Raw genomic sequence first — 57,671 nt, forward strand, 5'->3', positions numbered from 1 at the left:
AAGACTTGAAGCCGGGACATAAAAAAATAATCGGTTATATGTACAATCCGTCGTCGAAAAGCTGGTCGCAGCAAATTATCGGCATCCCCCGCGTGCTCTACAACCGGATTCCGCAGCGGGAGGACGAATCCGACCCGGAGGTGCAGCGGACGCTGCAGGCGGTGCTCAAGATGCCCCAGGTGCGCATATTCAACCCGACGTTTTTTAACAAATGGTCGCTGTTCGAATGGCTCGGCAAGGCGAAAACGACGGCCAAATATATCCCGGCGACGCGGCGTCTTTCGGCAAGCCATGAGCTGGAAGGCCTGCTGAAGCTGCACGGCTCGGCCTACCTGAAGCCGATCAGCGGCAAAGCCGGCAAAGGGATCATGAAGGTGGACCGCTGCGTCGGCAAGGTCGACCGCAAGCTGGAGTACGCGCTCAGCATTCAGGAGACGAAGGGCAGCGCGGTAATCCGATATCCGAAAATCTCGCAGCTTTGGTCCAGAGTGAAGGACGAGATCGGACATGAAGAGTACATCGCCCAGCAAAGCATTTCGATTGTCCGGTACAAGAAACGGCCGTTCGATTTGCGTCTGCTCGTGCAAAAAAACTATAAAGGCGAGTGGGACGTCACCGGCATCGGCGCCCGGCTCGCCGGCAAAATGAGCATTACGACGCATGTGCCGCGCGGCGGCTCGATCGACGATCCGGAGAAGCTGCTCGCCGCGGCGTTCGGGCTGGAAGGGACGAAGCGAATCCTGCTGCGGGCCCGCAAGGCGGCCCTTGCGATTGCGAGGCAGGTCGAGAAGAAATCGGGCCATATGCTCGGCGAGATGTCGATGGATATGGGCGTCGACATTCACGGGGGCATCTGGTTTTTCGAAGCGAATTCCAAGCCGATGAAGTTCGACGAGCCGCAAATCCGCAAAAAGTCGCTGGAGCGGATCGTCCAGTATTCCCTTTACTTGATCCGAACGAGTCAGGCCAAAACCGGCGGACACTCCGTAAACCATCCGAGCTCTTGAACAGCGACCCGGGAAGCAGGTGATCAGCATGGCGAACGAACAGACGCTAGGGATCGCAACGATCGACATTCATGATATGGAGGAACGCCGTTATTTTCGCAAGCTTATTTTGCGGGGCAACCAGCTCGGGCTTCGCTCGTTCGTATTTACCCCGCATAACGTCGACGAGAAGGGCAAACGCATTTACGCCTACATGTACGATTCCTCCGCGAACAAATGGGTGCGGGAATGGACCGCCTATCCCGCGCTCGTATACGATAGATGCAGATACAGAGCGGGCGAGGCGTACGCCCGGTTCAAACGGTTTCGGGAAACGCAGACTCGCCTCCTTTTTTTGAACCACCCGATCCCCCACAAGTGGGGGATGCATCAATTGCTGTCCCGTTCCGAACGCATCGGTCCTCATATGCCGGAAACGCGGGTGTATACCGATCACCGCGAGCTGCTGGACAGCATGAAGCGCCATCCGCTCGTGTACGTGAAGCCGATCAACGGAACGGGCGGACGCGGCATTTTGCGCGTCGAACGAAGAAGCGGCGACCGCTTGCTCGTTCAGGGCCGGAAGTGGGACCGCAGCATCATCCGGCCAAAGCTCGTCACCGAAAACCGGCTCCCGTCCACGCTTGCCGGCTGGGAGCTGCGCGGCCGCTACATGGTGCAGCAAGGCATTCAGAACAAGCTGCCGAACGGGCGCGTGTTCGATTTTCGCCTGCTCATCCAGAAAACCGGCGAAGGAGAATGGGATGTAACCGGCTGCGCCGGCCGAATCGGTCCGCGCCAAAGCATCACGTCCAATCTGCACGGCGGCGGCCAGGCGGTGCCGATGAACACCCTGCTCGGGCGCCGCTTCTCCTCCGAAGCGCAAATTGAGGAGATCCGCAGCAAAGTATACGACCTCGGCTACGATGTTGCCAAAACGATCGAGGAGCATTTCGGATCGCTGTGCGAGCTCGGCATCGACATCGCCGTCGACCCTGACGGACACCCGTGGCTGCTCGAGGTCAATCCGAAGCCGGCTCGCGAAGTGTTCGCCCGCATCGGAGAGACGACAACGTACGAGAAGGCGATCTCCCGCCCGCTCGAATATGCGCTGTGGCTGCATAACCAGCACGTCAAAAAAAGAGCCGAATCGCGCCATAAGCAAAGAGCGCCGTTATCGCCGCGCGTCAGACGAAAGCGGCTCCCGAGACCTACCTGAAAGCGATAGCCAGCATAACCAAGCCGGAGTTCGGGAGAAGCATTCACCCGCTTCCGGCTTGGCTGCGTTATCGCGGCTTCGCGGCACCGGCGGCCTGGCTAAGCCCGTACTCCAGCAGCTTGCGGGCATCCGGGTACACGTCCTTACCCGTGGAGCGCAGGACGACGGCGATAATCTGCTTGCCCTCGGCGGAAACCGAGGAAACGAGACAATACCCCGCCTGGTCGGTAAATCCGGTTTTGATGCCGGTCGCTCCCTCGAAATAATAAGGACTGCCCGGCTGCAGCAGCTGGTTCGTGTTCGTCAGCGCCAGCTTGGCGCCTGCGCCTCCTCCTCCCCTGGCTCCCGTAGCCGCGACGACGTAGTCGGTCGCGCGAACCGCTTCGCGGAACGCCGGGTTAGCCATTGCCGCTTTTGCAATAAGCGCCATATCCTTCGCCGTCGTATAATGCTTCGGATCATGCAGGCCGCTCGCGTTCACGAAATGCGAATCGGTCGCTCCGGCCTTTTTCGCCCGTTCGTTCATCAGTTTAGCGAACTGCTTCTGCGCCTCGGCGGCGTCCAGCCCGGGAGTCCCTGCCGCTTTGCGCCCGATATGGACCGCGAGCGAGCGCGCCGCATCGTTACCGGAAGGCAGCAGCGCCGCTTCAATGAGATCGTACAGCTTGATTTGCTGGCCGGGTCTGATACCGGCCCGGCTTTCCTCCGGATCTTCGGGATTCGCTTCCGATCCGATCGTGACGATATCGTCCGGCTTGCCCTTCTCCAGCGCGATAAGCGCGGTCAATATTTTCGTCGTGCTGGCCGGATACGCCCGCAAACGCTCGTTTTTGGCGAACAGTACGCGTCCGGTGGACGCATCGAGCACGAGCGCCTGCTCCGCCTGCAGCCCGGGGCCCGGCATTATCCCGTCCGCGGCGTAACCCACCAGACTTCGTACGGCGGAGACGATTTTCCCTCCCGATGTGTTCATCGCCAGCAGCAGAAGCAAAGCGATGCCAAGCAGGACAAGCAGCTTACGGTTCATCTTCCCGATCCTTTCTTGCGTACATAGTGGTTCCCAGTGTAGGGGACAACATTTAACCGAAAGGGAAGAAACCATTAACTTTTTCTTAACGTTCCATAAAGTTTCATTATGATGGCGAATGTTGAACTTGCGGCGATCGAGTCTCGTCTTATCAAGTAACTACGAAAACGAAAGGGTGCACACTTATGGATAACTTGAACTTGCAACGAAACAAACATCAGCGCCCGCTTTCTCGTCAGGCGGACAAGCAACCGGGAATCGGCCGAAAGGCGCTTCTCGCGCTGTATACAGGAGTTGTGCTGGCAGCAGCGCCGGCGGTGCCTATGGTCGTATCGCCCGCGCACGCGCAGGCGCAGGAAGTGGCGGCGGACCGGCTTAACGTCGTGTCCACAGGCATGACGATCGACGGCGTTCGGACCGACTTGCCCGCCGCGAACGATGCGGGCACCACCTATATCGGGCTCCGCTCGCTGAACGAGCGGCTCGGACTGAAGACGGACTGGGACGAAACGAAGCGGACCGTCACGGTAAGCGGACGCGACCGGACGCTTGTGCTGGAGGCGGATACCGGGGTTTATACAGCAGACGGGCAAACGTACTACGGGTCCGGCGCCATTTTGCAGGACGGCTCCGTTTATGTGCCGCTGCGGTTTATGCTGGAGCGGATCGGCTACGGTATTTCTTACGATCCGGCTACCCGGATTATCGGCATCGACAGCATCAAGGAAAATGCGCTCACGATCCAAACCGTCGCCATCTCGGAACAAGCCGATCATCAGACGCTGGATGTCCGCTATCCGCAACTATCCGGTTACGCTGACAAGAACGTTCAAGACAGTATTAATGCGTTCCTGAAGCAGGAGGCGGAAGCTTCGGCGAAGGCCGCAAGAGAGGAACTGGCGGAAGCGGCCGCAGCCTTCAAGGAAGCGGCGGCGGGGGACAAGCAGTCGGACAGGCCGATGCCTACCGTATCGTTCGACAGCCGTTATACCGTTACGTATAACGAAAAAGGCTTGCTCAGCCTTTACGTCGACGCCTACAGTTACCTGGGCGGAGCCCATGGCGGGACGATCCGCACCCCGTATACGTTCGATCTGCAAACGGGCAAGCAGCTGTCGCTGAGCGAAGCAGCCGGAGGCAGCGCGAACTACGTAGCGGTCATCAACGAAGCGGTCAAGGCAAACATCCGCGATACCGACCTGCCGCTGCTGGTGCCGTTCGAAACGATCGAGCCGGACCGGGCCTTCTTCCTCAAGCACAGCGGTATCGTCATCTACTTTGAGCAATACGAATATACGCCGTATGCGGCGGGCATGCCGGAATTTGAAGTTCCGTTCTCGGCTTTTGCCAAAAAGAGCTGAGAGCTTGCAAGCACAAACGAACGAAGCACCCGGGCCGGAAGGCTCCGAGTGCTTTGTTTTGTTTAGCGTCTTTGGCTGTGTCCGTTAAGCGTAGAATCGGTATACGCACGCTTATACGGCTGAGCGGACACGGAACAAAAAGTTCCACTACATGCTGTCCTTCCGTTGCTCACCCCGCTATAACGGAACCAAAAGTTCCGCTATGTCCTCAGGAATACCCGGATTCAGCCCCTTTTGCCAGGTTTAACGGAACTTTCGCTTCCGTTATCAAGCCGATTTCAACGCTTCCTTGCACAATAACGGAACTCGCGGTTCCGCTATGCAGATTCATCTCCGGATGTTCGCGGTTATGGGACAAGTCTCAAGGAGTTGCGGCAATAGATTTTGTCGATGACGCCAGCCGGCAGCGCAAGCGTCTCCAGAAATTGCTGCAGCTTGTTGTCCCATATATCGCGGCCGTACAATACGCGGTCCTGGAATTCGAGCAAAAACTCCTTGGCGAACGAGGCGTCGCGGCTGAGCGCGTTCAGCCCCGAGCCCGCGGACAAGTCGCAGTACAGATTGTCGTATGTACGCATCATCGCCGTTATTTTGCCGCCGGGTATAACCGGTCCTGTCGGGTAGCTGTGCGACGCATACAGATCGTCGCCCGAGATGTGCGCCCAGAAGCCGGGGCCGTGTCCGAGGAACACCGTATCCGGGCACTGCCGGATCGCTCTCTCGAACGCCTCGATGCCGCCGCCGTACCAATAACCCGGCGTCGCGTACGGCCCGCCTCCGCCATGGCCGTAGTTAACCTCGACAATAACCGGCAGCCCCCGTTTGCCGCAGTAGCGGAATACGCTGACCGCATCGGGATTGTCGTACATCATCCGCAGCATCACCTCGCCGTACACCTTGACGCCGTACATCTCGATCGCCGCTTCCAGGCGTCCGATCGCATGCGGCTTGCGCGGATCGGGCGCATAACCGAGCACGAAGCGGTCCGGCGCCTTCTGCACGCAGGCCAAGGCATTCGCGAACGGAATCGGGCCGTCCTCATTCCCCCAAGTCATGCTGTGGTAGTTCGGCGCATATTCGAACTCCGGCGTCTCGAGCGTAAGCAGCCATGTCCGGTCGATGCCGTACGTCCGCATGTTGTCCAGAATCGCCTCGCAGGACATGTTCAAGTAATTCGGATGGTTGTGCGAATCGATAATCACAAGATCACCCCGTATCGATAATGTACCGCCAGTGTATCGCCGCCGAGTAAAATAGACCTGTTGTTCACTTGTTGCTTCATTATAACAGATCGGAACCGCCGGACGGGCCCTACGCAAAAAATAAACCGCAGGGCGCGCTCGCTCCCTCCGGTTTATTCGGCTCCTTTAAGCGGCAAACGGACTTCGAACAACGTACGGCTGCGGTCGCTCTCCGCCCGGATCGTCCCTCCGTGCAGCTCGACGATTTGCCTCGCGATCGCAAGGCCGAGGCCCGAGCCGCCCGTATCGGTCGAACGCGATTTTTCCACACGGAAAAACCGGTCGAAAATATGCGGCAAATCGTGCGGCGGAATCGGTTCGCCGTAATTGATCACCTCCACGACCGCCGCGCCGTCTTCCGTACGAACGGCCACATCGAGATAGATGCCGTCCTTGCCGTAATTGACGCTGTTGGCGAGCAGATTGTCGAACACCCGGGCCAGCTTGTCTCCGTCGGCATCAATCGGCACTTTGCCTTGCGGAAACTTCAGCCGGATCTCCATCCCCGCCATCCGCATCTCGTATTGGAACTGGGCCGTCAGCTGGCCGATCATTTCCACCAGATCGAGGCTCGATTTGCGCAGCGATAAGCCGCCCCCGCTCAGACGGGTATATTCGAACAAATCGTCGATCAGCGTGTGCAGCCGCTTCGACTTCTCGTAAGCGATATGCACATAGTGGCGCAGCTCGACTTCGTCGCGGTAACGGTCCTGCTCAATCAGGCCGAGATAGCCGGATATCGACGTGAGCGGGGTGCGCAGATCGTGGGAAACGTTCGTAATCAGCTCGCTTTTCGTTCGCTCCGCCCTGCGTTCGTCTTCGATCGACGTCTTCAACTGCTCGGCCATTTTGTTCAGATTCGAGGCGAGCTCACCGAGCTCGTCGTTGTAGCTCACTGGAATCCGTTCGTCGAAATGCCCGTCCGCGATACGCTGCACCGCCTTCGTAATACGCAGCAGGTACAGGATGCGCTTGTTGCTGAGCACAAAGGTATAGATGACGAAAAACAGGATGCCGGTCACGACCAGAACGGTCGGAATGCCGAACATATCGTTAAGCTGTCTCGCCAGCCCATATATAAACGGGATTCTGAAATCGTATGCGATGTAAACGACAAGCAGCGCACCCAGCAAGCTTAGACCGGATAAGCCCAAGCTGAGGACGAACAGGCCGATGAGCTTCCAGCGGAGGCTGTATAACAGTCTGCTTTTCAAGCGGGTATCCCCCCGGAACGAATTTGCAGGCAAAGCGCGGTACAGGGAACGGAAACAGGGCATTTATCATAACATGTAGCAGATTCGATTACTTGTATAAAGGAGCAATCATGTTCATGAACAGATCTACTTATTATGGATATTCGTACGCATACGTCCCGGCCTCCGGTCCTGCCTACCCCCAAACCGGGAATGAGCAGCGCAGCGAAAGCGCGGTAATTCCGCAGAATTTGACATACGTAACGAAAGTGGAGCCCGTATTTACCCAGCATCTGGTGCAGCACAAAGGAATGGCGGTCAGCATAACGACAACGGTCGGCAAGCTGGAAGGGATTCTCGATGACGTATTCATCGATCATGTTACCCTTCTGGTGAACGGGAAAAAGCATCATATCCGTTTAGGTGAGATTGTTTATTTCGAAAAACGCGAAGGCAAAAAATAAGCTGCAACGGCCAGGCGTTTCTTGCCTGGCCTTTTTGTGCGCCATCCCGGTCCGGCTGCAACCGTTTCTCAGCTACTTCTCGAACTTGTAGCCGACCCCCCATACGGTATGTATCCACTTCTGCCCCGAATCTTTCTCCAGCTTGTCCCGCAGCTTGCTGATATGCACCATCACCGTCGTAAACGTCGGGGAATACGGCTCGTTCCAAACGCGCTCATAGATCGCCTCCGCGCTGAAAACGCGGCCCGGCTGGCTGGCAAGCATATACAAAATGCCGAATTCGATCGAAGTCAGGTGCACCGGATTGCCGTCGATCGCAACCGTATGGGTGCCTTTATCGATTTCTAGCGGACCGATCGTCATCAAGTCGGAGCTGCGCGCCTGATTCGCCTTCACATTAAGCCCGTACGCCCGGCGAATGAGGGAGCGGACGCGTGCCAGCAGCTCCAAAGGGTTGAACGGCTTCGTCAAGTAGTCGTCCGCCCCGGTCATGAGCCCCATAATTTTGTCCATATCTTCCGTTTTTGCGCTGAGCATCAGGATCGGGACGCTGCGGCTGGTCCGGATTTGACGGCATACTTCAAGGCCGTCGATGCCCGGCATCATGATATCCAGAATGACGAGCCGGACTTCTTTGCGCTTCAGCAGCTCCAGAGCGTCCATGCCGTTATACGCTTTAAGCACCTCGTAGCCTTCGTTGATCAAATATATTTCGATCAGACCGGCTATCGCCTGATCGTCGTCGACAATAAGGATCGGTTCGTTCAACTTCGGCAGCCTTCCTTTCGGTTCCTGTACTGTTATCATACGCCAAATTCGGCTTAAGCGGCAACCGAAGAGGACGAGCCGTTTGCGCGAGAAGCGAATATTTGTTTGCATACCGGAAATAAATGGATTATAGTATGGTTCGAACGATTTTTCATTCCCGACCGTGAGGTGAAGTATGGATCTAAAACAAACCAAAATCAACTGGGTCGTTGCCGGTCTGCTGCTCGGCATTTTCGTCGGAGCTCTGGATCAGACGATCGTCTCGACGGCCATGCCGACAGTCGTCACCGAGCTTGGCGGCTTCGAGCATTACGTGTGGGTGTTCTCCGCCTACATGATCGCGACCGTCGTGGCGACGCCCATATTCGGCAAGCTGTCCGACATTTACGGTCGGAAGCTGTTTTTTCAGCTCGGGCTTGTCTTGTTTTTGCTCGGCTCGGTGCTGTGCGGCATCGCCGGCAGTATGACGGAGCTGATCGTATACCGGGCGATTCAAGGCATCGGCGGCGGCGCTTTGATGCCGATCGCTTTCGCCGTCATTTTCGATATTTTCCCGCCGGAGAAACGGGGCAAAATGAACGGGCTGTTCGGCGCGGTATTCGGGCTGTCCAGCGTATTCGGACCGGCGCTCGGGGCTTACATTACCGATTATATCGACTGGCGCTGGGTGTTCTACATCAACGTGCCGATCGGCCTTGTCGCCCTGTCGCTCATGCATTTCGGCTACCGGGAAAAAGCGGCCCAACGCAAACAAACCATCGACTGGGGCGGCGCGACTACGCTCGTTACGGCGATTCTCGGTTTTATGTTCGCGATCGAGCTCGGCGGCTCGGAAACGTATGCCTGGGGCTCGTGGCAAATCGTCGGCTTGTTCGCGCTGTTCGTCGTCTGCTTCCTGCTGTTCCTCGCCTTCGAGCGGAAAGTAGCCCATCCGATCGTCGAGCTGAAGCTGTTCAAGAGCCGTCTCTTCACGGCCAGCCAGGCGATCGGCTTCCTGTACGGCATTATTATGGTATCGGGAGCGACGTACATTCCGCTGTTCATTCAGGGCGTATACGGCGAATCGGCCAGCGCGGCGGGCCAGACGCTCACTCCGATGATGGTCGCCGTCGTCGTCAGCAGCATGGTAGGCGGACGGCTCATCAATAAAATGTCGTACCGGAGCATCATGCTGATCTCCACGATTATTTTGGCGGTAGCGATGATCCTGCTCGGCACGATGACCGTCGATACGCCGCGCTGGACCGTTACACTGTACATGGTACTGGTCGGGCTCGGCATCGGCGTTAATTTCGTCGTGCTCAACATTTCCGTGCTGCACGGCTTGCCGGGACAATACAAGGGAGCGGCGATTTCGCTCATAACGTTCTTCCGGACGATCGGCTCGGCGCTAGGCGTTACCGTCCTCGGCGTAATCCAGAAAGTCGACTACAAGGCCAGGGTGGAATCGCTGTTCCCCGATCCGGCACAAGCGGCCCAGTTCGCCGACCCGAAGGCGCTGCTCATCCCTCAGGTCCGCGCCACGCTGCCGCAGGATGTGATAGCCGGGGTGACGAAGGCGCTCGCCGGATCGATCTCATACTTGTTCCTCGTCTCCATCCTGATTACGGTCGTCGGTTTCGCTTTCGTGCTTATGCTCGGGCGCGCCCGGATGGAACTGCCTTCCGCGGCTGACAAAGATCAAGGAAATCTGGAGCCGGGCCCGGTCTCCCATATGTGAGCCGGCGCTACGAATGCAAAAAGCCTGCGGGATCACTCAGTCCCGCAGGCTTCTTCCATGCAACCCGATCAGTCGATCCAATCGATAAGCTGTCCGAACTCCGTAATGACCATATCCGCGCCTTCCAGCTCGCTTTCCTTGCCGAACCCGGCATAGTTGCAGCCGACTACGGGGAGTCCGTTCTTATGGCCCGCTTCGACGTCTGAGGAACGGTCGCCGACCATCCACGCCGAGCCGATTCCATGCTGCTCCAGCAGCAGCTTGACGAGATCGACCTTGGAGCGCGTCTCGTATTCGCCGGCGCTATACAGTCCGGTAAACAGCGGAGCAAGTCCCTTGTAGCAAATGACTTCCTTTACATACGCTTCGAGCCCGTTGCTGGCAACAAACAGCTTGACGCCCTTCGCGTGCAAAGCCCGCAGCGTCTCCTCGACACCGTCGTACATAGCCCCTTCGCCGCGCTTCAGTCCTTCGACCTGATGCAACAGCAGCAGCTCGTCCGCCCGTCGGTGCACTCGCTCGCCGGCATCCGGCAGCACCCGCTGCCAAATATGCTCCAGCAGCATGCCGAGGCTGCTCAAAATCCGCTCCTTCGGCGGCGTTCCTTTCGTATAAATGCCTTCCCGGTTCATTTGCTCGAACGCGGCTTCGTAAGCGGGCAGCAGCAGCGTCTCCGTTTGGAACAAAGTACCGTCAAGGTCGAACAACATAGCTTCCGGACGCACTCGCTTCATGGTTGTGAGATCTCCTTTTTTGCGGTAGTGAAGATGAGGAATTACGAATTGGGAAATAATTATAATCTAAGCATGAGAGACCGCTATTGTCAACGAAGCGACTCAAGCAAATAGCGATAGCAAAGAAAACAATTTTCGTGTATGATTAATATATACAAAAATAATTTTCATAACCATTGAAAAGAGGTGACCCTCACCCGCTATGTCCGATCTGCTCCGATCGATCCGCGAGCAACTGCCGGGGCTGAACCCGAAGGAGCAAGCGCTCGCCGCGTTTATCGCCGACCATCCGCAGCTAGTCGTACGTCTCAGCATTACGGAGCTGGCCGATCAGTCGCAGACAAGCGCGGCGACGGTGTCCCGCTTTTGCAAAAACTTTCACGCCGGCGGATATTCCGGTCTGAAAATGCAGCTCGCCACCGAGCTTGCGCTTCAGCCCGCGGGCGATTCGTATCAGGATATCGTCGCCGGCAATACGCTGGAGAGCATCGTCTCCGCCATGGAAGCGAACCATATCCGCTCCATTTCCGATACGTCGCGCCTGCTCGATCCGAAGCTGCTGGAACAGGCTGTCGCCGCGCTCCACGCCGCCGGGCAGATCGATATTTACGGCGTCGCCACTTCCGGCGTCGTCGCCCAGGATTTTTACCAGAAGCTCGTCCGCATCGGCAAAAAGGCGACCGCTTTCTCCGATCCGCATATGCAGGTTACTTCAGCGTCGAACCTCAGCGACGGCGACACCGCCTTCGCCATCTCGTATTCGGGCGAAACGCCGGAAACGATCGATGCGCTGCGATGCGCCAGAGAACGCGGAGCAACGACCGTATCGCTGACCAAGTTCGGTCCGAACACGCTGTCCGCCCTTGCCGACATTCCGCTGTATACATCCTCCCTCGAGGAAGGGATGCGCCGTGGTGATATGGCGTCCCGCATCGCCCAACTGCATGTGATCGACATCCTGTTCACGGGGCTGATCAGCGAATCGTTCGACGATTATGTGCCGAAGCTCGAGCTGAGCTACCAGATGGTCAAAAAATACCGCAAAGAAAAAGGGAGATAACGCATGAACATTTTAACTTTCCGTTCCACCGACGAATTGAACGAAGCTGGAGCAAGCATCATCACCGGTCTCGTGCAAACGAACCCACGGGCTGTGCTGGGCCTAGCTACCGGAGGAACGCCGGTCGGCATCTACGAGGAAATCGTGAATACGCACCGCAAAGGAATGGTCAGCTTCAAATCAGCGACGTCGTTTAACCTGGACGAGTACGTCGGCATCCCGGTCGATCACCCGGAAAGCTATCGTACCTATATGAACCATCATCTGTTCAGCCATGTCGACTTCGCGCCGGAACGCACGTTTATTCCGAACGGCAACGCCTCCGATCTGGAACAGGAATGCGCCCGCTACAATCAACTGCTGGACGACGCCAAGCAGATCGATCTGCAGCTCCTCGGCCTCGGCCATAACGGCCATATCGGCTTCAACGAACCGGACCACGCGCTTGTCAGCGGCACGCACATCGTCAAGCTGAAGGACGAGACGCGCGAAGCGAACGCCCGCTTCTTCGACTCCATCGACGAAGTGCCGACGCATGCGCTTACGATGGGCGTAGGCACGATTCTGAAAGCGAAAATGATACTGCTCGTCGTGCGCGGCGCGGACAAGGCGGAGATCGTCCACCGGGCGCTGAACGGCCCGATTACGACCGAATGCCCGGCCTCGCTGCTGCAAACGCATCCGCATGTTGTCGTTCTACTCGACACCGAATCCGGGAGGCTGTTTAACGCATGAGTAAAGCGGTTATTGTTACAAACGCGAAAATCGTAACCGAACAGGAAGTTATAGACGGCGGCTATATCGTGCTGGAGAACGGCAAAATCAAGTCGATCGGCCGCGGCTTGCCGGAGCAAACCGACGCCGGAGCCGAAACGATTGACGCTCGGGGCGGCTGGATACTGCCGGGCTTTATCGACGTGCACGTCCACGGCGGATACGGAGCCGACTTCATGGACGCGAGCCGCGAATCGCTCGACACGATCACCAAGTTCCACAGCGGCCACGGAACGACCTCGATCGTCGCAACGACGCTTACCGGCCCGAAGGACCAGTTGACGAAGGTGCTGGACACGGTAAACGAGTACATGGCGGCCCCTATGCCTTACGCGCAGGTGGTGGGCGTTCATCTCGAAGGCCCGTTCATTAACGTCAAATACAAGGGCGCACAAAATCCGGCCTACATCGTGCCTCCGCAAAAAGCGTGGCTGGAGGAATGGCACGCCAAATATCCCGGTCTTATCCGCCAGCTGTCGCTCGCTCCCGAAACGGAAGGAGCGCTCGAGCTCATCGCCTGGCTGCGCCAAAACGGCATCAACGCGGCGGCCGCCCATACGGACGCTACGTACGACCAAGTTATCGCAGCCGCCGATGCGGGACTGAACCAGGCGGTGCATACGTTTAACGCGATGACGCCGATTCATCACCGCAATCCTGGAACGGCGGGGGCCGTCCTGACCGACGACCGGATTCGCGCCGAGATCATCTGCGACGGACACCATGTCCATCCCGCCTGCATCAAGCTGCTGACGAAGGCGAAGACGGACGACAACCTGATCATGATTACGGACGCCATGTCGGCAGCCGGTCTCGAAAACGGCATCTACGATCTTGGCGGACTCGCGGTTCAAGTAAGCGGCGGCGTCGCTACGCTTGTGGAAGGCAACAGCCTTGCCGGCAGCACGCTGACGATGATCGGCGCGCTCCGTTATGTAACGGCTAATGTCGGCGTAACCGTTCCGCAGGCGAGCCGTTACATGAGCGGCAACCCGGCCCGCCAGCTCGGCATTTTCGAGAGAACGGGCAGCCTCGAGGCAGGCAAACATGCCGATGTGCTGCTTATTAGCCCGGACCTTACGCTGGAGCGCATCTGGATTCGCGGCAACGAAATGAAGCCGTCTGAAGGATAAGCTTTTGGGGTAAGGGAGCTTTAGCGCCATGACCGCCAGCCATTTTGGGGCTGGCGGTCTTTTTTGCATATCAACGAGATACGAACGCCTTATACAGCTTATCCGGCCCCCGATTCGGTACAGCGTCCTGTTCTTCCCCGCCGGGCGCGCGCCATAACGGCCATTCATCCTGTTCCGGATCGTACCGGTAGAATCGCCCGTCCTCCTCATACATAAGCTCGTCGCCGGAGCGGAACGCGATGCCGAAGCCGGGCGGAGAGGCCACTGGCTTCTCGGAGCTGCCGGGACGCCATAACGACCAGCCTTCTTGCGTTAGGTAGTATCCGCCTGCGGCATACATTTGCACATAGGCTCCTTTAACGGTTACGACCCGCACGATTCCTTTCACGGTGAAGCGGGTACCGTCGCTGCGAACAAACTCGGTATAGGGGACGCCGCTTTGCGTCCGGGTCCAATAAACGCCGTCCTCGGCCGGAAAAATCGACAAATCGAGCATGGAATATTTAGCGGCAAGCACCGATTCGGACACCCCTCTATCGACTTGCGGCGGACCATTCGTATCGCGGTACGTATATAAATTGGTCATGCCCGATTCGTCTCTATCCCCGTATGCCAGCACATACAGCTGACGGCGGTAGGGGTCCCAGACGGCGTTATTGATATTGCGGGTTTCGCCCGGATCGTTCTCATGCACCGTCCGTCTGGTCAAAGCTTCCGTGTCGTATGCATATACGCCGTAATAAGAAGCGTACAGCAGCGTATTCGAGTCGATCCAGCGGATCGGCGTATCGTCTGGCTCGATCGTCGAGTAGAACACACGCTCCAGCACGATCGGTTCCTTCCCCGGACGCTCCAGCACGAACGCATAACTCCAGCCGTCACCGTCTCCCATCGCTCCGCCTAGCCCGATAACCCCAACATATTTCGTTCCGTCGGGCGAAAGGAGCAGCCGATCGTAGTAACGGTCCCTAGATCCGTTTACCGCCTGCTGTCCCGTCAGACTGTCTTTCCAAGCCAGAGCCGGAAAACGACTGATGATCACGCTCATCTCGTCCTGAAGCCGGTTCCCGCTTGCCGCCTGCAAATCGCCAAAACGCAGCGTCAGCTCGGACGTCCTCCCGTCCGAAGGGGCAGCTTGATCGAAGCGCAGGAGAAGATGGGTGGAGTCCGTCCATTCCGCTTGAACGAGCGAGCCTTCGGCGGCAATCGGCAGACGCGGCTCCATCACCTCCGAAAATTGCAGCACGATGCCTGTTTCCTCGGCAGGAATAAACAGTCTGGAACCGTACTCGCGCGCTGGAATATGGAGCACATTCGCCACGGCTTCCCCTGCTGCGGACACCGGCTTGAAGCTCAAAGACTTCATTCGTTCCACCCGGATCGGCGGCAAATCGCCGAGCCTGACCTCGAAGGAGGCGCCGACCGGCTGCTCCAGCCGCAGCCGGTACTGGTTCGAGTCGGCTCTGTCCCGCTCGAAAACCGGCTTCTTATCTCCGATTGTGATTTGATCCAGCAGCGCGTTTCTGCCCGCTTCGTCCGCATCGCTCCATTCCAAGTGGATGGTGACGCGCTCCCATTGATGTACGACCTTGGCGGGCAAAGAGGAGCTGTCCGACGTTTGCCATTGTTCAATCATCCGAGCAGCGTTTTCGGTTTCCTCGCTGAATGCAATGCGCTTCAGATGTTCGCGAACGGAAGGGCGAGCTTCGTTCCGCACCGGGGCCGTATCGCTTGGCTTGGGCTGAGGAGAAGTGCCGGGGTTCGTCGTTTTCCCGCTTCCGGCGGCGTTTTCCTTGTTCGTCGAAGGCTGATCCATTCCGTTCAAATCCGTTCGCTCTTCGCAAGCTGATAACAGGAACAGGAGTAATCCGTACGCCAGTATAGACACTGCTCTTTTCTCCACTGCGCATCTCCCCTTCAAAGGGTTACCTATATATGTAATTTAGACGAAACACGGCGCATTCGGTTGCGCGGTAAAAAGCCCGGACTACCGGAGTTTTCTCCGAGTCCAGGCTTTTTTGGCGGCGAACGGGAGCAGCGGCATCAGCTCTTCAGCTTGATCACGATCAGCTTCAGCTCGGTCATTTCCTCAACCGCATATTTGATCCCTTCGCGTCCGAAGCCGCTTTCCTTGACACCGCCGTACGGCATGTTATCGACGCGGAACGTCGGGAAGTCGTTAATCATAACGCCGCCCACGTCCATTTCCATCGCCGCCTGCATCGCGGCATGAATGTCGTTTGTATAGATGCCCGCCTGCAAGCCGTAGCGGGAGCTGTTCACTTCACGGATCGCTTCGTCCAGGGTGGCGAACGAGCTAACCGTTACGATAGGCCCGAACACCTCCTGGCACGACACCGGCTCATCGGTCGGCACGCCGGTCAGTATCGTTGGCGGGTACAGCCTCGAGCTAATCGCCTCTCCGCCCGTAACAATCTCCGCTCCTTTGGCGCAGGCGCTCGCCACCCAATCTTCCATGCGCCGGACTTCCTTCTCGCTGATGAGCGCCGAGACGTCGGTTGCTTCATCGAGCGGATCGCCAATGACCAGCTTCTCCGTCTGAGCCTTGAATTTCTCCACAAACTCCGCAAACAAATCGTTGTGGACGAGGATGCGCTGAATCGAAATGCACACCTGGCCGCTGAACGCAAACGCGCCAGTTACGCAGCGCTGGATCAACTCGAGTGTAAGCTCGCACGTCCGGTCGATGACGAGTGCGGAATTGGAGCCTAGCTCGAGCGTCACCCGCTTCAGTCCTGCTTTGTTCTTCATCGCGATGCCGACGGCCGGAGAACCGGTGAACGTAATCGCCTTGACCCGCTCGTCCCGGACGAGCCTCTCCCCGACAACGTTACCCGGCCCCGGTATAATATTAAGCGCCCCGTCCGGCAAACCGGCCTCGGCGAACAGCTCGCCCAGCGCGAGGGCCGACAACGGCGTCTGCCCGGCCGGCTTGAGCACGACGGTATTGCCCGCGGCAATTGCCGGACCGACTTTGTGAGCAACGAGGTTGAACGGAAAATTGAACGGGGTGATCGCGCCGATGACCCCGAGCGGTCGGCGCATCGTAAAGGCGATTCGCCCTTCTCCCCCGGGAGCGGCATCGAGCGGCACCGTTTCGCCGTGAATGCGTCTTGCTTCCATAGCGGCGAACTTGTACGTCTGAATCGTGCGGGCGATTTCACCGCGCGCGGTTTTGATCGGCTTGGCCGCCTCCAGAGCCAAAATGCGTACAAGCTCGTCCTGCCTGCGCTCCATGATTGCGATCAGCCTGTCCAAAATGGCGGCCCGCTCGTGGGCGGGCATATTCGCCATCACGACAGCCGCTTTCTGCGCAGAGCGAATCGCCTCCTCGGTTTCCGCTTCCCCCGCTTCCGCCACTTCCGCCAGCAGCTCACCCGAGTAAGGAGAGTACAGCGGCATATACTTAGACGCTTCCTTCCATTTGCCGTCCAGATAGAAATGCCTTTTCACAACCTATCGCCTGCCTTCCCCTTTCCTATTAGTATAAGGCTTCTCCGCTCCAAAAATAAAATCGATTGTATTCCGGACAGGGAATTTCTTCTGTAAAAAGTTAAAGTGTTGCGCCGCCGAGCAGGGACGGATTCCGATAGGAACGTGCTGAATGAGAGCCGTAATGCATTCGCTCAGGGGTTGTCAAGCCATAGGAGAAATAATAAGATTGCGTCAAATTTTGTCGAAATTAATCGAATAACTGCTTATAGTAACAATAGGGCAGTTGTCGGCTTCGAAAGGAATGTGTATTCTTACATATGAAGCGCCCTTTTGGAAAGATCCGTTTTTAGCTTCCTATGTTGGGAGGGACATCCGGCATTCATTTTCGTCGGTTCATTCTGATCAGCGCATACATGTATGGTTGTCCGGGGAGAAATAATTGGGTATGGAATTCGGACAAGAAACAAGTCGGATGAGAACAGGGTGCTTGTTGACGGGAAGCTTTCGCCGTATACGGAGTGCTCTATCGCCGATCTGGACGTCTATTCGGAACATCTCCGTATTCGCTAAGACGGCATCCTCTATACGAAAGCTCCACTTACTCGGAGCATTCCGTTCCTGCGCCACAGAATCCATTCGATTAACAAACGATCCGCAGCCTGTTTGAAACAACAACGCGAATGCTAGGACGCGCGCTTTTCCGGCTGCGAATTTTGCAATTCACTCTGCGTGAAGGGAGCTTCATTCTATGGCTTACAACAGTATTATTGTGCGTGTCGAACTGAATCATGCGGAAGTAAACTTCGGTCAGGTCGCATCGACGATCATCGCGGCCAAAGGCGACATTTCGTCCATCGACGTCATTCGTCCCGGCAGCGACCGTTCGGTTCGCGATATTACGATCGACGTATCCGATACGGCGGAGGCAAAAGTCGTCGAGTCCTTGCGCGCACTGACCGGCGTAGAGGTCATCAACGTTTCGGACCGGACGTTCCTTGCCCATTTGGGCGGCAAAGTGTCGGTCCAGCCGAAATTGCCGATCAAAAACCGCGACGATTTGTCCCGCGTGTACACGCCCGGCGTAGCCAAAGTATGTACGTCCATCCATGAAAACCCGCAGAAAGCTTTCTCGCTGACGATCAAGCGAAATACGGTTGCCGTCATCAGCGACGGTACCGCCGTACTCGGTCTGGGCGACATCGGCCCGTACGCCGCCGCTCCGGTTATGGAGGGGAAAGCGATGCTGTTCAAGCAGCTCGCCGACGTCGACGCCTTCCCCCTCTGCCTCGACACGAAGGATACGGAGGAAATCATTCGCACGATCAAAGCGGTCAGCCCGATATTCGGCGGCATCAACCTGGAAGACATCAGCTCCCCGCGCTGCTTTGAAATCGAAACCCGTCTCGCCGACGAATTGGACATCCCTGTATTCCACGACGATCAGCACGGTACGGCCGTCGTTGTGACCGCCGGTCTTATTAACGCGCTGAAGGTTGTCGGCAAACGCATGGAGCATATTCGCGTTGTCGTCAACGGCATCGGCGCTGCGGGCGTATCCATATGCAAAATGCTGCTCGCCGCAGGCGTCAAACGTCTCGTCCCGGTCGATCGGGACGGCGCGATCGTACGCGGCGGCACGTATTCGAACCCGATGTGGAACTGGCTGGCGGAACAGCCTCAGGTGGAAAGCGAGCCGGGAACGCTCAAGGAAATGATCGCGGGCGCTGACGTCTTCATCGGCGTATCGCGGGGCGGGCTGCTGAACGCCGAGGATATGCAGAAGATGGCGCCGAACAATATCGTCTTCGCGATGGCGAATCCGACGCCGGAGATCGACCCCGAGGAGGCGCTGCCGCATGTGCGCGTCTTTGCTACGGGCCGCAGCGATTACCCGAACCAGATCAACAACGTACTCGTTTTCCCGGGGATTTTCCGCGGCGCTCTCGATTGCCGCGCGACCCGCATCAACGAGCCGATGAAGCTGGCGGCCGCCCGCGCCATCGCTTCGGTTATTTCCGACGGCGAGCGCAGCGAGCAGTATATCATTCCCGGTATTTTCAACGAAGAGGTCGTGGCCCGCGTCCGCCGCGCCGTGGTGGAGACCGCGATCCTGACGGGCGTTTCCCGCCGTACGCCGCCGGATTTCCGGTAACGGGTGCGGGTGCGGTATAGGCGGGCACGACGAGGGCTTGCAAGGCTGCGGCCACGGCGCCTGAGGCACGGCTCGCGCAAATAGCGGAGCTTGAGCTGCCGCTCACCGACTGACAAGGGCCGCTGGCCCCGTCACTGGCACGGCTCGCACAAATAGCGGAACCTCAGGTTCCGCTATTTCGCTTGCGCGACCGATTCGGAGGGCTTAGCGGAAGCGTTTGTTCCGTTATGGGCCCGTTTGCCCGCGTTTTAACACGGTCGGGACGACCATAACGGAACTTTTGCTTCCTCTATCGCCTCACAGGACGGCGTACCGCGAGCCATAGAGGAACTTTCGCTTCCGCTTATAAGGAAATAAGGGCTCTGCCACTTCCTTTATTCACTCTGTTACCGCGATCTACGAAACAAACATGCACGCTACTTGCGCAAACGCCGCCGTTCCGCTAAACTTAAACTAATCTAGGAAATTGCCCACATGTTTCACTACATTCATATGCGCCTAAGCAGGTCATGAAGCACATGCCGCTCGTTTGCCGATCATTCGGAGACGAAGCGGTTTTTTATTTTGAACTCGGAGGGATATGGATGAGCTTTGACAGGCACTATGAACGTTTTTTGCAGCGGCACCTGCATTCGCGCAGCGGCGAAAGGCTGCGTCGTCTAACGGAAGGACACGGGCATGCCGAACGGACCTTTTTGGAACGGGTATGGTGGCCGGCCGTCGGCAGCTTCGACTACTTGCATCCCGAATACGAAGTGGCCGATTTCAAGGACGGCACGAGATATTTGGACTTCGCCTACATCCGTCCGCCGCTGCGGGTGTGCATGGAAATAGACGGATACGGCCCTCATCTTCGCGACGTATCGCGCACCCAGTTCGCAGACCAGTTGTGGCGGCAAAACGATCTGGAAATCGACGGCTGGCGCATCATCCGTTTTGCTTACGACGATGTCGAGCAGAAACCGCGTCGCTGTCAGCAAACGATTCATCAATGGATGGGGCTTTGGTGCGGCGCCGATACGACGGCAAACGATGCTTTGTCCCGGACGGAGCGCCGCCTGGCGGAGATCGCTTTGCGCAAGCTTGCGCCCGTCACGCCGAAGGAGGCTGGCGAGCGGCTCGGCATCAGCACACGTCATGCCAGAACGCTGCTGCAGCGGCTTGTCTCCGCCAGCGTGCTGCTTCCGGCGTCGGGGGAGCGAAGAATTCGCGCCTACGTGATCAATCCGAACGGACGCCAGTTGTTTCTATAGTCTGCGAATCCGGCACCTGCGCAGGAACATAACGGAACCGCGAGTTCCGCAATCGCCGATTCGCAAGCCGCCTAGGCCTGCATAGAGGAAGCGCTGCTTCCGTTATGGGCCCGAATCCCCCGTTCCACACGGGTGATTAACGGTCATAACGGAACTTTTGTTTCCTCTATCGCCGCACAGGACGGCGCACCTCGAGCCATAGCGGAACTTTCGCTTCCGCTCGCCCGCCCCGCATCCCGGCACAGCCTCGGCCAAACAGCGTCAGCGGATTCGTCACTCGCACTTGGCAGATCAACTCTCGCGGCGGCTGGAGCGACAACCCTAGCAGCAAAAAAAGAACCGCGTGCATTATTCGTGCGGTCCGCGGTCCTTTGAATATACATACGCAAGTGGTGCGCTTATTTGCCGGCGAGAGATTTGATGCCTTTATAAATCAGCATGCCCGAGAACAGAATCATGGAGAGAATGCCGATACCGTCCAGCACCGGCTCCACGCTGGAAATAAACGTATCCTGTACCGGCATCGCCGCAAGCGTATAACCGGCCAGAACCCCGCCTGCATAAGTGAGGAGTTTCTCCATCGCGCTCCACCTCCTCCCCCGTTGATACTGCCAGTATATGCGCAGAAGGCGAAGGTGCTTGGACATTCGGCATGAATGCACAAATCGGCAAAAGGACCGTGCGCGAACGTATTCGCGAACGGCCCTATCTGCCAAACGATCCACCAAGCCTTTACTTCACGAAGCCCTGCTCCTTGATCTGTTTCGCCGCTTCGTCGACGTACGTCTTGTACTTAAACGTCGTTTCCAGCGTCTTCAGGAAGTCGGCGTATTCGGAGATCGACCGCTTGCCCGTGACGAACTTGATCATTTCCTCCTCGGCGAACCGGTCGGCGTCGGCTTTATTGAAGCCGCTCGGCGGAATGACCGAGCTGTCGAACGAAGATATGCGCGGCGTTTTGATCGCAAAGTCGGTTTGAGCGGCCTGATTCGGGAATTTGATCGCCAAATAGTCCTTGTTCGGGCGGCCCGTAAATTGATACAGGTTGAAGTAGTTGCCTTCCTTCGCCATTAAGTCGGTCGGCACGAGCTTGCCGTCCTTCATGTTGTAATGCTTGCCTTCGAGACCGTACATGACGAGCGTATTGCCTTCCTTGCCGGATACGTAGTTGAGTACATCGAACACTTTTTGCAGCTTCGCCTTGTCTTTCTCGAGCGCCTTCGGAATGACCCAGTAACGGGACGGCCGGTCGTAATCGTAAGAGCCTTCGAATTGCCCGCCCGGACCTTTCACCGGGTTCAGCTGCACCCAATTCGCGTTCGGGTTGATCGCTTTGTACTGCGCCACAAACTCGTCCTTGGCGATGTCCGTCCAGCCTTTGAAGATGAGGCCGGCTTTGCCCTGGAACGCCTTCTGCACCTCGACGTTGCCCTTGTTCGTCATAATCTCGGGATCGACGACGCCCGCGTCGAACAGCGATTTGATATATTTCAGCGCCTCCGGCATACCCGGGTCATAGTATGCGTTCATAACCTTGCCGTCCTTCTGGTAAAACGCGCCGGGCTGACCGACGCCATACGCTCCGAAAATGGTGGCGAAGCCATCAAGCTTGGCGCCCGTAATGCCGTACGTATCCTTCTTGCCGTTGCCATCCGGGTCCTGCTCGGTAAACGCCTTGGCGACCGTCATAAACTCGTCGAGGGTGGTCGGCGCCTTCAGCCCCAGCTTGTCGAGCCAGTCCTTGCGCACCCACATTGAGGAGAACGGAACGTCGGCGGTGCGGGGAATCGCGTACATTTTGCCGTTTACCGTCACCTTCTTGAGAATGTTCGGCGTCAGGCCGACGACGAAGTCTTTCGTCGGTTTCAGCTCTTTGTCCATGTAAGGCGTCAGATCGAGCAGCAGCCCCTTGTCGGAAAACTCCTTCACATCGGCAAAGTCGACCGAGAACAGGTCCGGGTAATTGCCGCCGGAAATGCGCACCCGGATCTGGTTTTTGTAATCGTCGCCCGAGGCGATCGTCGTTAACTGCAGATCGACGTTCAGCTTCTTGTCGATCGTTTTTTTGATATCGTCCGCGTCCGGCGCCGGCAAGCCCGAGGCGGCCATCGCCATCTGGATTTTGACCGGCGCGGCATTTTCGGCCGGCTTGGCCCCTCCGCTGCCGGATGCGTCTCCCTCTTTGCCGCTTCCCGCGCCGCAGCCCGCCAATACGCTGCCTGCGAGCAGCATCGCCGTAAGTCCGAGCGGACCCCACATCTGTTTCCCGTTTTTCTCGTTCATACGTTTGCCCCTTCTTTCTGTTGGAATCGGACTAAAAGAACCATTGGAGAACCGGACGACAACCATCCGGGCGCTCAGCCTTTAATCGAGCCGAGCAGCATCCCTTTCGTGAAATGCTTCTGCAAAAACGGATATACGATCAGCACCGGCAAGCTGGCAAAAACGACTGCCGCCATCTGCATCGTTACGGTCGGCACCTGATCCTCCGCGTTTTCGAGCGGCTGCTGGGACAGCATGAGGATTTCGCGGACGACAACCTGAAGCGGATACAGCGTCCGGTCGGTGACGTACATAATGGCGCTGAAGAACGAGTTCCAGTGGCCGACTGCATAGAACAGGCCGACCGTAACCATGACCGGCAGCGACAGCGGAACGACGATCCGAAACAGGATGCGGAATTCCTTCGCCCCGTCGATGCGGGCCGATTCGAACAGCTCCTCGGGCAATTGCTCGAAAAAGCTTTTCATGATAAGCACGTTGAAGCTGGACACGGCGGTAGGCAGGATGAGCGACCACAAGCTGTCGATCAGGCCCGTCGCCTTAACGACCAGATATGTCGGGATGATGCCGCCGCTGAACAGCAGCGTGAACACGACCATAAGCAGAAAATATCGTCTTCCCGGCAGCTGCCGCCTGCTGAGCGGATACGCGATCAAGGCGGTCAGCGCGAGATTGATCGCGGTGCCGATCACCGTAATATAAACCGTGACGGCAAGCGAGCGCGGGATCGCGGATGTGCCAAGCAGCTTCTTGTAAGCGCTGAACGTCAGCTCCTTCGGAATGAGCACGTAACCGCCGTGCCGTAGCACCTCTGCGAACGGGGTCAGCGATACCGAGAACACATACAGAAGCGGGACGACCGCGGCCAAGCCGACGATCGCCAGCACGACGTAGCTGAACGTGCCGAACAGTTTGTCTCCCGAGTTTCTCACCATATGCTCTCCCCCCATCGTTTGGCGATCCGGTTCGAGAGGTATACTAGGATCAGCCCGATTCCCGATTTAAACAGGCCGACGGCGGAAGCGAGACTGTAGTTCCACTGCTCGAGCCCTGTGCGGAACACCCAGGTGTCGAGAATGTCGGCCACCGGATACACATGCACGTTATACAAAATGTAGATTTGCTCAAAGCCGGCGTCGAGCATATGGCCGAGCCGCAAAATAAGCAGCAGGATAATAACGTGGCGGATGCCGGGCAGCGTAATATGCCACACCATTTTCAGCCGGCTTGCTCCGTCCACCTTGCCCGCTTCGTACAGCGTCGGATCGATCCCGGCGATGGCGGCCAAATAAATGATCGCGCTCCAGCCGAGATTTTGCCATATATCCGAGCCGACCAGCACCGAACGGAACGATTCGGTCGAGGTGAGGAACGGGATCGACTTGAAGCCCGCGTCCACGAGCCAGCGGTTGACGATGCCGGAATCCTGGGACAGAAACATGAGCAGTATGCCGTAAATGATGACCCAAGACAAGAAGTGAGGCATATAGCTGAGCGTCTGGATCAGCGACTTGAACCATTTCACGCGGCATTCGTTCAGCAGGATGGCCAGAATAATCGGCGGCACCATGCCGAAGACGAGCTTGTAAACGCTGATCAGAAACGTATTCGTGAGCAGCTGCGAAAAATACGGCGATTCGTAAAATTGCTGAAAATATTTGTACCACGGGTCGGCCCACGGAGAGCTCAAAATGCCGGCCATCATATCGTAATCTTTAAAGGCGATCACGACCCCGTACATCGGCACGTATTTGTAAATCAAGTAATACAGCACGCCCGGCAGCAGCATGAGGTAAAACTCTTTGTAAGCCCATACGGCTTTGAGTCCTTTCCGCAGCCGGCTATCGGCGGGTCGCGAAAGCGTCCGGTCCGCTTTCATGGTGTCTGGATGCATGGTGATTCCCTCCTTTCGCATCGGACGCAAAAACCGTCATCGCCCCTGCTCCCGCTTGCTCCGCAGCAGCGCGTACAGCTGTGCCGCAAACTCGCCGCGGGTAACCGCTGTCCCTGTCCCGGAAGCAAACGCCGCCTCGGACGGCTCCGCCGCAAGCGCAAGCGCCCGGGACGCTGCCGCCAGCCAACGCCGCGCCATCTCCGGCGCCAACATCGGCCGCTCAGCCCACCGCTCGCGCGGCGACGGCTCCCGCTTCGGCAGCCGCGGGCCCATATCGGCGCCGGCCGGCAGCAGCCGGTCGGTCGCGGGCAGCGCCGGCAGCGCCCGGCCGCCCTCAAGCGATCGCGCGGCGGCGATCCAGCGGGAGGCGTCGGCGGCCGCGAGCGGCTCGTCCAGGCGGGCCGGCCCGCCGGCGAAGAAACCTTTCGAGCCGAAATATTGCGCCGCTGCCGCTGCCGTGCTGCGCAGCTCCGCTTCACCGAGCGGGCAAAGGAGCTGCCCTTCGGCGAGCAGCGCGTCCTGCAGCCGGTCGACGGACAGGTTGCGAAGCGGAACGCTTGCGGCGATGCTCAGATCGGCGGCTACGCCTGCGGCGAAGCCGAGCTGCATCCAGCATGGCTCCATGCGGATCGTGCCGAAGCCCATATGCGAAGCGGATACGGCGACCGGGACAAGCAGCCCGTCCACGCGCTGGGGCACGATGACCCCGTACGGAATCTGGTATACTTCCGTGATCCAGCCGAGGCCGAGAAAACCTTCCAGCGCCTTATGCCGCCCCGCCGGCTCCCGTTTGCTCGTTGCATGGGAGTCGATCGGGTAATGCCCGACGGCTACGCTGTCGAACTGCATCGGCGCCCCGTCCAGCCCGGGGGCGAGCCTGGCGTCATTTTCCGTAAACGTGTATTCGCCCCGGATGCGGCGCGCCTCGCGCACATAAATTTGCGGCGGGAAGTGGCCGTATTCCCCGAACTCATCGGCGGCGTACCCCCACTTTCCGGCCTCGCGGCGGAACGGCTCCGGCAGCGCCTCGTCGTTTTGCAGAAACCAGAGCAGTCCCTGGATATACTCGCGATGGCGGCGAATGATCGCTTCTCGCGTTTCGCTGCCGCCTTCGGGATAATCCCCGTTCTCCTCCGGGAAGTCGGTCGAGCACATGCAGTAATGGTGGTTGTTGCAGTCCGTCTTGCCGTTCGGCACCGGAAGCATGTTCATCACGTCCCGGATCGAAGCGATCCGTCCGGCTGCCGCGTCCTCGGCGAGGCTGGCATACGGCTCGCGGCTGTACGCTTCGGGCTTCGCAAACGGGATGCGGTTGTCCGGGTTTTGCGTCAGGCACAGCCGGAAATTGTACGCCTGAATCCGGTCGTCCCCTTCGCCGGTGCTGCCGGGGAATACCTCCTTCGAAGCATCGAAGTTCATGTACAGCTTCCCGGCATATTCCTCGTTCCACACGTCCCGCGATTCCCGCCCGAGATCGTAGGGCACTCCGGCGGCGGCTGCCAAATCCCCTTCATAGGTAGCATCGATAAAAACGTCAGCCTGAATATTGAAAGCGTTTTCTTTCAGTTTGTCGACAAGCCCTATTTCCCGCAGCCCCTCGTCCGCTACATCAGCCCGGACCAGTTCGCAGCGCGTATATACATCCAAACCCGCTTCGGCTTCCATCATTTCCTTCAGGATCCTCGCCGCCACGGATGGCTCGAACCATAGTCCGCCGTTGCAGTCCCGGACCTGATCGGAATCGGCCCCGTACGTTTCGCTGTAATGCCGGACCACCTTGGCCGCAAATTCGCGGTAAACCGATCCCGCCGAATCGAGAGACATAATGTCGGTCCGGCCGAGACCGCTCGTCATCAGGCCGCCGATATGACCCGAAGGCTCAAGCAGCACGGTCCGCCGGCCGCGTCTCGATGCGGCGATCGCGGCTCCAATCCCTCCGGGCGTCGCTCCGTAGACGGCTACTTCGTAGGTGTGTATCGTCATCCTCTGCCCCTTTCCGCCCGTATCGGCATGTTCTGCGCTTGTCGCGCTTCCTGTATTAACGATACCATCCGGGCGAAGCGGGTATAAGGAACATTTTTAGTTTTGTAATAGAACAAATTTATGTTGGTTCGCCTTCGGCTCCTTCCAGCAGCCTGTATTCGTTCGGCGTGCGTTCCGTCCAGCGCTTGAAAATTTTGATGAAATAGTTCGTGTTCGGAAAGCCTACCCGTTCCCCGACTTCGGCGACCGGTAAGCTCGTCTCGTCGAGCAGCTTCTTGGCATGGCCTACGCGCACCTGCTGCACGTAATGGATGAGCGTTACGCCCGTCTTTTTCTTGAACAGTCCGCTGAAATAAGCCTCGTCCATCGCAACCAGCGACGCAATTCCTTTCAGCGTCACATCCTCGTGCGAATGCCGGTGGATAAACGCAAGCGCCTTGTCGATCTCGGGATGGCCCGTAACCGGCTGCACCCCGGACGACCACCGCAACGCATACTGCCGGGCTCGCTCCAGCAGCCGTTCGCCCAGCTCGCTGTGGGTAACGCTTGCGCCCAGCTCCTCCTCCGCCTGCCCGGCGCAGCCCGCGATGCGGGCCAAAATCCGGTCGAGCCGGACCGCCGTTTCCTTGACGATCGCCATAGGCAGCCGGCGCCGTTCCATGTCCGCCCAGCCGTCCCGCAGACGCTCGCGGAATTCATCGATATTCCGCCGCTCGAAGCTTTGAATCCATTCCCGCTCGGTTTTCCAGCCGACCTCGGGGTACGGCTCGTCTTCCCGGCTCCGGTCGCCGGCGAATGCGCTTCCGCTTCCGGCCCGCCCCCCGTACCAGCTGCCGTCCAAAGCCCGCAGCACTTCGCGCCACGCTTCCTTCGCCCGGTTCGCCGCCACAACTTCCGAGAACGCGGCCGGCCACGGCAAGCCTTCTCCCTTCGCCGTCTGACGAAACTCTGCCGAGGCCGGATTCCAGACGAATACCGTTGTCTGGCCGAGATGCGCATACGTATGCATCACCGTCCGGCTGCCCGCACAGGCAAGCCCGAGCTGCCGGAAATCGTCCAGCGTAAACCGGGCGCTGCCGTGCAGAAACGAAGCGATCCATATCGAAGCGTACGGCAAGCTTTCCTCTGCGGCCAGTTCGCCCGCCTCTTCCGTTCCCCCTGCCTCCCCACCGTAGATCGAGCGCCAGTAATGTCTGTACAACCGCTGAAACTTCTGGGAATCGGCCTGCGATCTTATCTGCATCGTCCGCGTCAGCTCGCGGTCCACTTTCGCCAGCGCCTCGCCGAGCGACTTCACGTTCATCGACAGCTTGAGCAAATAACCCGACGCGCCGAATTCCAGCGCCTGCCGCGCATATTCGAACTCATTCATGCAGGTGAGCATGACGAACGCGCTTTCCAGTCCCTCCTCGCGCGAGCGCTTCAGCAGCTCGATGCCGTCCATCGCCGGCATGATGATGTCGGCAATGACAAGATCCGGCGGATCGGACTTCATCATCGCCAGCGCCTCCCGGCCGTCGCCGGCCTCGCCCGCGATCGTAAAGCCCATCTCCTCCCAGCGAATCAATTGCCTGAGCGTCCGCCGGACGAAGCTTTCATCTTCCACGAGCAGTACTTTCCACATCGCGATCCCCTCCTTCGGAATACGGCGTCGAGATAAGCAGCGGAAATCCGAGCCGCACCTTCGTTCCTTCCGGCTGCGGCAGTATATCCAGCGCGGCCTCCTGCTTGAACAGCAGCTCGAGACGCTCCTTGATGTTTTTGAGCCCGATGCCTTTCCGCTTGCGGGCGGCGTTTTGCGAAGCTGTGGGATTCCAGCCGACTCCGTTATCCTCCACCTCGAGGTAGCAGCGGTTATCGGCCTTATAGGCGCGAATCCAAATGACGCCCTTTCGCTCCTTTTGTGCGAGGCCATGAAAGATCGCATTTTCGACAAGAGGCTGCAAGCTCAGCTTCGGTACTAGCGCGTAGTCCAGCCTTTCGTCGCACTCCCATCGTATCTCGAACATTTGATCGTAGCGGAACGATTGGATCGACACGTAGGCCTCCGTCAGCTCGCGCTCCTCCTGCAAATGAATCAGATCCGCTTCCTCGTTCAGACTCGTTTCCAGCAGCTTGCCAAGCGCTACGCAGATGTCCGCCGTCTGCTCGTCTCCTTTGGCCATCACGTTCCATTTCACCACATTCAGCGTATTGAGCAGAAAATGCGGATTCATCTGCGACAGCAGCACTTGGAAGCGGACCGCCTCCTTCTGCCGCTCCTCCGTCTTCAAGCGGCGCATGAGCGCTTGCAGGTCACTGACCATCTCGTTGAACGTTCGCGCCAGCGCGAGCACCTCGCCTTTGTATTTGCCGGTATGCAGATGCGTCATGAGCTGCTTGTCCGCCGCCTCCGCCATTTTTTTCTGCAGCAGCCGCAGCGGACGGGTGAGCGTGGACAAAATGAAAAACGTAATGATGACGAACAGCAGCGTAAATAGCAGGAAGGTCGTAAAGACGCGCTGCTTCACCCCCGCAATGTCGCCGAAGAAAAGCTGCAGCGGAAACCGGCTCGCCAGCGTCCACCCCATTGCGGGAATCGGCATCGTATTATACAAATAGGCGCCGTCGATCCGGTGGTAGCTGTCCGCATAACCGCTCGCGTCGCGCAGAAATCCGAGAAGCGCCTTATCCGTCAGGTCCCCGGTTCCCCCGAGCACCTTGCCTTGTCCTCCCAGCATGAAAAAGTCCTGCGTAATCGGAAAGTTTCTCGCCATCGAAGCGAGCCATGCCTGAAAATCGATGCCGATGCGGATGAGCCCGATCTGCTGCCCCCCGCTGTCGCGAAAGGCGGAGTAAAGCGTAATGAGCCGCTCGCTTTTGCTGTCCTCGGCCCGCAGATCGGACTGTTCCTGCTCGGTCCAGACATAGGCTTCTACGCCCTCCTTCAAGACGCGAAGCTCCGGGCGTTCCATCAGCGTATCATAAGTGAGCGGTTTGTTAGGGACATAGGAGGCGTATTGCCGTCCGTTCCTGTCGAGCAGCGAATAATAAACGAACGGCGAAGGCAGCGCATTGCTTTTGATGCCGTTCCACAAGTCGTCCATCTGCTTGCGCCGCTCCGTTTCCGTTAGCGTCGTCGTCCCGTTCAGGATGCCGGCGATGACCGGATCTTTCTCGAGCCGGACCGCGACGCGGAACGCCATCCCCCGCATATCTTCAAAAATCAGCTTCAGTTGCCCTAGCTGCTCCGAATTTTGATGCACGATCTGGTCGGTGAACGATTCTTCGATCTGCCCGACGCTATAATACTGAAGGATCGAATACGGCAGCAGAATGAGCAGCACGAACACGAGAAACAGCCGGTTTTTGAGCGATGAGAACGCGAAGAAGTGGGGTTTGTCTGTCATGGGGCGACCTCCCTTGTGCCAATCGTTGCCGGCAAAATAAACTCTATTATATAGCGTAACCTCAGCGAGTTATACCGAAAATTGCGATCTTCGCCTTAGCGTTCCTAATGCGGCGGGATGCGCCGGCGACTGCCCGTTTCAGCGGCAGCCCCGGTTCGACAGCCCCTTAATCGTACAGCCATTCTACCATCAAACCTTGTTTTAGGCACACCGGCGCAAAGTGGTAAAATTTTGACTCTTGCCAGATAAATAATGTCGCACTCGATTTTTCCGTTTCGTGTACTGTAAATGGGAGATCGATGAGCTACGCCAAATCAGAGAGGATGGGTCTTTGTGGCTACAAAAAAATGGATTCAAGCGGGAGTGCTGCTGCTGACCGCGGCAAGCTTGTCCGCGTGCGGGGCGTCGAATGACGGGAAGACCAAGGAACCGGAGGCGGGCAAGGCCGCCGAAGCTCCGAAGGAACCGGTGACGCTGACGTTTTACGACCCGTCGGCGAAGCAGGACCCGGCTATTTTCATGGAGCAATACGGCGACTTTATTCAGAAGAAATATCCGCACATTACGGTCAAATACATTTCCTCCCCGGACACGAACCCGGAAGGGCATATCGCGAACATGCTTGCCGCCGGGGAACCGATCGACATCATGCTCAACGCGGACATCAATCATTACCGGCTCATTGCGCCTTTCAAATTCGAATACGACTTGACCGGCCTCGCCAAAAGCCGCGGCTTCGATCTGTCCAAACTCGAGCCCGGAACGCTGAAAGCGGTGCAAGCGCTTTCGAATAATAACGGCCTTTATGCTATCCCCTACAAAATGCAAGCGATGGGCCTCCTGTACAACAAGGACTTGTTCGATAAATTCGGCAGGCCGTATCCGAAAGACGGCATGACGTGGGACGAAGTATACGAAGTCGCGAAAACGATGACCCGCTCCGACAGCGGCGTTCAGTACCGCGGCTTTATCACTCAATTTTACAACACCGCCTGGCTGAACCAGCTCTCCCTCGGCTTCGTCGATCCGAAGACGGAAAAGTCGGTGCTGAATAGCGACGAGCGCTGGGCGCGCCTCGTGAAAAATTTGACCCGTTTCTACGAAATCCCCGGCAATGAAACGAAGGAAGGCTCCTTCGGCACGATTTCCAACCTGTTCCTGAAAGACCGGGTCGCCGCCATGTACGCCTACTTTATCCCGACAACGCCGCAAGAGGTGAACTGGGACGTCGTGACGTATCCGGAGTTCAGCGACCGCCGCGGCGTCGGACCGCAGCAGCTGCTGACGCTCGCCTATGTAACCAGCACCAGCAAGCACAAGGAAGCCGCCTTCGACGCAGTCGCCTACCTGGCGAGCGACGAAGTGCAGACGAACATGTCCAGAAAAGCACTCGCCTTCCCGGTTACGACCAGCCAGGCGGCCAAGGACGCGTTCGGCCAAGACACGCCGTTCCTGCAAGGCAAAAACGTGCGCGCCCTGCTGAAAAGCAAGCCCGCCGATCCGTTCCCGTCCTCGCCGTACCAGCGTACGGCCGCCCTTCCGCTGGAAAAGACGATGTATGAGCTTACGAAAGGCGCGATGGACGTCAATACCGCGCTGCGCAAAATGGCCGAGGATGGCGACAAAGATATCGAGAAAGCGAAAGCGGCTGCGGCTGCCAGCAAATAACGCCAGCCGTGCCGATTCGCGACAACGTAACCCGAAAAGAAAAAGCTGCATGCCGCACAAATCTGTGCGGCCCTCGCAGCTTTTTCCGTTTATCGATCTTTATTTCAAAGCCGTCATCCGGTACTCCGAAGCCGTCTTGCCTTTCAGCTCGCGGAATACGCGCGAGAACGTGCGCGAGTTGTCGAAGCCGACGTCGAAGGCGATTTCGTGGATCGTCATCTCCGTATTCAGCAGCATGCTGGAAGCGCGTTCGATCCGAAGTCTGTGCAAGTAATCGACGAAGCCCATGCCGACATGGCTTTTGAAAAAGCGGCTCAAATACGGCACGCTCAAATAAAAACGCTCGGACAGCTCCTTCAGGCTCAGTCTTTCGTCGAAATGCGTGTGTACAAATTGCAGCAGCTGCCACTGAAGGCGCGTTTTATCGTCGGCGCCCGGCGCTTCGGATTGCTGCTCCGTGCGGGCCGTTATTCCTTTGCGCAGGAACAGCAGCAGTGCCTCGTTCAGCTTCGTGCGGATGAGCTGCGGCCGGCCCGGGCGGTCCGCATCCTCGTACTCCTGCCGCAAAAACTCGAAAATCGAATGGATGCGTTCGAATTCCGATTCGTCGAAATGGACGGAAGAAGGGGTGTTCGCCCCGACGCCGTACAGCATATACGAAAACCAGCGGTCGTCGTTCAGCTCGGTCAGCAGCTGAATATCGAACATGCAGCAATATTTGCGCAGCTTCTGGTCGACATCGCCGCGAATAATATGCATTTGGTACGGAAGCACGAGCGAAACGGAGCCCGGCATAAGCCGGTGGCTGACGCCATTAACCGTCTCCACCCCGCCGCCTTCGATAAAAAACGATAGCTCGGCATAATTGTGATGGTGTAAGTAGCAATGCCTCGATTGCCGCACATCGATATAGAATCGGTGGGCGCGCGTCAAATAATGCGGCGTATTGCTCCCGACGAAATCCTCATAGATGGGGTATTTCCGCATGGCCATCGTTCGACCTCCGCACCTTCAGTAATCGCTTTCATAATACCGGTTTGAAGCGTACACCCGTATAGTTCGCCGCGGAGAACGCAATGTCCTGCTCGGGCGGACAGGGGACGGGAGCGCGCGGTTGGGGAGGGCTCGCAGGGCAATCGCTTATAAAGGTCAAGGCGGGGGAAAAGACACTCCGGAGGTCCCATGATCCTCCACTCCGTTTTGCCGTCACCCGGAACCCGTAAGCGATTGCCCTGCCAGGGGGACGGGAGCGCGCGGTTGACAGTTCCCCGAAACAGTGTGAGAATAATTATATACATGTATATGAACGGTGTTCGATAGCCGCTCCTCTTCGCCGCCGAATCGAACCGCTTGTACGGATCATTTCCCCGCTTGCCCGAGCCAGCTTTCCTGGAGGTATGCATCATGAACCTTTATCGCCGCTTCTCCGGCATGCTCACGTTCAAACGCAAGCTGCTCGCCGTCATCGTCGTGCTGAGCATCGCCCCGATCCCCTTATTCGGCCTGTTTTCCTACTACACCGTGTCGCGCAGCGTGGAAGAAGAGGTTGATCTGAACCATCAGATGATACTCGCCCAGATCGAAAACCATGTCGATACGTTCCTGCAATCGCTCGGCAAATCGTCTCTTGAAATCGCTTCCAATCCTTCTGTAGAAACGTCCGTCCGGCACGGCATCTCGATCGAGCGTTATTTGGCCGAATCGACCGAAATGATGGATACGCTGCAAAAATACCGCAGCTTGTCGGACATCGCCTTCGACGTCTCGGTCGTTTATCATCAGTTCGGCAAAGTATACTCGAATCTGTACGGCTACATCGATCTGGAGCAGTTTCCGTACCGCGAAATCGTCCGCAACAGCCCGCTGAAATATAACGGCTTTGTCGTCGTTTCCCCGGGCACGTATCCAGAGCAAAACGAAATTTTGGTCGTCCGCCCGATCCCCGCGACCAGTCTGCCAGGAATCGGAACGCTGCTCCTGCACGTCAATCCGGACAATTTGACGGTATTTCTCAAGGAATTAAATATCGGTCAAAAAATATTGTTTATTCTCGACGAGAAGGGCAAGGTCGTCGCTGCCAGCAACGCGACGGCGGCGGAATACGATCTCGCCAGCTCCGTCCGCTTGTACGAGTTTTGGAAGCAAAGCCCGAACCGGCCGAGCCAGATCAGCTTCAATCACAAGCAATACGACTTGTCTGCGCAGCGCTCCGCCTTTACGAGCTGGACCTATGTGATCATGACGCCGACCGCGGAGCTGAACCGCAAGCTGAACCATATTCAGCAGGCTACGTTCGGGATGGTAGTCCTCTTGTCGGCGATCTGGGTCGTGCTCGCCGTCGCCGGTTCGAACCGGCTGTACGTGCCGATTCAGCGGCTGCTGTCGATCTTTGGCGCCGGGACGTCCGCGCGGAGCGACGCGATCCAGACGCTGGACCAGCAGCTTCGGCATATGATGGCCGCCAACAAACAGCTCAAGGTCCAGCTCGGCGAACAGCTTCCGTATTGGCGGGAGGGCGTCTTTTTGCGGCTGCTTCGTGGCGAAATGTCCGACCAGGAGTTCCGCCGGCAAACGGAGCATTACGGCTTTCCGCTCGAAGGGCAGTGGATGTGCGTCTGCATGGTCGAGGTCGACCGGCTGGACGAATTCCAGCGCGTTTACTCGAAGAAGGACCGTTCCCTGATCGCCTACGCGTTAAGCAAGCTGATCGAAGAAATTAGCGGCGACCGCTTTTCCAGCATTACCGTCATTCCCCGCTCCGGACAATACGCCCTGATGCTGGGCATCGACCGGTGGAACGACGACACAGAGTCGGCGGTCCGCGCCGTATGCGACGAAATTCGGGTGAAGGTGGCGCAGTATTTCCCCTTCACCGTATCCGTTTCAATGAGCGGCGGCAAGCAGCAATACGGCGGGCTGATCGACGGTTACCAGGAAGCGCAGATGCTTATGGGGTACCGGCTGCTGCTCGGAACCGACGTGACGATCGCCCGCTCGGATATACCGACCTCCGTCCGTTCGTCCGGCCGTCCCTTAATCGAGACGTCGAAGACGATCGTTCACAGCATCGCTCAGGGCGATTTTCCCGAGGCGGAGCGCCAGCTCGGCGAGCTGATGCGGCTTGTCCCGACATCGGTGGCGAACAAAGAGACCGCGCTCGCCATGTTCGCCTATTTGATCGGCGAGCTGGACGGCTTTATTCACGAGCTGGGCTACGAGCCGGAGCAATTTTTCGAAGCCGATCTGTACCAGTCTCTGTACGGCTTCAGCTCGCTGGAGGATGTGGAGCGCTGGCTGAAGGACACCGTGTTCCGGTCGATCCGCGAGAAGCTGAGCACGCTTCAGATCGGCAAGCAGAAGCGGCTGCTCCAGCAAGTGCTGGCCTACATTCACGAGCGGTACGACCAGGACTTGTCGCTGCAAGGGGCGGCCGATTTTTTCGGCGTGTCGACCGGGCAGATCGGGCGGGCGTTTAAGGACGAGCTCGACACGAATTTCAGCCATTATTTGATCGAGTACCGGATCGGCAAAGCCAAGGAATGGCTCGTCCATACCGATATGCCAATCAAAGAAATGACGGAGCGGCTGCGCTACACGACCGTGCACAATTTTACGCGGATTTTCACGAAAACGGTCGGGATGCCGCCCGCTACGTACCGCAAAACGTATCGCCAGGACGGTATGATGTCCTGAGCATTTTAACAGCGGTCCCCGCGGGCCGCTGTTTTGGCTTGTTTTTCCCAAACGAACACTACCTCTCCCCAACACCGACCAGTTGAGCCGTCTGCGAGGCGGGTCCATGCGCCGTAGTAGCCAAAAGAGCACTACTTTCGCGCACAGGGACCGCTTCCGGCTCGGGTAGTGTTCAAAAGAACACTACTACGTGCCAGCAACGTCCAGTAGCCGGAACGACTTCGAGGCGCTCAACACCGCCCCGCCCCTAGTATTGCTCCCTCACACACTCCCCTCCTCCCGAGCCAGCATCGAACCGCACGCACCCGCTCATCCTACCTCCGCCGTTTTTCGCCGCCTCCGCTCCCGTCCTTCCGCCCGCAGAAGGGCTTTTTGCCGCTTTTATCCGCATCCTCGTTCTTTTATCCGTATCCCCGGACGTCTATGGGAAGAGATAATTGCGCGTTAAAAAGACGCTGTGTTTCTATAAGGTTGAACTCGCCACAACCGAAACCAAACCGAAACAAAAGGGGGCTCGGCCACCGATGGAGCGCAAGACGATGCAGGACCGACCGGCAGGCGCGGACGTATGGCGATGGTTCGCGGACAATGTGGAAGCGGAATTCGGCAAAATGGACCTCGAAACGGGCCGATTCATGGAGGGACAAGGCTGGGCCGTCACCAATCAGGACATTATGCTGTGTTTGGCCGTGCTTTATTCGGCCTCAGCCGACGGCAACCGATTATACAGGGACGGATCGCTGATAGAGCGGATCGGCCTAGCCGGAGACGCACTCAGACGATTCCAATATCCCGACGGCAAAGTCGAATTCGTGAAAGTCGACGGTTCCAAATGGGGACCGATCTACATGCCCTGGTCGATGTATCACTGGCTGGAGACGTACCGGCTGATCGGCGGCGAGCTGTCCCCCGGGCGCCAAGCCGACTGGCGGGACGGACTGGAGCTGGCCTTCGCGGGCATCGACCGGGAGATGCGGGAATCGCTCGATAAGCACTCGGAGAAAATCTCGGCCGTACACAACATCCCGACCTGGAACGCGATGGCGCTGCACCGTGCGGCGAACGTGCTCGGACACGCCGACTGGAAGAAAGCGGCCGAGACGATGATCGGTCTGACGCTGGAAGCGCAGCACGAGGACGGCTACTGGCCAGAGCATCACGGGCCGACGACGCTGTACAACCTCGTTTACGTACACGCGCTCGGACTGTATGCGCGTCACGGAGGCGCTATCGACGTCACGGCCGCTCTGGATAAAGCGCTCGGATTTCACGAGCGCTTCACGTATCCCGACGGCTCACGGGTCGAGACGGTCGACGGCCGCACGAAGTACGACAGCCACCCGAGCCCGATGGGGCTCACGGGCCTAACGCTGCTGCCGCGCGGAGAAGCTTACGCGGCAAGCCTGATCGGTCTGGCGATGAAGCGGGACGTCAGATGGAAAATGCCCCATCTGGCCGATCTGCTGCAATATTGGAGCCCTGATTGGGCGGCGTGCCAGCCGAGCCTTTCGGACGACATGCCCAGCGAGCCTCCCCCAACCTTGTTCGACCGGGCAACGTTCGAGGAAGTTTCGGCCCGTTCGCTCGCCGTTAAGCAGGACGGCTGGTACGTCTGCCTGAGCGCCTTCGCCGCACCTTGCGTCGAATCCCGCTGGGGGCAGGACCGCCAAAGCTTCGTCGGCGTCTGGCACCGGTCGTCCGGCCTGATCGTCGGCGGCGGCAATTCCAAAAACCAGCCGGAATGGAGCACATTCGAGGTACGTAGCGCAGACGGCTCGCAGGCATATGTGCCCGATGCGGGAGAAATCTGCGAAGGCAGCCGGGCGATCCGGCTCGCTTGCGGCAGCCGCGCACTGACGGTGCGCCTCGACCGCCTTTCCGCAGAAGAAGCCCTGTTCGCTTTCGCTGCCGATCTCGACGAAGGTGACGAGGGGTACGTTCACCTCCCGCTCCGGCTGAAGCCTGGAGTCCCTCTGCTGACGAGCGACGACGGACAAACGCTTGGCGTAAGCGACAGCCCGATCCGCCTCGCCGAACGCGATGGCGAAAGCGTCCGCCGGCTGGCGCACGACAGCTGGGAGCTTCTGTTCGAGGGAGCCTACTCGCTGGATTGGCCCTCCCATCCGTTCAATCCGTATGCGGAGGACGGCCGCGCAGAACTACGCGAAGCGGTCGCCGTTCTGACCTTGCCGCTCGGCGGCAACGCGGCGAGAAGTATAACGATCCGCGTTTCACCGGCTTCCGTATAATCGATCCGCGCTCCCGCCGACTCTTGGCTTCGGCGGAGAGCGCCGTTCTCACCGCTTTCATGTAAGCGCCAACAATACTAAACTACACCGGGAGGTTCGTTATGTCACAGCCTGCACCTAACGCGCCGAACGCCTCCAGAGCGGTTATTTCCCCAGGTAAAAAAGTGGCTCTGACGTTATGGCGCGACCGTTTTTTATACGTTCTCGTGCTCCCCGGCCTGCTTTATTTCATCGTGTACCGGTACGTGCCGATGCTCGGCATGGTGATCGCCTTTCAGGACTACAGCCCGTTTCTCGGCTTTTCCGGCAGCGAATGGGTCGGCCTGCGGCATTTCGGCCACATTTTCTCCGATCCCGAGGTCGTCCGCGTCCTGTTGAACACGCTGTATTTGTCGCTGCTGCAGATCGTGTTCGCCTTCCCCGCCCCGATCGTGCTCGCCATCCTGCTGAACGAGGTGCGCAGCCAGCTGTACAAGCGGCTGATCCAGACGATCGTGTATTTGCCGCATTTCCTGTCCTGGGTCATCGTGGTCGGCCTGTTCTTCATCTTCCTGCGCTCGGGCGGCATCATTAACCGCATTCTGCAAGTGTACTTCGGCCTTGATACGCCGATCGACTTTCTGATCGAGCCCGCCTTTTTCCGGCCGCTAATCATTTTACAGGTTATCTGGAAAGAAATCGGCTGGGGTACGATCATCTTCCTCGCCGCTCTCGCCGGAGTCAATCCCGACTTGTACGAAGCCGCGATCGTTGACGGGGCGAGCCGGTGGAGGCAGATTTGGCATATTACGCTGCCCGGTATCCGCGGCACGATCGTCATTTTGCTCATTTTGAGGCTCGGCAGTGTGCTCGACAGCGGCTTCGAGCAAATTTTTCTGATGCTGAACGCCTTCAATATGGAGATCGGGAACGTACTCGACACGTATGTGTACTACAAAGGCATCCAGCAATCCGACTTCAGCTTCGCCACCGCCGTCGGCATGTTCAAAGGAATCGTCGGGCTGATTCTGGTGGGAGGCGCCAACTATCTCGCTAAAAAATTCGGCGAAGACGGCATCTATTGACAGAAAGCGAGGATACCGATGAAATACGCTAGCTTCTCCGACCGGCTGTTCGACGGGCTCAACTATTTGTTTCTGGCGCTTCTCGCCCTGACGATGCTGTTTCCGTTTCTGTACATTTTTTCCGTATCGTTTACGACGTTCGACGAATTTTTGAAAAGCGAAATTTTGCTGTGGCCCAAAGTATGGGTGACCGACGCTTACCAATATATTTTCGGCTCAAAGCCGTTTGTGCGGGCGATGGGCATGACCGTTTACCTGACCGCAGTCGGCACGATCGTCAACCTGCTGTTTACGGCCTCGATGGCTTACGCCCTGTCGCGCAAAATTTACGGGCAAAAGCTGATCATGTTCCTGATCCTGTTCACGCTGCTGTTCTCCGCCGGGATGATTCCGACCTATTTGATCGTTAAGGCGACGGGGCTGCTCAACTCGATCTGGGCGCTCATCCTGCCGTCGGCCATCGGTCCGTTCAGCCTGATCGTCGTCCGCCAGTTTTTCCTGAACATCCCGCACGAGCTATACGAGGCGGCCGTCGTCGACGGAGCCAACGAGTTCACTATTTTCGCCCGTATCATCCTGCCGCTGTCCAAGCCCGTTCTGGCCGCCTTCGGCCTGTTCTATGCGGTCGGGCACTGGAACACGTATTTCGCCGGCATCCTGTATCTGAACGACCCGCGGCAATGGCCGATTCAAGTCATCCTGCGGCAAATCGTCATCCAGAGCGACGCCAAAAACGCGCTCGGCGCCGCCGAGCAAATGATGCTGGAAAACCCGCCCCCTCCGGAGACGATCCAAATGGCAGCCATTCTCGTGGCAACGCTGCCGATTCTGATCGTATATCCGTTTCTGCAAAAGCATTTCGCCAAGGGGGTGATGCTCGGTTCGGTAAAAGGCTGATGTTGGGCAACGTTCCAAACGGAAAGCGGAACGAAAGAAAGAGCGAAAGCGGATTGCACCAAACATTCCAAGAAGGGCGGTTATTCGGCATGATACGGACAAACGCAAAAGTATGGATATACCCGGCTATCCTGACGCTTCTCGCGACAAGCGTCGTCGGCTGCTCCTCCGGAAGCGACAAGAAGGACCCGGAGGGGTCCGGCACGTCCTCGCCCTCCACGGCTCCGGCGAGCGATGCGAACAAAAAATATACGATAACCGGCATGCGGTACGTATACGGCGACGTTCCGGGCCTCGACGGGCGCGGGCTGAAGATGATTAACGAGAAGTTCAACGTCGACTACAAGCCGAACCTCGTGCCGCAAGGCTCATACGACGAGAAGCTGACGGCTACTCTCGCTTCCGGGACGATTCCCGACGTCATGCTGTTCCAGACCGGCGACCTGACGAGCAAGTTTAACAAATTCGCCAAGCAGGGCGCCTTCGCTCCGCTCGACGAGTACATCGACCAGTACCCAACGCTAAAGCGCATTCCGAAATACGTGCTGGATCAATTCCGCGTGAACGGCAAGCTGTACGGCATTCCGCAGTATTATCCGAAGTTCGGGTTCACGACCATTATCCGTAAAGACTGGCTGGACAATCTCGGCCTGAAAGTGCCGACTAGCTATGAGGAACTGAAGCAGGTCGCCATAGCGTTTACGAAAAACGATCCGGACAAAAACGGTAAAAACGACACGTACGGCTTTGCGATGGGCAAAGATATCAACCCTCCGTTTACGCAGGGCGCCTACTGGGAGCCAGGAGCCTGGTACCACAAGGACGCTCAGGGCCGCTTCATTCCCGGCCTCATCAGCAACGCTCGCAAAGATATCGTAGCGATGTTCGCCGATCTGTACAAGGAAGGCGCGATTACCCGCGATTTCGCCACAATCGACTGGGCCAACACGAACAAGGAGTTTTATTCCGGCATCGCCGGCATTTTCATCGGCACCCCGCGCGGGATGTCGCAGGCTTATATGGATGGGCTCGTAAAGATCAATCCGCAGGCGAAATTCGTCCATGTCGAGCAGTTCAAGGCACCGGACGGTTACCAGGGCATGTCGGCGGGCGGCGGCTTCGCCGGCTTTGAGGTCATTTCCGCCGAAGCGGGCAAGGATAAGGCGAAGGTAAGGCGCATCCTGGATATGCTCGAGATCGGGCGCACCTTCTTCCCCGACGACAAAAAGAACGACAAAAACGCCGACTTCGACTGGCTGAACGGCAATGTCGGCACCGGCTACGACATGGTGAACGGCTTGCCGGTCGTTCGCAAGGAAACCGCCCCTCAAGGGCTGTACCCGCTCGCTTATTTGCCAGACGGCATCGCCTGGCCGGAGAAGGATTCGGACGTCAATTACCTCAGCGCATACCAGGAGCCGCTCAAGCAGCTGGCGGCGGATATTATGAAATCGTATTCGACGATGAAATATTACGCCAATCCGGCTAACGGCATCGTTTCCGAGACGCTGATCTCGAAGGGCGCGGAGCTGAACAAATATTTGTACGACGAGCAGACGAAGATGATCGCCGGGCAGCGTCCGATCGCCGATTGGGACAAAATGGTCGCCGAATGGAAAGCGAAGGGCGGCGAGCAGCTGATCAAGGAAATGAACGCCGAAATCAAAATCAAGGACGTCAAGGAAGCCTGGAACTAAGAGCGCTTACCTGCGGCGCCGCCTCCGATCCTGCCCGGATGTCCGGGCAGGATTTCGGATCTCACAGCGAGAAAATTAAGACATACTTGCCCGCACCGTGGTTTAATGTGAATAGACAGTGCAATCGCTTACGAAAGTGGAGGCGGTGGAAATGACACTCCGGAGGTCCCATACTCTTCCACTCGCTCTTACAATCGGATTCCTTGATGGAACCAGTCAAGGTTGGAATCCGCTTGTAAAGGCGACCGCTTCGCTGTTCCAGATGCATGGGCTCTCCTCCGCTCCCTTTTGCCACCACCCGTTATCCGTAAGCGATTGCCCTGTAGGGTAGAGGAGGTGCATGACCGACATGGACGTTTTTCCTTCAGACCGCAGCGCGGCGGCGCTCGCCGTACTGGCCTCGCTTGTCGCGTTTGGCGCTGCCGGATGCGAAAGCGACGGTTATGCCGCGGGCAAAGGCACATCTTCTTCGAAGGGAGCCGCAGGCGAAACCATTCCGACCGTCAGCTTTATCAACTACGTCTACGACGACGTTCCTCCGCTGGAGGGTCCTTCTCTTCGTCTGATCGAGGACCGGTTTCACATCCGGCTCAAGCCGCGCTTCGTGCCGCAATCCGACTATACGAGCAAGCTGTCCGTCCTGATGGCTTCCGGCACGATTCCCGATGTCGTATCGCTGAGAGATCTAGACTCCAGCTTTTTCAATTGGGCGAAGCAGGGGGCTTTTCTCCCGCTGGACGACTATTACGAAACGTACCCGACGCTGAGGCAAGTACCTGCGCATATACGGGACCAGTTTTATGTAAACGGTCACATTTACGGCATTCCCCGCTATTCACCTAGCCAGTATTCGTTCGTGATCATGCTACGCAAGGATTGGCTGAACCGCTTGAACCTGCCCGTTCCGACGAGCTACGAGGAGTTAAAGAAGACGGCGCTCGCCTTTACGCGAAACGATCCGGACGGCAACGGCAAAACCGATACGTACGGCATCGCGCTGTCGCAGGATATCGGCCCCGATTACAACGCCGGCGCCTATTGGTCCGCCGACGCCTGGTACCACAAGGATGCGCTCGGCCGGTTTATTCCCGGCATCATCGGTCCCGGACGGCGGGAAGTGATCGGCATGCTGGCTGAGCTGTACAAGGAAGGCGCGGTGACGAAAGATTTCGCCGTGCTTAACTGGTCCCAGGGCAACAAGGAATTTTATACCGGCAAAACCGGCATCTTCATCGCCACGCCGCGGGGCATGTCGGAGACGTATATGCGGACGCTGCTCAGCCTGAACCCAAATGCGGAGTTCGCCTTCGTCGAGCCGTTCGCCGCTCCCGACGGGTCGCGGGGATATACGTCGCAGTCCGGCTTTATGGGCATAACGGCTTTGTCGGCCGAACTGGCGGACGATCCGGAAAAGGTGGAGCGAATCATGAACGTCATCGACTTCGGCCGCACGTTCATTCCGCCCGCCGAGCGCACGCCGAACACTCCCGATTACGACTGGAGGCTCGGCAGGCTCGGGAAAGGCTACACGATCGACGGGCAAGGCGGCCTGACGCTAACGAAAACGTCGGAGGGCAAAGTGCCGTCCTCGTATTTGTTCGATTCCTTCATGTGGGCTCCCGGCGACGAAGCGAATCAATATTCGGCCTTTTACCAAATTCCGCAGCTTCGCGAGCTGACCGCCGGAATCGAGCAAATGTTCGTCCGATACAAGGACAGGACGTACATCAATCCCGCGAGGGGCATCGTAACGGCGACGCGCTCCCAGAAAGAGACGGAGCTGACCAAGTACGCGCTAGCCGAGCAGACGAAAATGATCGTCGGCCAGCGTCCGGTATCGGAGTGGGAGACGATGGTGAAGGAATGGATGGACCGCGGCGGCGCGGATATCGTCAAGGAAGTGAACGAAAGCATCCTGCAGCGCAGCAAGTGACCGCTGTTCGCGGAAAAACGCGCCAAAATGGGGATGTCCCGAAAGTCACTCCCCACTTAGGATGCTTATCGAAATTGGGACAGCCCCTTTTTCCGTTTATTCGGTTTTGGACGGGAATGGTACTGCGACGGCTGAATCAGCGGACACTGGCGGAAGGAGTGGATGTCGGCGTCAGGAGCGAGTTGGTTTATAATAAGATGCCTTGAGGCGTCTTATCCTACCTGTACTTGGGCCGCGCGCGGGCCTAGCAGTCTTTTGAGACGCTTATTTCGTGGCGAAATCGCTTGTGGAGCCATGTACACCGGCTATAAGAGGCTCAAAAGCACTCTATTTTTCCAAAAGCACGAGTTTCCGGAGAGATAGGAGTCTCAAATGGCTTCTATTTGTAAACCGCCTGCATATGGCGGTAGGCGGGACAAGCCATCGCAAAAAACAGGGTCAGTAAAGACAAACTTCTGATTCGCCCCGCTACTTCCCTGCAAAGCAGGTACACAAAAAGGCTGGACAGAAAACGTCACGTTTTATCGCCCGGCCTTTTTATTTGGAGGACTTATTGGACAGCCCATTCCTGTTTTTTCAATCCAAACGGTCAAAACAGCAGCTCGAGCAGTTGTTCTTTTCCAAGCCGGCCGAAATAATACGTCAAATCGACATCCGCAAGCAGCTCGCTCACGGCCGCTTCGTCGTATTTCGTTCCGATCAACCTGTCCGCAAACTCAGAAGCGTCGCCTACGCCGAAAAAGTCGCCGTAAATGACCGCTCCCGTTATTTTGCCGCCCTCCACGTTAAGCCGAATGTCGAACGTGCCTACGCCTTCGATCCGTTTCGTCTTGCGGACGTTAAACGACGGCGACTTGCCGTAATTCCAGTCCCAGCTGCGGTACCTCTCGTCCGCAAGCTTGCGGACCGCCTCCCAGTCGGCTTCGGTCAGCTTGTACTCGGGGATATCGGCGCCGCCGAAGATCGATTCGAGCAAAGCGCTGCGGAACTGCTGGATCGTAATCGTTTCCGTCAAAAACTCGGAAATATTCGCCACCCGGCTGCGGATCGACTTGACGCCCTTCGACTGGATTTTCTCCAAATTCACGTTAAGCGCCGAGACGACGTTCTCGATCTCCGAGTTAAACATCAACGTGCCGTGGCTGAACATGCGCCCTTTCGTGGAAAACTGCGCGTTGCCGGATATTTTCCGCTCGCCGACCTGAATATCGTTGCGTCCGGTCAGCTCAGCATGCACGCCTAGCTTATGCAGCGCCTGAACGACCGGCTCCGTAAACTTGCGGTAATTATGAAACGACTTGCCGTCGTCGTTTGTAATAAAGCTGAAGTTGAGATTGCCGAGATCGTGGTAAACCGCACCTCCGCCGGACAGTCTCCTGACGACGTGGATGCCGCTTTCCTTCACGTAGGCGGCATTAATTTCCTCGACCGTATTCTGGTTTTTGCCGATGATGATCGAAGGCTCGTTGATGTAAAACAATAAATAGTCCTCGTTCGAGTGGAACTGTTTCAGCGCATATTCCTCGAGCGCCAAATTAAGAGTCGGGTCGGTGATGCCGCGGTTGTCGATGAACAGCATGACGAAAGTCTCCTTGTCCGCTAATGGTATCGGACCGCCTGCGTGCGGACGGTCTTCCCTCCACTATACCCGATCGGAGGACCGCGTTCCAACTTCGCCATATAAGTCGACCCGATCGGAGCCGAAGCGGCGGGAAGCGCGCCCCCTCTACCTGTCCGCCGTTCGCGACAGCATGGAGCCCAGTCTCTCCAGCAGCGCCTCTTCCGTCTCCAGCCCGGACCAATACAGCCTTGCCTCCCGCTGGAACAGCTGCAATTCCTCAATGCTCAGCTTCAGGCGGCTGTGCGGGGCGAAGGTCGGTATGATTTCACGGTACAAGTGGAACCTGGACGGCCGGTACATCTTCTCGTACCCGGTCCATTCCGCTGCCGGCTTCAGACTCGGGATGCTGAGCGTAGCTTGGCGGATCGCAAGCTGAGAGCGGTACGACATCAGGAAATCGAGCAGCAGCTTGGCGCTATCCTTGCGTTCGGACATGCGGTTCACGGCCAGACCGATGGCGAGCAGCAGCGTCCGGTTTTCGCTGCCGAACGGGAGCGGAGCGATGTCGTATTTCACATTCGTTTGTTGCCTGTACGCGTTGAGACTGTAATATGTCGTCATAATCATCGACACCTTGCCCGCAAAAAACAGCTTCTCGGCATCCGCCTCCCGTTCGGACAGCAGCAGCGGAAAACCGCTCTGCCTGGCGATGAGCCGTTGACAAATTCGCAAAACGTTTCGCAGCCCGTCCCCTTCCAGCCCGATGCGGCCTTCTTCGTCGCGGCGGAACGTCATGCCGCTTTGCAGCAAAAACACGGGCCACCGGTTGTAGGACGGAAAGTGAAAATAAAACCCGATCCGCTCGTTATCGACATTCAGCCTCGAGGAATACTCGAACAAATCGTCCCAGCTCCAGCCGCTATCCGGCTCCGGCACGTCCATTTTGCGAAGATGCGCCCGGTTGTAGCAAAGGATGAGGGGCGAGAACACGAACGGCTGCGCCTTCAATTCGCCGTTATCGCTCATCGTTTCCGTCAAAAACTTGTAGACTTGAGGATCGGGCGTCAGTGTCTCCAGCTCCTCCGTCCCGCCGTTCTCGGCTAAGTCGGCGAACCCGGGAGCGCTCAGTGTGAGCAGGTCGATGTGTCCGTCACAAAGCAGCGGCCTCAAAGCCTGCGCCGTGTGAGAGGAAGGGAGCGGTACAAGCTCGACCCGAATATCCGGATGCCGCTCCTGAAACTGTTCGAGCAGCGGCTCGAGAGCCGCTTGTTCCAGAAGCGACGTATAGTAGCCGAGCCTGACCGTCGTGCGCGCCTCGGACGAAGGGCGTACGACCTTGTTGCCGACACGCGGAATCTTCTCCACAAGCCGCTCGGCAACGAGAATATCAAGCCCTTGCCGCACCGACTTGTTGCTCAGATCGTACGACTTGGCATACGTCTTCTCCGAGGGCAGGAAATCGCCGTCCTTCAGCTTTCCGGTCCGGATCTCCTCGCGAATCGTGCGCACCATACTGTCCATCCGCTCGCGGAAATATTTCCTCCCCGACTTCTCCTCCATCGCTGCTCACCACTTCATCTCGTTTCTTACAAACAAAAATACACGATAACCGCAGGAATGACAAGGCGGCAAAGCCGCGGGCAGGGCAATCGCTTACGAAAGTAAGGGCGGTGGAAAGGACACTCCGGAGGACCATGATCTTCCACTCGCTCTTACAATCAGATTCCTTGATTGAACTGATCAAGGTTAGAATCCGCTTGTAAAGGCGACCGCTTCGCTGCTCCAGATACATGGCCCTCCTCCGCTCCCTTTGCCACCGACCGCAATCGATAAGCGGTTGCCCCGAGCCGCAGGCCGCTTACTTGCTCTTGCTTTTCTCCAGATCGATTTCCTGTCTCAGCCTATCGTCCGCCTGCCGCAGCGCCGTATTGATATCCTCCTGATTGGTTGCCACCTTCTGGAACGCCTCGAACAGGATCGCCTCCTGCGTGCGGCCGAGCACATCGGTCAGCTCCGGCTTCCGCTTCGGAGTCGGCGCGGCCCCGGGGTACGTATGGACCGCTTTCATATTTTTTTGACTGTACACCGGATGAGACTCGCCGAGGGCTTTTTTGATATCCGGGCTGACGAGCGTAGTCGGCAATCCGTTCTTCGAGTCGGCCAGCTGCACTTCGTCGGCCAGCATCTCCGCAATGACCTGGAACGCTTCCTCCTTGTGTTCGCTCTGCCGTGTAATCGCCCAGTATGCCGGTCCCCGCTGTCCCATCAGCCTGGGGGCGCCGTCCAGAGTCGGGTAGGACACGATATCCCAGTTGATCTCCGGCGGAATCGTCAAGTAAATGTTGTGCTGGTTGCCCATCATCGCCACCTTCCCTTTACCGAAGACGTTAATTTCGTCGGTGGCGTTTTTCTCCATCGCGTTGTTCGGAATATCGTAAAATCGCTTCAAATTCGCAAACATCGCCTTCCATTTCTCCGGATCGGCCAGCCGGTCTGCCGACGGATCGAGGATCGGCAGCGAGTACGGATTGTCACGAAGCATCCCCGTGACGCTGGCGCTGAAGCCGCGATACTGCTGCCCGCCTTCGCTGCGCGTCATTTTTTTGGCGATTTCATAGATGTCGTCCCAGCTCATGCCGTCCTTCGGATAAGGGACGCCGAACTGGTCGAATATCGTTTTGTTGTAGTACAGGACGAGCGGAAAGTACGGAGGAACCGGCAGTCCGTACAGTTCCCCCGAACGCCCGGCCTCCACCATTTCCTGGATGAATACGGGTTCGAACCGTTTCAAATCGTATTTCGTCGTTTTGACAAGCGAATCCAAGCCGTTGGACAATCCGAGATCCAAATATTTGGCCTTCATCCCGGGGATGTCGATCCGCATAATGTCGGGAATTTTTTTCTGCGCCACAAGATCGTTGATCGTAGCCCCCGTGCCCGACATCTGGTACTGAAACGTAATATGGGGAAATTTCTTCTCCAGGCGCTCTCTGAATCGGGCGTTAAATTCCTCCGGCTTGACCCCTTCCGTAAAAATCGTCAGCGTATACGGTTCCTTCTTCGCTTCGGCAGGCTTCACATCGGGCTTCTCCGCCGGACCCGGAACTGCGGCCGGGGTATCGCTTCCGCCGCATGCCGCGAGCGCAAACGCAAGGAGCCCGATCGGCACAGCAGCAACCAACAAATTTTTCTGAATCATGGACAGACCTCCCTCTCTCTGTAACAAAATGATTATGTCAACCGGACTTAAGCCAGCATGTGAAGCTTCTCCAGTTGAACCGTTCCTTGCAGCCTTCTCCCCTCGGCAAACGCTTCCAGTTCATTTACGGTAAACTCTCCCAGACTGCGCAAGCCGTTCGTCACCACACCGGCGACATGCGGAATGAGCGTCACGTTCGGCAAGCTGCGAAACGGATGGTCGAGCGCTGTCGGCTCCGGATTCGTCACATCCAGACAAGCCCACAGCCGCCCCGCGCTCAGCTCCGCAACCAGAGCCTCTTCGTCGATCAGCGAGCCGCGCGCCGTATTGATCAGAATCGCATCGTCCTTCATCATCTTCAGGAGCGGAGCGTTAATCATATTGTTCGTAGCCTGTATCGCGGGAGCGTGTACGGATACGACGTCGGACTCGCGCATCAAATCCTCCAGCGACGTTTTGACCGCTCCCAGCTCTCGGATCTGCTCCTCGGTTTGCCCCGGATCGTACACAAGCGCGCGAACACGGAAATGCCGCAGCAGCTCCAAATAATGTTTGCCGGATTGGCCCGCGCCGATGACGCCCACCGTAATGCCGTACATTTCCTTCACCCGGTGCCGGTTCCGGCCAAACTCGCCTTCGCGGGAATCCCGGGCAAGCTGCCAAATATGCTTCAGCGAAACGATCGTCAAACCGAGCGCCGTCTCCGCCACTCTTCTGCCGAGCTCGCTATTCGCACTGCTGACCGGAATGTCCCTGGCGATGACATCCGGGGTTACGATCCGCTTTACCGTTCCGGCCGCATGCACAATGAGCCCCAGGTCCGGCGCCTGCTCCAGTATGGCCGCATCCAGCGGCGGACACCCCCAAGAGGTAACGACGATCTCGGCTCCCCGAATCAGCTCCGCGCTCTTTTGGGGCGTCAGCGCTCCCGGCTCTGTGACCGTCACAACGTTCCCCAGCCGGTTTAGCCGCTGTCTGTGCAGCGAATCAAACAATGATTCCAGATTGTCGCGATCCATAAGTAAGGCTATCTTTCTCTCCACGCTTTCCCCTCCGCCATCATTCATTCTGTAACAAACCTTCAAGCTTCGATCGCGCCAAACGCCTTCCATGTTCCCGGCGTGCCCGCTGCCGTACAAACCCAGCCGATACAGCCGCCGGGAGCAGGCGCAGCATGATACAGCAGATCCCCGCGGTCGTACGTTCCCGACGTCGGCGCGGCCGTTCCGAACTTCACAGAGCCGTTCCAGCTGTTCCCCGCTTCCTGAAGCGTCGTCACACCTACTCCCGTATACGTTATGGCTCCGCTCGCTACAGGGCCGCTGACGACATTGTTCCTGATGCTCGCCAGATCGATCCCGGATGTTCCGCCGATACGGAACGCCCGCTGCGTGCCGCCTACGCTTGCCACGTTTTTCACGATATTGCCGTGAAGCAGCAGCTCGCCGATATTTTCCGCGGCGATCCCTTGACTCGCGGGCGTATCGAGCATGTTGTCTTCGATCGATACACACAAGCTTTTCTGCACGCCGACGTATCCGATTCCTGTACTGCCCGTATTGCGGATCAGGTTGCCGGCAATTTTGCCGTTCCCTTCACACAGCGCGTAACTGATGCCGCTTCCTCCTGTGCCCGAGATCATATTGTTTACGATTGCAAAATGCTTGACACTGCCGACATAAACTCCGATCTCGGCGGCCGTGTCGATCATATTGTCCGAAACTTCCACGAAAGACGGCTTCTGATCCGCCGTTCCGGTAATCTCGATGCCCCGGAAGCCGCTGTCCTTGACGATGTTGCCCGTTATTACGTAACGGCCCGCCGCCGGTCCGACGGTAGCCGGCACGAGGCTGATCCCGGAGCCGCTCGCCGGCAAATGCTGGGTAACCCCTTGAATGACATTGCCGGATACGATCACGTTATCGGCGTTCACCTTGCCCCGAATCGGCACTACGTGGCTGTTCTCCAAGCGGTTGCCGGATACGACGACATTGCGGGACCAAATGTACATATCGATGGCGCCGATGCCGCTGCCGTTCGTAAATCGCCCGTAGCCGCTTATATAGTTGTTCGTGATGGACAACTTCGAATATTCCGGCGAGGAAACGTTCGTTCCCGCGATCGAAATGGCCGGGATGCCCTCGCCCGATTCCGACGGCACATGCTCGAAGTGGCATCCGTCGATCGCAGCCGTGGCCGCGTCGGCTATATAGATCGTAAACGTGTTGTAGGCCGGACTCGATCTGCTTTCCGAGCCGTTCGTGAACCGGCACCGAATGACGCGCAGCATCTCCCGGTTCGTCTCCGTCCTGTCGCCCAGAAAACGGATCGCTCCCTCGCACGTATTCGTCAGATGTACTCGTTCAACGTGAAGAATAGCCGGATGCGAGGTACCGTTTCCCACCGCGGTGCAATTTATCGCAAACTTGCCTAAACCGTAGGTTTGATTGCCGCTGTTCTGGTCGATCGTCATATCGAACAACGAAACTTCCGTACCGCTTCCGGCGATCTGGATCAAATTCCGATTGGACAGCTCCTTTTGCCGAATGACCGATTCAGGCCCTTCGCCGCATAACTCCAGCGATACCGAGATCGCGAGGGCGGAAACGACATAGTCGCCTTTCGGGAAAAACAGCCGCTTGCCGCTCGAGGCGTAAACGGCAGTCTGAATGCGCGCGGTATCGTCCGATATGCCGTCGCCGATCGCTCCGAATTGCTTGACGGATACGAGGCCCGCAGCCGATAACTTCCAGCGTCCGCCGTCTGCTGCAACGATAACAGTCCCTCCGTTATCGGGGGTCGTCGTATCCCCAGCATCCAGGGCATACATTCCCCCGCCGCCGTCCCCCGGCGTATAATAGCCCGCAACGAAAGCCCCCGTCACTTTCGTACGGTCGGCTGTGCGAAGATCCGCTATCGAAGCTGCGACGGATGTTCCGCCGGGACATTCGCCGCTCTCTCCGCCATACACCGCTTGTACCACTCCGATTCCACCTCCGCCCTGGAGCGCTTGATACAGAAACGCTCCGCTTCCTGCCGTTCCGATTGCCGCAAGCAATTTTCTCCGATCCATGCGTCGTTCGTCGTTCATCGCTTTGCCTCCGTTTTCGTATTGAAAAGGGTACTTGCAATCTCTTTACGCGAAACCGACCTGGTAGGCAATCTTTTTCTTGTTTGTGGTTTATAATTTTATAATTAATACTGATTTACAAATATTCCCTTTTCAAGTTAAATATTAGAGCCGAAATACTAATATGTCAATAAAAATCAGTAAAAACTCAAACACTTCTTTTCATAATCTTAAGCAATGCTTTTTATTGATTTATAATTTTTTATGTAAATTTATAAATCAAATAAAATCCCGACCATATAAAAAAATCCCGCCCCGCCTCATGGCGGATCGGGATCATCCGGCTATCGCTCTATTATCGCTTCATGCACGATTTTGCCGTCCAGTATCGTCACGATTCGCCGCGCCTGCTGCGCCACCGCCGCATCATGAGTGATCATAACGATCGTTTTGCCCTGCTCGCTCAGTCGCTTCAGCAAACTAAGCAGCTCCGCCCCAGTAGCCGAGTCGAGCGAACCGGTAGGCTCGTCGGCGAGCAAAATCGGCGGATCGCCCGCCAGCGCCCTCGCAATCGCCACCCGCTGCTGCTGACCGCCGGACAGCTGGGCCGGACGATGATCTTTGCGGTTCAGCAAATCGACGTCGTCCAGCGCCCGAAGAGCGGCCGCTTCCCGCTTTTTGCGCCCGAGCCCCCGGTAAATAAGCGGCAGCTCCACGTTTTCGAAGGCGGTCAGCCGCGGAAGCAGATTGAAGCTTTGGAACACGAAGCCGATTTTCCGGTTGCGGATAACCGCCAGCTCAGAGTCCTTCATGCTGCGCACCGCTGTTCCGTCCAATTCGTACAATCCCTCGTCCGCTACGTCCAGACAGCCGAGCACATTCATCAGCGTCGACTTGCCGGAGCCCGACGGGCCGACGATCGCGACAAACTCTCCTTGCCCGATGTCGAGCGAGATGCCGTCAAGGACCTTTAACGTCTCGCCGCCCTGCGAATAACGTTTGCCGACGCCTTCCATGCGAATCAAGCTCATCTGACGATCCCCCCTTGTTGTTGCTATAGCTTATTCGCGACAGCCTGTATGTTTAACCGGTTGCGGACCGGCCGTTTCATTTTGTTTCGTCCGTTAACGTTTGCTATGATGGTGCCGGGAGGAAGAAAACGATGGAGCATCGCCTAACGGACAACTGGGATGAAGCGCTCTGGCGCCAAGCCGAGCCGATCTATAACGAAGCGTTTCCGGAGCACGGCCGCAAGCCGCCGTCCATCATCCGCCGCATGTTCGAGAAGCGCATGTGTACGCTGCACGTGGCAAGCGTCGGCGAGGAACCGGTCGCGATGGCCCTTACGGGGCTGGACGAAAAAACCGGCGCGCTGATCATCGACTATATCGCCGTGAAGCGGAGCTATCGCGGCGAAGGACGCGGCCGGGAGTGGACTCGCCTAATCGCCGGCTGGGCGAAACGGGTGCATAGCTGCCGGGGCATCATCGTCGAAGTCGAAGCAGAGCAGACGCCGGACAATTTACGGCGCATCCGCTTCTGGGAGCGGTGCGGCTTCCGTCTTACCGCGTACGTTCACCGCTACATTTGGGTGCCGGAGCCGTACCGGGCCATGTACGTTAGCTTCGATCCCGAGAATCCGCTGCCGGACGACGGCGAAGCCCTGTTTCGCTGCATCACCCGCTTTCATGAGAAGGCGTACCGCAAGCCGAAGTCGTAGTCATTTGTCTGAATGTTGCGAATTGTCCGTTGATTTTTTCACGGCGTTCTGCTATAGTGCATCTAATCGCATAACCGTGAATTTGTGAAGACGAGAAGATGTACCGGGATACGGCTTTTACAGAGAGCTCCGTTTGCTGGAAAAGGAGCAAAGCCCCCGGGCAGATGGTCTCCGAGCTGCGCATCGAACCCTCATTCGGCTGTAGACTGCGCCGGGCTTCCGCCCCCGTTACAAGGCGACGTTTAAGGTGAATGGCCGCTTAGGCCTTCACGAAACGGGGTGGTACCACGTGAGCGGCAAGCTTTCGTCCCTTTGGGACGAGAGTTTTTTTTGTTTTCCCACAAACTACGGCGTGTTACAAACACGTTCTGATGGAGGATGATGTTCATGGCCCACATCTTTATCGGCGGCGCATGGCCGTACGCCAACGGTTCGCTGCACCTGGGACGGCTCGCCAGCCTGCTGCCCGGCGACGTGCTCGCCCGGTATTTTCGCGCCAAAGGCGACGATGTTCTGTACGTTTCCGGCAGCGACTGCCACGGCACGCCGGTTGCCGTGCAAGCTTTGCAGGAAGGAGTGCCGCCCTCGCATATCGCCGACCGGTATCACCGGGAATTCGCCGATTGCTTTGAGCGGCTCGGCTTTACGTACGATTTGTATACGCGCACGGACCAGCCCTTCCATCACCGGGTGGTGCAGGAACTGTTTCTGAAGCTGCTGGACGGCGGCCATCTGTACAAACAAACGATGCTGCAAACGTACTGCGAAACGGACCGCCAATTTCTGCCCGACCGGTACGTCGAAGGCACTTGTCCGGTATGCGGCAACCGGGCGCGAGGGGACCAGTGCGACTATTGCTCCACCTTGCTTGACCCTGCGGATTTATCGGATAAGACTTGCAAGCTGTGTGGCAACCGCCCCGTCGAGCGGCCGACCGAGCATTACTATATCGCCCTGTCGCGCTTTCAGCAGGAGCTGTCGGACTATGCGGGCCGGGCGGAAGGCTGGCGAGACAATGCCGTCCGTCTGACGCGGCGGTATTTGGAGGAAGGACTGCCCGACCGGGCCGTCACCCGGGATTTGTCATGGGGAGTCGACGTCCCGGTCGAAGGGTTCGAAGGGAAGAAAATCTACGTCTGGATCGAAGCGGTCAGCGGCTATTGGTCCGCAAGCCGGCAGTGGGCGGAGGAGAGCGGCCGAAGCTGGGAGCCGTTCTGGTCGAAGGACGCCGGCGACGTCACCGCCTATTACGTCCACGGCAAGGATAACGTACCGTTTCATTCGCTTATCTGGCCGGCGCTGCTGCTCGGAGCGGGTGATCTGCATTTGCCGGATAAGATCGTTTCGTGCGAATATATGACGCTTGAGGGGAAAAAGATTTCCACGAGCCGCAATTGGGCCGTATGGGTGCCCGACGTGCTGAGCCGTTACGATCCCGACTCGATCCGGTATTTCCTGATCGCGAACGGTCCCGAGAAGCGGGACACCGATTTCTCGTGGCGAGAATTCATCTACAGCCATAACGGCGAGCTGCTCGGCGCCTTCGGCAACTTCGTGAACCGGACGCTTGCTTTTATCGCGAAGTCGTTCGGCGGCCGGGTTCCGCCCGGAACACTTGCGAGAGAAGACTGGGAGAGCGTGCTGACCGGGCTTTACGCGCAAGCGGGACAGCTGATCGAGGACGGTCAATTGAAGGACGCGCTGGAGCTTATATTCGCGCACATCCGCCGGGCGAACAAATATTTCGACGAGCGGAAGCCTTGGGTGACGTTCAAGGAGGACCGCGCCGCTTGCGAGCAAACGTTATTCGTATGCGTGCAGGTGATCGCCAACCTGGCTAATTTGCTGGAGCCGTTCCTGCCTTTTGCATGCGCGAAAATACAAGGCTTCCTCCGGCTCAAAAAGCAGTCGTGGCAGTTCGCTGCTGTCCCTGCGGGTCTGGAAATCGGTCAGCTCGAGCTGCTATTCGAGCGGATAGCCCCTGAGCGGATCGAGGAGGAAACGCGGCGACTGACGGAGAGCACCTCCGCTTCCAAGTAAGGAGGCGCCGCCCTGCGCAACTTGGACATGACAAAAGTCCCGTAACCGTATACGATTAAAGGGATAACAAGCATTCAGCCAACGTCATCGTTACCGGAAAGGAAGACCGCCATGTCCGAATCGTCCAAACCTATACCTACTCGCCGCCCGAACACATCGAAGCTGCTACGCTTCTGCTCCCGGCTGTCGCTGTGCGGCCTGCTGGCCGCCACCGTCGCTCTTGCGCCGGTCGTTCATGCGGCCGAAGAGCATCCGTGGAATATGCATCTGCGGGCCGAAGCCTATGTGAACGCAGGCCAAACCGAGCTGGCCGTGCCGATCTGGGACAGCCTGATGAACCGCTTCGCCGCGCAGCAGGACTGGAACTCCGCCGCCCTGTACGCCGGTAAAATCAATGAATATTACGACGCCGCGCACGATTACGAGAACGCGATCGTTTATTACGAGCTGGAAAACGACTACTGGCTGAAGGACGGTAAAGACTGGGGAGCGAACGATATCGTACGCGCCAATCAGCTGCGGACGACGGTCGAGCTGTTCGCCTCGGCGGACGCCGAACCATCCGCAGTCGCCGCTTATTTGCCGAAGTCCGGCAAGCTGGCCAAATTCGAGCCCGAGTACGGCATGTACTTCGGCATTTACTCCGAGCAGGACGGGGTAATGGGGAACGAATTCCACAAGTCGGCTTCGCTGTACGGCCGCAATCATTCGATGTATTTGGCTTATTCCACCTACGGGGAAGAATTTCCGTGGCGGTACGCCGAGCATGCGAAGGAGGCTGGCGGAGCGCTGCAAATCGCATGGCAGCCGCTGGCCGGCATTGACATCGTGCAAGACAACGACTACTTGCGGCAATGGGCGAGGAAAGCCAAATCGTACGGGCTGCCGATTTTCCTGCGCTTTGCCGGCGAGATGAACGGCGACTGGACGCCCTGGAGCGTCGAACCCGCCCGGTATATCGAGAAATTCCGTCTCGTTGCGAACGTCATGCACAGCGAAGCCCCGAACGTCGCGCTCGTCTGGAGTCCCGGCGATGTGCCGCGCTATACTATGGATTCCTACTACCCCGGAGACGAGTACGTCGATTGGGTCGGCGTCAGCTTGTATACGGAGCCTTATTCGCACGGCAATCCGGACGAAAGCATGTTAGCAAGCACGCAGATCGAGAAACTGGAGGAGCTGTACACGCTGTACGCCGACCGGAAGCCGGTCATGCTGAGCGAGACGGCCGTATCGCACTATACGAACCGGGACAATAAGGCCCACCATGAGTACGCGATGCTGAATCTGGACCGCCTGTACCGGATTATGCCGCTGAAGTATCCGCGCCTCAAGGCGATGACGTATTTCAATGTCGATCTGAAATTCAAGGAGTCGTCGAACAACTACTTACTGCAAGACGATCCGGAGTTGTTCGAGATGTATAAGCAGATGATAGCCGCGCCGTACATGGTGCCGGAGGTAAAGACCGGGGCCAAGCCTGCGGTGCAAACCGTGTACCGGAACGCCTCCGCGCCTTTCGCCAAAACGACGACGCTTCTTCCGTTCGTGCGGATCCCGGACGTGTTCATCGGCAAAATCGACTACGTGCTGAACGGCCGCACGATCGCCTCGCAGACAAAGCCGCCGTTCGGCCTGTCCCTGCAAGCAGGCGACGTGCCGGAAGGGTCGGCGCTGGAGCTACGTATCTACGACCTCAGCGGACAGGTGGCGGCGGCGAAGACGTTCCCGCTTGCCTCGCTCATTTCGATCGAGATGAACGGAGCCGGGCTGTCGTTTGAGCAGCCCCCGGTCATTTATAACGGCAGCACGCTGGCGCCGCTACGGGCGATTTTCGAGCAGATGGGAGCCAAGGTGGACTGGGATGCGGAAACGAAAACGGCCGTCGGGCAGAAGGGCGGCACCACCGTTAAGCTGACGATCGGAGACGATACGGCGTATGTGAACGGCAAGCCCGTTAAGCTGGAGGTGCCGGCCCAACTTGTGAACGGTTATACGATGGCGCCGGCCCGTTTCGTCGGCGAGGCGTTCGGCGGCGCAGTAGGCTGGGACGGCGAGACGCGTACGGTCCGTATATCGACCCGGCGATAATCGCGAAAAACGATTCTAACCCAGCGATAGCGAAACTTCCGCTTCCGTTATCGCTGTCTTAGCGGAAACATCAGTTCCGTTATTGCCGCTTCGCGAGCTTACTAGGCCTGCATAGAGGAAACCGCACTTCCTTTATGGCTCCATTGGCCTGGCTCCACTCGAGCTACCGGCGGTTTTAACGGAACTTTTGCTTCCGTTATCGCCCAGTCAACACCGTTTTGCCAGCTATAGCGGAACTTTCACTTCCGCTTCCCTCCCCCGCCTGCTTCAATCCTGACAGTCGGTCATCCGAACCTATTGAATCGCAAGTTCCGAGCTGAAGCGCCTAATGAGAAATGGCTAACTCGCCCTTTTTCAAATCGCAAGCTTAATTCGTTTCGTACCAAATGCCCGATATACATTTAAACCGGTACAGCTTATCGGGTACGAGCGCTTTCGTTGCCAGCTCGTTCGTTTTGATCGCCGCATTATGGGAGATGCTCGTGTAGGAGTTTGCCGTAATCAGATCCAGCGTCTGCCCGTTTACACCGTTCAGGAAGCCTGCTATCGTCTTAGCTTCGGAGTTATTGAACCGCAAGACGGACAATCCGGTCACATCGGGCGTCGCCGTCCCGCTGGATGCTACGACCTGCTGTTTGAAGCTTGCTTGAGGTCCGGAATACCCGGCTATGCCGTCGAACCATTTCGTTGCCGCTCCCT

General features: G+C 57.7%; 43 protein-coding genes (2 of these 43 cut by a window edge). 20 read left to right on the plus strand and 23 right to left on the minus strand.

Annotated elements, in window-relative coordinates:
• Both D7M11_RS07500 and D7M11_RS07505 read left to right on the plus strand, forming a co-directional pair.
• Nucleotides 1-1,007: the 3' portion of a YheC/YheD family endospore coat-associated protein gene (locus tag D7M11_RS07500; RefSeq protein ID WP_120746548.1), read on the plus strand. 157 nt of this gene lie to the left of the window's left edge; 1,007 of the gene's 1,164 nt are visible here — the last part of the coding sequence; its start codon lies beyond the left edge, outside the window; its stop codon occupies nt 1,005-1,007.
• A gap of 28 nt (nt 1,008-1,035) precedes the next feature.
• The gene (locus tag D7M11_RS07505; RefSeq protein WP_120746549.1) at nt 1,036-2,205 is read left to right on the plus strand and encodes a YheC/YheD family endospore coat-associated protein; all 1,170 of its coding nucleotides are present in this window, start codon (nt 1,036-1,038) and stop codon (nt 2,203-2,205) included.
• 67 nt (nt 2,206-2,272) lie between these two features.
• On the opposite strand, the gene D7M11_RS07510 is transcribed toward D7M11_RS07505, so the two are convergent.
• The gene (locus tag D7M11_RS07510; protein WP_158606496.1) at nt 2,273-3,232 is read right to left on the minus strand and encodes a D-alanyl-D-alanine carboxypeptidase family protein; all 960 of its coding nucleotides are present in this window, start codon (nt 3,230-3,232) and stop codon (nt 2,273-2,275) included.
• A 200-nt stretch (nt 3,233-3,432) separates the two neighbouring features.
• On the opposite strand from D7M11_RS07510, the gene D7M11_RS07515 reads away from it, so the two are divergent.
• Complete coding sequence (locus D7M11_RS07515; protein ID WP_158606497.1) at nt 3,433-4,593, plus strand: PdaC/SigV domain-containing protein; 1,161 nt, start codon at nt 3,433-3,435, stop codon at nt 4,591-4,593.
• Nucleotides 4,594-4,940: 347 nt separating this feature from the next.
• On the opposite strand, the gene D7M11_RS07520 is transcribed toward D7M11_RS07515, so the two are convergent.
• A complete protein-coding gene (locus D7M11_RS07520; protein ID WP_120746552.1) occupies nt 4,941-5,795 on the minus strand; it encodes an amidohydrolase family protein in 855 nt (284 codons plus the stop codon).
• Between the two features lie 152 nt (nt 5,796-5,947).
• Nucleotides 5,948-7,048: a sensor histidine kinase gene (locus D7M11_RS07525; RefSeq protein ID WP_240040991.1), complete on the minus strand. Its 1,101-nt coding sequence runs from the start codon at nt 7,046-7,048 to the stop codon at nt 5,948-5,950.
• Nucleotides 7,049-7,164: 116 nt separating this feature from the next.
• Between D7M11_RS07525 and D7M11_RS07530 the strand changes: the two genes are divergently transcribed.
• A complete protein-coding gene (locus D7M11_RS07530; RefSeq protein ID WP_120746554.1) occupies nt 7,165-7,491 on the plus strand; it encodes a DUF2642 domain-containing protein in 327 nt (108 codons plus the stop codon).
• 72 nt (nt 7,492-7,563) lie between these two features.
• Here D7M11_RS07530 and D7M11_RS07535 read toward each other — a convergent pair whose 3' ends face one another.
• Nucleotides 7,564-8,259 carry a response regulator transcription factor gene (locus tag D7M11_RS07535; RefSeq protein ID WP_240040992.1) on the minus strand — a complete coding sequence of 232 codons (696 nt, stop codon included), beginning with the start codon at nt 8,257-8,259 and terminating at the stop codon, nt 7,564-7,566.
• A gap of 175 nt (nt 8,260-8,434) precedes the next feature.
• Here D7M11_RS07535 and D7M11_RS07540 point away from each other — a divergent pair, with 175 nt between their 5' ends.
• Complete coding sequence (locus D7M11_RS07540) at nt 8,435-9,979, plus strand: MDR family MFS transporter (RefSeq protein ID WP_120746556.1); 1,545 nt, start codon at nt 8,435-8,437, stop codon at nt 9,977-9,979.
• Nucleotides 9,980-10,047: 68 nt separating this feature from the next.
• On the opposite strand, the gene D7M11_RS07545 is transcribed toward D7M11_RS07540, so the two are convergent.
• Nucleotides 10,048-10,713 (minus strand): HAD family hydrolase, encoded by a 666-nt coding sequence (locus D7M11_RS07545; protein ID WP_120746557.1) that lies wholly within the window; start codon nt 10,711-10,713, stop codon nt 10,048-10,050.
• 202 nt (nt 10,714-10,915) lie between these two features.
• Between D7M11_RS07545 and D7M11_RS07550 the strand changes: the two genes are divergently transcribed.
• The 3 genes from D7M11_RS07550 to nagA are packed head-to-tail and all read left to right on the plus strand — an operon-like array spanning nt 10,916 to nt 13,680.
• Nucleotides 10,916-11,773 carry a MurR/RpiR family transcriptional regulator gene (locus tag D7M11_RS07550; protein WP_120746558.1) on the plus strand — a complete coding sequence of 286 codons (858 nt, stop codon included), beginning with the start codon at nt 10,916-10,918 and terminating at the stop codon, nt 11,771-11,773.
• 3 nt (nt 11,774-11,776) lie between these two features.
• Complete coding sequence (gene nagB, locus D7M11_RS07555) at nt 11,777-12,508, plus strand: glucosamine-6-phosphate deaminase (protein WP_120746559.1); 732 nt, start codon at nt 11,777-11,779, stop codon at nt 12,506-12,508.
• A complete protein-coding gene (gene nagA, locus D7M11_RS07560; protein ID WP_120746560.1) occupies nt 12,505-13,680 on the plus strand; it encodes an N-acetylglucosamine-6-phosphate deacetylase in 1,176 nt (391 codons plus the stop codon). The genes nagB and nagA overlap by 4 nt, the downstream gene beginning before the upstream one ends.
• A 70-nt stretch (nt 13,681-13,750) precedes the next feature.
• Here the strand turns inward: nagA and D7M11_RS07565 are convergent, their stop codons facing one another.
• Both D7M11_RS07565 and D7M11_RS07570 read right to left on the minus strand, forming a co-directional pair.
• Nucleotides 13,751-15,583 carry a hypothetical protein gene (locus D7M11_RS07565; protein WP_120746561.1) on the minus strand — a complete coding sequence of 611 codons (1,833 nt, stop codon included), beginning with the start codon at nt 15,581-15,583 and terminating at the stop codon, nt 13,751-13,753.
• Nucleotides 15,584-15,723: 140 nt separating this feature from the next.
• Nucleotides 15,724-17,154, minus strand: coding sequence for an aldehyde dehydrogenase family protein (locus tag D7M11_RS07570; RefSeq protein WP_120746562.1), 1,431 nt, complete (start codon nt 17,152-17,154; stop codon nt 15,724-15,726).
• Nucleotides 17,155-17,884: 730 nt separating this feature from the next.
• Here D7M11_RS07570 and D7M11_RS07575 point away from each other — a divergent pair.
• A complete protein-coding gene (locus D7M11_RS07575; protein ID WP_120746563.1) occupies nt 17,885-19,288 on the plus strand; it encodes an NAD-dependent malic enzyme in 1,404 nt (467 codons plus the stop codon).
• A 584-nt stretch (nt 19,289-19,872) separates the two neighbouring features.
• Nucleotides 19,873-20,541, plus strand: a complete 669-nt coding sequence (locus D7M11_RS07580) for a DNA-binding response regulator (protein ID WP_120746564.1) — start codon at nt 19,873-19,875, stop codon at nt 20,539-20,541.
• Between the two features lie 166 nt (nt 20,542-20,707).
• On the opposite strand, the gene D7M11_RS36125 is transcribed toward D7M11_RS07580, so the two are convergent.
• From D7M11_RS36125 to D7M11_RS07615, 8 genes are all read right to left on the minus strand, one after another.
• Nucleotides 20,708-20,890, minus strand: a complete 183-nt coding sequence (locus D7M11_RS36125; protein WP_147433406.1) for a hypothetical protein — start codon at nt 20,888-20,890, stop codon at nt 20,708-20,710.
• Nucleotides 20,891-20,939: 49 nt separating this feature from the next.
• Complete coding sequence (locus tag D7M11_RS07585; protein WP_120746565.1) at nt 20,940-21,122, minus strand: hypothetical protein; 183 nt, start codon at nt 21,120-21,122, stop codon at nt 20,940-20,942.
• 151 nt (nt 21,123-21,273) lie between these two features.
• On the minus strand, nt 21,274-22,824 hold the full coding sequence (locus tag D7M11_RS07590) for an extracellular solute-binding protein (RefSeq protein ID WP_120746566.1): 1,551 nt from the start codon (nt 22,822-22,824) through the stop codon (nt 21,274-21,276).
• Nucleotides 22,825-22,898: 74 nt separating this feature from the next.
• On the minus strand, nt 22,899-23,759 hold the full coding sequence (locus D7M11_RS07595; RefSeq protein WP_120746567.1) for a carbohydrate ABC transporter permease: 861 nt from the start codon (nt 23,757-23,759) through the stop codon (nt 22,899-22,901).
• Nucleotides 23,753-24,718 carry an ABC transporter permease gene (locus tag D7M11_RS07600; protein WP_420817820.1) on the minus strand — a complete coding sequence of 322 codons (966 nt, stop codon included), beginning with the start codon at nt 24,716-24,718 and terminating at the stop codon, nt 23,753-23,755. Before D7M11_RS07600 ends, D7M11_RS07595 begins: the two co-directional genes overlap by 7 nt.
• 36 nt (nt 24,719-24,754) lie before the next feature.
• Nucleotides 24,755-26,701, minus strand: a complete 1,947-nt coding sequence (locus tag D7M11_RS07605; protein ID WP_120746568.1) for an FAD-dependent oxidoreductase — start codon at nt 26,699-26,701, stop codon at nt 24,755-24,757.
• Between the two features lie 118 nt (nt 26,702-26,819).
• Entirely contained in the window at nt 26,820-28,325 is a 1,506-nt protein-coding gene (locus D7M11_RS07610; protein WP_120746569.1) for a response regulator, read from the minus strand.
• Nucleotides 28,297-30,090 (minus strand): cache domain-containing sensor histidine kinase, encoded by a 1,794-nt coding sequence (locus D7M11_RS07615; protein ID WP_120746570.1) that lies wholly within the window; start codon nt 30,088-30,090, stop codon nt 28,297-28,299. The genes D7M11_RS07610 and D7M11_RS07615 overlap by 29 nt, the downstream gene beginning before the upstream one ends.
• A gap of 333 nt (nt 30,091-30,423) precedes the next feature.
• Between D7M11_RS07615 and D7M11_RS07620 the strand changes: the two genes are divergently transcribed.
• Nucleotides 30,424-31,758, plus strand: a complete 1,335-nt coding sequence (locus tag D7M11_RS07620) for an ABC transporter substrate-binding protein (protein ID WP_120746571.1) — start codon at nt 30,424-30,426, stop codon at nt 31,756-31,758.
• 99 nt (nt 31,759-31,857) lie between these two features.
• Here D7M11_RS07620 and D7M11_RS07625 read toward each other — a convergent pair whose 3' ends face one another.
• Complete coding sequence (locus D7M11_RS07625) at nt 31,858-32,751, minus strand: AraC family transcriptional regulator (protein ID WP_120746572.1); 894 nt, start codon at nt 32,749-32,751, stop codon at nt 31,858-31,860.
• A 411-nt stretch (nt 32,752-33,162) separates the two neighbouring features.
• Here D7M11_RS07625 and D7M11_RS07630 point away from each other — a divergent pair, with 411 nt between their 5' ends.
• The 6 genes from D7M11_RS07630 (at nt 33,163) to D7M11_RS07655 (ending at nt 43,291) form a co-directional block, all read left to right on the plus strand.
• Entirely contained in the window at nt 33,163-35,451 is a 2,289-nt protein-coding gene (locus tag D7M11_RS07630; RefSeq protein ID WP_120746573.1) for a helix-turn-helix domain-containing protein, read from the plus strand.
• A gap of 524 nt (nt 35,452-35,975) precedes the next feature.
• Nucleotides 35,976-37,700: a hypothetical protein gene (locus D7M11_RS07635; protein ID WP_120746574.1), complete on the plus strand. Its 1,725-nt coding sequence runs from the start codon at nt 35,976-35,978 to the stop codon at nt 37,698-37,700.
• A gap of 101 nt (nt 37,701-37,801) precedes the next feature.
• A complete protein-coding gene (locus D7M11_RS07640; RefSeq protein ID WP_120746575.1) occupies nt 37,802-38,764 on the plus strand; it encodes an ABC transporter permease in 963 nt (320 codons plus the stop codon).
• Between the two features lie 18 nt (nt 38,765-38,782).
• On the plus strand, nt 38,783-39,661 hold the full coding sequence (locus tag D7M11_RS07645) for a carbohydrate ABC transporter permease (protein WP_120746576.1): 879 nt from the start codon (nt 38,783-38,785) through the stop codon (nt 39,659-39,661).
• 89 nt (nt 39,662-39,750) lie between these two features.
• Nucleotides 39,751-41,358 (plus strand): extracellular solute-binding protein, encoded by a 1,608-nt coding sequence (locus tag D7M11_RS07650; protein WP_240040993.1) that lies wholly within the window; start codon nt 39,751-39,753, stop codon nt 41,356-41,358.
• Nucleotides 41,359-41,707: 349 nt separating this feature from the next.
• Nucleotides 41,708-43,291 carry an extracellular solute-binding protein gene (locus tag D7M11_RS07655; RefSeq protein WP_158606498.1) on the plus strand — a complete coding sequence of 528 codons (1,584 nt, stop codon included), beginning with the start codon at nt 41,708-41,710 and terminating at the stop codon, nt 43,289-43,291.
• Nucleotides 43,292-43,880: 589 nt separating this feature from the next.
• Here the strand turns inward: D7M11_RS07655 and D7M11_RS07660 are convergent.
• The 6 genes from D7M11_RS07660 to D7M11_RS07685 all read right to left on the minus strand — a co-directional run bounded on the left by D7M11_RS07660 (nt 43,881) and on the right by D7M11_RS07685 (nt 52,152).
• Complete coding sequence (locus D7M11_RS07660; protein ID WP_120746578.1) at nt 43,881-44,870, minus strand: lipoate--protein ligase; 990 nt, start codon at nt 44,868-44,870, stop codon at nt 43,881-43,883.
• Nucleotides 44,871-45,017: 147 nt separating this feature from the next.
• Nucleotides 45,018-46,412, minus strand: a complete 1,395-nt coding sequence (locus D7M11_RS07665) for an extracellular solute-binding protein (protein ID WP_120746579.1) — start codon at nt 46,410-46,412, stop codon at nt 45,018-45,020.
• A gap of 298 nt (nt 46,413-46,710) precedes the next feature.
• Complete coding sequence (locus tag D7M11_RS07670) at nt 46,711-48,051, minus strand: ABC transporter substrate-binding protein (protein ID WP_120746580.1); 1,341 nt, start codon at nt 48,049-48,051, stop codon at nt 46,711-46,713.
• A gap of 47 nt (nt 48,052-48,098) precedes the next feature.
• Complete coding sequence (locus D7M11_RS07675; protein ID WP_158606499.1) at nt 48,099-49,094, minus strand: hydroxyacid dehydrogenase; 996 nt, start codon at nt 49,092-49,094, stop codon at nt 48,099-48,101.
• A gap of 38 nt (nt 49,095-49,132) precedes the next feature.
• Nucleotides 49,133-51,142, minus strand: coding sequence for a right-handed parallel beta-helix repeat-containing protein (locus tag D7M11_RS07680; RefSeq protein ID WP_120746582.1), 2,010 nt, complete (start codon nt 51,140-51,142; stop codon nt 49,133-49,135).
• A gap of 323 nt (nt 51,143-51,465) precedes the next feature.
• Complete coding sequence (locus D7M11_RS07685; RefSeq protein ID WP_120746583.1) at nt 51,466-52,152, minus strand: ABC transporter ATP-binding protein; 687 nt, start codon at nt 52,150-52,152, stop codon at nt 51,466-51,468.
• Between the two features lie 131 nt (nt 52,153-52,283).
• Here D7M11_RS07685 and D7M11_RS07690 point away from each other — a divergent pair, with 131 nt between their 5' ends.
• From D7M11_RS07690 to D7M11_RS07700, 3 genes are all read left to right on the plus strand, one after another.
• Nucleotides 52,284-52,841 carry a GNAT family N-acetyltransferase gene (locus tag D7M11_RS07690; protein ID WP_120746584.1) on the plus strand — a complete coding sequence of 186 codons (558 nt, stop codon included), beginning with the start codon at nt 52,284-52,286 and terminating at the stop codon, nt 52,839-52,841.
• Nucleotides 52,842-53,228: 387 nt separating this feature from the next.
• Complete coding sequence (gene metG / locus D7M11_RS07695) at nt 53,229-54,881, plus strand: methionine--tRNA ligase (protein WP_120746585.1); 1,653 nt, start codon at nt 53,229-53,231, stop codon at nt 54,879-54,881.
• Between the two features lie 111 nt (nt 54,882-54,992).
• Nucleotides 54,993-56,972, plus strand: a complete 1,980-nt coding sequence (locus D7M11_RS07700; protein ID WP_120746586.1) for a stalk domain-containing protein — start codon at nt 54,993-54,995, stop codon at nt 56,970-56,972.
• Nucleotides 56,973-57,339: 367 nt separating this feature from the next.
• On the opposite strand, the gene D7M11_RS36870 is transcribed toward D7M11_RS07700, so the two are convergent.
• Nucleotides 57,340-57,671, minus strand: partial view of a glycosyl hydrolase family 28-related protein gene (locus D7M11_RS36870; protein ID WP_240040994.1) — the 3' portion only. The gene runs 1,297 nt beyond the window's last position; 332 of the gene's 1,629 nt are visible here — the last part of the coding sequence; its start codon lies off the right edge, out of view — the gene reads right to left on this strand; it ends in the stop codon at nt 57,340-57,342.

This window comes from Paenibacillus ginsengarvi (assembly GCF_003626695.1).
GTDB lineage: Bacteria > Bacillota > Bacilli > Paenibacillales > NBRC-103111 > Paenibacillus_AB > Paenibacillus_AB ginsengarvi.

Bases quoted from the DNA above. Each gene is read 5' to 3' on its own strand.
- D7M11_RS07670 (WP_120746580.1), bottom strand. From the start codon at position 48,051: ATGATTCAGAAAAATTTGTTGGTTGCTGCTGTGCCGATCGGGCTCCTT.
- D7M11_RS07655 (WP_158606498.1), top strand. From the start codon at position 41,708: ATGGACGTTTTTCCTTCAGACCGCAGCGCGGCGGCGCTCGCCGTACTG.
- D7M11_RS36125 (WP_147433406.1), bottom strand. From the start codon at position 20,890: ATGCACGCGGTTCTTTTTTTGCTGCTAGGGTTGTCGCTCCAGCCGCCG.
- nagB (WP_120746559.1), top strand. From the start codon at position 11,777: ATGAACATTTTAACTTTCCGTTCCACCGACGAATTGAACGAAGCTGGA.
- D7M11_RS07550 (WP_120746558.1), top strand. From the start codon at position 10,916: ATGTCCGATCTGCTCCGATCGATCCGCGAGCAACTGCCGGGGCTGAAC.
- metG (WP_120746585.1), top strand. From the start codon at position 53,229: ATGGCCCACATCTTTATCGGCGGCGCATGGCCGTACGCCAACGGTTCG.
- D7M11_RS07630 (WP_120746573.1), top strand. From the start codon at position 33,163: ATGAACCTTTATCGCCGCTTCTCCGGCATGCTCACGTTCAAACGCAAG.
- D7M11_RS07640 (WP_120746575.1), top strand. From the start codon at position 37,802: ATGTCACAGCCTGCACCTAACGCGCCGAACGCCTCCAGAGCGGTTATT.
- D7M11_RS07585 (WP_120746565.1), bottom strand. From the start codon at position 21,122: ATGGAGAAACTCCTCACTTATGCAGGCGGGGTTCTGGCCGGTTATACG.
- D7M11_RS07685 (WP_120746583.1), bottom strand. From the start codon at position 52,152: ATGAGCTTGATTCGCATGGAAGGCGTCGGCAAACGTTATTCGCAGGGC.
- D7M11_RS07580 (WP_120746564.1), top strand. From the start codon at position 19,873: ATGAGCTTTGACAGGCACTATGAACGTTTTTTGCAGCGGCACCTGCAT.
- D7M11_RS07645 (WP_120746576.1), top strand. From the start codon at position 38,783: ATGAAATACGCTAGCTTCTCCGACCGGCTGTTCGACGGGCTCAACTAT.
- D7M11_RS07605 (WP_120746568.1), bottom strand. From the start codon at position 26,701: ATGACGATACACACCTACGAAGTAGCCGTCTACGGAGCGACGCCCGGA.
- D7M11_RS07610 (WP_120746569.1), bottom strand. From the start codon at position 28,325: ATGTGGAAAGTACTGCTCGTGGAAGATGAAAGCTTCGTCCGGCGGACG.
- D7M11_RS07680 (WP_120746582.1), bottom strand. From the start codon at position 51,142: ATGAACGACGAACGACGCATGGATCGGAGAAAATTGCTTGCGGCAATC.
- D7M11_RS07615 (WP_120746570.1), bottom strand. From the start codon at position 30,090: ATGACAGACAAACCCCACTTCTTCGCGTTCTCATCGCTCAAAAACCGG.
- D7M11_RS07540 (WP_120746556.1), top strand. From the start codon at position 8,435: ATGGATCTAAAACAAACCAAAATCAACTGGGTCGTTGCCGGTCTGCTG.
- D7M11_RS07510 (WP_158606496.1), bottom strand. From the start codon at position 3,232: ATGAACCGTAAGCTGCTTGTCCTGCTTGGCATCGCTTTGCTTCTGCTG.
- D7M11_RS07650 (WP_240040993.1), top strand. From the start codon at position 39,751: ATGATACGGACAAACGCAAAAGTATGGATATACCCGGCTATCCTGACG.
- nagA (WP_120746560.1), top strand. From the start codon at position 12,505: ATGAGTAAAGCGGTTATTGTTACAAACGCGAAAATCGTAACCGAACAG.
- D7M11_RS07690 (WP_120746584.1), top strand. From the start codon at position 52,284: ATGGAGCATCGCCTAACGGACAACTGGGATGAAGCGCTCTGGCGCCAA.
- D7M11_RS07545 (WP_120746557.1), bottom strand. From the start codon at position 10,713: ATGAAGCGAGTGCGTCCGGAAGCTATGTTGTTCGACCTTGACGGTACT.
- D7M11_RS07700 (WP_120746586.1), top strand. From the start codon at position 54,993: ATGTCCGAATCGTCCAAACCTATACCTACTCGCCGCCCGAACACATCG.
- D7M11_RS07600 (WP_420817820.1), bottom strand. From the start codon at position 24,718: ATGCATCCAGACACCATGAAAGCGGACCGGACGCTTTCGCGACCCGCC.
- D7M11_RS07595 (WP_120746567.1), bottom strand. From the start codon at position 23,759: ATGGTGAGAAACTCGGGAGACAAACTGTTCGGCACGTTCAGCTACGTC.
- D7M11_RS07530 (WP_120746554.1), top strand. From the start codon at position 7,165: ATGAACAGATCTACTTATTATGGATATTCGTACGCATACGTCCCGGCC.
- D7M11_RS07590 (WP_120746566.1), bottom strand. From the start codon at position 22,824: ATGAACGAGAAAAACGGGAAACAGATGTGGGGTCCGCTCGGACTTACG.
- D7M11_RS07505 (WP_120746549.1), top strand. From the start codon at position 1,036: ATGGCGAACGAACAGACGCTAGGGATCGCAACGATCGACATTCATGAT.
- D7M11_RS07635 (WP_120746574.1), top strand. From the start codon at position 35,976: ATGGAGCGCAAGACGATGCAGGACCGACCGGCAGGCGCGGACGTATGG.
- D7M11_RS07575 (WP_120746563.1), top strand. From the start codon at position 17,885: ATGGCTTACAACAGTATTATTGTGCGTGTCGAACTGAATCATGCGGAA.
- D7M11_RS07665 (WP_120746579.1), bottom strand. From the start codon at position 46,412: ATGGAGGAGAAGTCGGGGAGGAAATATTTCCGCGAGCGGATGGACAGT.
- D7M11_RS07660 (WP_120746578.1), bottom strand. From the start codon at position 44,870: ATGCTGTTCATCGACAACCGCGGCATCACCGACCCGACTCTTAATTTG.
- D7M11_RS07625 (WP_120746572.1), bottom strand. From the start codon at position 32,751: ATGGCCATGCGGAAATACCCCATCTATGAGGATTTCGTCGGGAGCAAT.